The 57,671-nt window shown below is 42.6% G+C and carries 51 protein-coding genes, 1 tRNA gene and 1 pseudogene (1 of these 53 running past the window's edge); 21 read left to right on the top strand and 32 right to left on the bottom strand.

Annotated features, from left to right (window positions below; all coding sequences use genetic code 11):
- The 6 genes in view from ACWYVB_RS18865 to ACWYVB_RS18840 are tightly spaced (at most 20 nt apart) and all read left to right on the top strand, a layout consistent with a single transcriptional unit that may run on beyond the window.
- Nucleotides 1-1,322, top strand: partial view of an MMPL family transporter gene (locus ACWYVB_RS18865; protein ID WP_258460471.1) — the 3' portion only. It extends 1,021 nt beyond the left edge of the window; 1,322 of the gene's 2,343 nt are visible here — the last part of the coding sequence; its start codon lies off the left edge, out of view; the stop codon is at nt 1,320-1,322.
- Nucleotides 1,319-1,930 carry a DUF3261 domain-containing protein gene (locus tag ACWYVB_RS18860; protein ID WP_047724393.1) on the top strand — a complete coding sequence of 204 codons (612 nt, stop codon included), beginning with the start codon at nt 1,319-1,321 and terminating at the stop codon, nt 1,928-1,930. Before ACWYVB_RS18865 ends, ACWYVB_RS18860 begins: the two co-directional genes overlap by 4 nt.
- 20 nt (nt 1,931-1,950) lie before the next feature.
- Nucleotides 1,951-3,138 (top strand): beta-ketoacyl-[acyl-carrier-protein] synthase family protein, encoded by a 1,188-nt coding sequence (locus tag ACWYVB_RS18855; protein WP_457529743.1) that lies wholly within the window; start codon nt 1,951-1,953, stop codon nt 3,136-3,138.
- On the top strand, nt 3,131-3,595 hold the full coding sequence (locus tag ACWYVB_RS18850; RefSeq protein ID WP_395208402.1) for a hotdog family protein: 465 nt from the start codon (nt 3,131-3,133) through the stop codon (nt 3,593-3,595). The genes ACWYVB_RS18855 and ACWYVB_RS18850 overlap by 8 nt, the downstream gene beginning before the upstream one ends.
- Complete coding sequence (gene fabG, locus ACWYVB_RS18845) at nt 3,592-4,317, top strand: 3-oxoacyl-ACP reductase FabG (RefSeq protein WP_104971409.1); 726 nt, start codon at nt 3,592-3,594, stop codon at nt 4,315-4,317. Before ACWYVB_RS18850 ends, fabG begins: the two co-directional genes overlap by 4 nt.
- Entirely contained in the window at nt 4,314-5,537 is a 1,224-nt protein-coding gene (locus tag ACWYVB_RS18840) for a beta-ketoacyl-ACP synthase (RefSeq protein WP_457529740.1), read from the top strand. Before fabG ends, ACWYVB_RS18840 begins: the two co-directional genes overlap by 4 nt.
- Before the next feature lie 45 nt (nt 5,538-5,582).
- On the opposite strand, the gene ACWYVB_RS18835 is transcribed toward ACWYVB_RS18840, so the two are convergent.
- Nucleotides 5,583-6,173 carry a membrane lipoprotein lipid attachment site-containing protein gene (locus ACWYVB_RS18835; RefSeq protein WP_114322627.1) on the bottom strand — a complete coding sequence of 197 codons (591 nt, stop codon included), beginning with the start codon at nt 6,171-6,173 and terminating at the stop codon, nt 5,583-5,585.
- A 352-nt stretch (nt 6,174-6,525) separates the two neighbouring features.
- Between ACWYVB_RS18835 and ACWYVB_RS18830 the strand changes: the two genes are divergently transcribed.
- Complete coding sequence (locus ACWYVB_RS18830) at nt 6,526-7,818, top strand: tyrosine-type recombinase/integrase (protein WP_083148245.1); 1,293 nt, start codon at nt 6,526-6,528, stop codon at nt 7,816-7,818.
- 473 nt (nt 7,819-8,291) lie between these two features.
- Nucleotides 8,292-8,684, top strand: coding sequence for a hypothetical protein (locus ACWYVB_RS18825; protein ID WP_158083931.1), 393 nt, complete (start codon nt 8,292-8,294; stop codon nt 8,682-8,684).
- A gap of 309 nt (nt 8,685-8,993) precedes the next feature.
- Here the strand turns inward: ACWYVB_RS18825 and ACWYVB_RS18820 are convergent, their stop codons facing one another.
- Together ACWYVB_RS18820 and ACWYVB_RS18815 are read right to left on the bottom strand one after the other, a co-directional pair.
- Complete coding sequence (locus ACWYVB_RS18820; RefSeq protein WP_054395015.1) at nt 8,994-9,611, bottom strand: deoxynucleoside kinase; 618 nt, start codon at nt 9,609-9,611, stop codon at nt 8,994-8,996.
- 77 nt (nt 9,612-9,688) lie between these two features.
- Nucleotides 9,689-10,606 (bottom strand): viperin family antiviral radical SAM protein, encoded by a 918-nt coding sequence (locus tag ACWYVB_RS18815; RefSeq protein WP_083148244.1) that lies wholly within the window; start codon nt 10,604-10,606, stop codon nt 9,689-9,691.
- A gap of 129 nt (nt 10,607-10,735) precedes the next feature.
- On the opposite strand from ACWYVB_RS18815, the gene ACWYVB_RS18810 reads away from it, so the two are divergent.
- Nucleotides 10,736-13,411, top strand: a complete 2,676-nt coding sequence (locus ACWYVB_RS18810) for an ankyrin repeat domain-containing protein (protein ID WP_457529736.1) — start codon at nt 10,736-10,738, stop codon at nt 13,409-13,411.
- A 519-nt stretch (nt 13,412-13,930) separates the two neighbouring features.
- Here ACWYVB_RS18810 and ACWYVB_RS18805 read toward each other — a convergent pair.
- The 4 genes from ACWYVB_RS18805 to ACWYVB_RS18790 all read right to left on the bottom strand — a co-directional run bounded on the left by ACWYVB_RS18805 (nt 13,931) and on the right by ACWYVB_RS18790 (nt 19,868).
- Nucleotides 13,931-14,689 (bottom strand): metallophosphoesterase, encoded by a 759-nt coding sequence (locus tag ACWYVB_RS18805; protein ID WP_083148242.1) that lies wholly within the window; start codon nt 14,687-14,689, stop codon nt 13,931-13,933.
- Between the two features lie 842 nt (nt 14,690-15,531).
- On the bottom strand, nt 15,532-16,257 hold the full coding sequence (locus tag ACWYVB_RS18800) for an SLATT domain-containing protein (protein WP_054702205.1): 726 nt from the start codon (nt 16,255-16,257) through the stop codon (nt 15,532-15,534).
- 12 nt (nt 16,258-16,269) lie between these two features.
- A complete protein-coding gene (locus ACWYVB_RS18795) occupies nt 16,270-17,535 on the bottom strand; it encodes an SMODS domain-containing nucleotidyltransferase (protein WP_083148240.1) in 1,266 nt (421 codons plus the stop codon).
- Nucleotides 17,536-18,683: 1,148 nt separating this feature from the next.
- Entirely contained in the window at nt 18,684-19,868 is a 1,185-nt protein-coding gene (locus tag ACWYVB_RS18790; protein ID WP_083148239.1) for a helix-turn-helix domain-containing protein, read from the bottom strand.
- Between the two features lie 105 nt (nt 19,869-19,973).
- Here ACWYVB_RS18790 and ACWYVB_RS18785 point away from each other — a divergent pair, with 105 nt between their 5' ends.
- Both ACWYVB_RS18785 and ACWYVB_RS18780 read left to right on the top strand, forming a co-directional pair.
- On the top strand, nt 19,974-20,165 hold the full coding sequence (locus ACWYVB_RS18785; protein ID WP_083148238.1) for a helix-turn-helix transcriptional regulator: 192 nt from the start codon (nt 19,974-19,976) through the stop codon (nt 20,163-20,165).
- A gap of 17 nt (nt 20,166-20,182) precedes the next feature.
- Nucleotides 20,183-20,980 carry a DNA repair protein gene (locus ACWYVB_RS18780; RefSeq protein WP_083148237.1) on the top strand — a complete coding sequence of 266 codons (798 nt, stop codon included), beginning with the start codon at nt 20,183-20,185 and terminating at the stop codon, nt 20,978-20,980.
- 464 nt (nt 20,981-21,444) lie between these two features.
- On the opposite strand, the gene ACWYVB_RS18775 is transcribed toward ACWYVB_RS18780, so the two are convergent.
- Entirely contained in the window at nt 21,445-21,960 is a 516-nt protein-coding gene (locus tag ACWYVB_RS18775; RefSeq protein ID WP_054702196.1) for a hypothetical protein, read from the bottom strand.
- A gap of 136 nt (nt 21,961-22,096) precedes the next feature.
- Here ACWYVB_RS18775 and ACWYVB_RS18770 point away from each other — a divergent pair, with 136 nt between their 5' ends.
- Nucleotides 22,097-22,333 carry a helix-turn-helix domain-containing protein gene (locus tag ACWYVB_RS18770; protein ID WP_031777668.1) on the top strand — a complete coding sequence of 79 codons (237 nt, stop codon included), beginning with the start codon at nt 22,097-22,099 and terminating at the stop codon, nt 22,331-22,333.
- 229 nt (nt 22,334-22,562) lie between these two features.
- On the opposite strand, the gene ACWYVB_RS18765 is transcribed toward ACWYVB_RS18770, so the two are convergent.
- The 8 genes from ACWYVB_RS18765 to ACWYVB_RS18730 all read right to left on the bottom strand — a co-directional run bounded on the left by ACWYVB_RS18765 (nt 22,563) and on the right by ACWYVB_RS18730 (nt 32,717).
- Entirely contained in the window at nt 22,563-25,727 is a 3,165-nt protein-coding gene (locus ACWYVB_RS18765; protein ID WP_301659175.1) for a type I restriction endonuclease subunit R, read from the bottom strand.
- Nucleotides 25,728-25,905: 178 nt separating this feature from the next.
- A complete protein-coding gene (locus ACWYVB_RS18760) occupies nt 25,906-26,397 on the bottom strand; it encodes a hypothetical protein (RefSeq protein ID WP_140364230.1) in 492 nt (163 codons plus the stop codon).
- Nucleotides 26,397-26,996, bottom strand: coding sequence for a hypothetical protein (locus ACWYVB_RS18755; RefSeq protein WP_301659152.1), 600 nt, complete (start codon nt 26,994-26,996; stop codon nt 26,397-26,399). Before ACWYVB_RS18755 ends, ACWYVB_RS18760 begins: the two co-directional genes overlap by 1 nt.
- 58 nt (nt 26,997-27,054) lie before the next feature.
- The gene (locus ACWYVB_RS18750; protein ID WP_301659151.1) at nt 27,055-27,756 is read right to left on the bottom strand and encodes a hypothetical protein; all 702 of its coding nucleotides are present in this window, start codon (nt 27,754-27,756) and stop codon (nt 27,055-27,057) included.
- A 61-nt stretch (nt 27,757-27,817) separates the two neighbouring features.
- Entirely contained in the window at nt 27,818-28,744 is a 927-nt protein-coding gene (locus ACWYVB_RS18745) for an FRG domain-containing protein (RefSeq protein WP_301659150.1), read from the bottom strand.
- Nucleotides 28,737-29,996, bottom strand: a complete 1,260-nt coding sequence (locus ACWYVB_RS18740) for a restriction endonuclease subunit S (protein ID WP_301659149.1) — start codon at nt 29,994-29,996, stop codon at nt 28,737-28,739. Before ACWYVB_RS18740 ends, ACWYVB_RS18745 begins: the two co-directional genes overlap by 8 nt.
- Complete coding sequence (locus ACWYVB_RS18735; RefSeq protein WP_457529730.1) at nt 29,996-32,035, bottom strand: type I restriction-modification system subunit M; 2,040 nt, start codon at nt 32,033-32,035, stop codon at nt 29,996-29,998. The genes ACWYVB_RS18740 and ACWYVB_RS18735 overlap by 1 nt, the downstream gene beginning before the upstream one ends.
- Before the next feature lie 605 nt (nt 32,036-32,640).
- Nucleotides 32,641-32,717: transfer RNA gene (locus ACWYVB_RS18730), tRNA-Arg, on the bottom strand.
- Between the two features lie 203 nt (nt 32,718-32,920).
- Here ACWYVB_RS18730 and folD point away from each other — a divergent pair.
- Nucleotides 32,921-33,781: a bifunctional methylenetetrahydrofolate dehydrogenase/methenyltetrahydrofolate cyclohydrolase FolD gene (folD, locus tag ACWYVB_RS18725; protein ID WP_457529728.1), complete on the top strand. Its 861-nt coding sequence runs from the start codon at nt 32,921-32,923 to the stop codon at nt 33,779-33,781.
- 68 nt (nt 33,782-33,849) lie between these two features.
- Here folD and ACWYVB_RS18720 read toward each other — a convergent pair whose 3' ends face one another.
- The 4 genes from ACWYVB_RS18720 to ACWYVB_RS18705 all read right to left on the bottom strand — a co-directional run bounded on the left by ACWYVB_RS18720 (nt 33,850) and on the right by ACWYVB_RS18705 (nt 37,644).
- Nucleotides 33,850-35,049 carry a NupC/NupG family nucleoside CNT transporter gene (locus tag ACWYVB_RS18720; RefSeq protein WP_104969178.1) on the bottom strand — a complete coding sequence of 400 codons (1,200 nt, stop codon included), beginning with the start codon at nt 35,047-35,049 and terminating at the stop codon, nt 33,850-33,852.
- A gap of 257 nt (nt 35,050-35,306) precedes the next feature.
- Nucleotides 35,307-36,251 carry a LysR family transcriptional regulator gene (locus ACWYVB_RS18715; protein ID WP_005396032.1) on the bottom strand — a complete coding sequence of 315 codons (945 nt, stop codon included), beginning with the start codon at nt 36,249-36,251 and terminating at the stop codon, nt 35,307-35,309.
- Nucleotides 36,252-36,342: 91 nt separating this feature from the next.
- On the bottom strand, nt 36,343-37,314 hold the full coding sequence (locus ACWYVB_RS18710) for a lytic murein transglycosylase (protein WP_046874238.1): 972 nt from the start codon (nt 37,312-37,314) through the stop codon (nt 36,343-36,345).
- Nucleotides 37,315-37,362: 48 nt separating this feature from the next.
- Nucleotides 37,363-37,644 (bottom strand): YcgL domain-containing protein, encoded by a 282-nt coding sequence (locus ACWYVB_RS18705; RefSeq protein WP_005382303.1) that lies wholly within the window; start codon nt 37,642-37,644, stop codon nt 37,363-37,365.
- Between the two features lie 197 nt (nt 37,645-37,841).
- On the opposite strand from ACWYVB_RS18705, the gene minC reads away from it, so the two are divergent.
- Genes minC through minE form a run of 3 tightly spaced genes read left to right on the top strand, consistent with a single transcriptional unit; the run spans nt 37,842 to nt 39,600 of the window.
- Nucleotides 37,842-38,504 carry a septum site-determining protein MinC gene (gene minC / locus ACWYVB_RS18700; protein WP_005382304.1) on the top strand — a complete coding sequence of 221 codons (663 nt, stop codon included), beginning with the start codon at nt 37,842-37,844 and terminating at the stop codon, nt 38,502-38,504.
- Nucleotides 38,505-38,521: 17 nt separating this feature from the next.
- Complete coding sequence (gene minD, locus ACWYVB_RS18695; RefSeq protein ID WP_005388331.1) at nt 38,522-39,334, top strand: septum site-determining protein MinD; 813 nt, start codon at nt 38,522-38,524, stop codon at nt 39,332-39,334.
- 2 nt (nt 39,335-39,336) lie between these two features.
- The gene (minE, locus tag ACWYVB_RS18690) at nt 39,337-39,600 is read left to right on the top strand and encodes a cell division topological specificity factor MinE (RefSeq protein ID WP_005396037.1); all 264 of its coding nucleotides are present in this window, start codon (nt 39,337-39,339) and stop codon (nt 39,598-39,600) included.
- 78 nt (nt 39,601-39,678) lie between these two features.
- Here the strand turns inward: minE and rnd are convergent, their stop codons facing one another.
- The 7 genes from rnd to ACWYVB_RS18655 all read right to left on the bottom strand — a co-directional run bounded on the left by rnd (nt 39,679) and on the right by ACWYVB_RS18655 (nt 47,172).
- Nucleotides 39,679-40,797 carry a ribonuclease D gene (rnd, locus tag ACWYVB_RS18685; protein ID WP_457529724.1) on the bottom strand — a complete coding sequence of 373 codons (1,119 nt, stop codon included), beginning with the start codon at nt 40,795-40,797 and terminating at the stop codon, nt 39,679-39,681.
- A 79-nt stretch (nt 40,798-40,876) separates the two neighbouring features.
- The gene (gene fadD, locus ACWYVB_RS18680) at nt 40,877-42,568 is read right to left on the bottom strand and encodes a long-chain-fatty-acid--CoA ligase FadD (RefSeq protein WP_005396044.1); all 1,692 of its coding nucleotides are present in this window, start codon (nt 42,566-42,568) and stop codon (nt 40,877-40,879) included.
- Between the two features lie 106 nt (nt 42,569-42,674).
- The gene (locus ACWYVB_RS18675) at nt 42,675-43,529 is read right to left on the bottom strand and encodes an alpha/beta fold hydrolase (protein ID WP_006743344.1); all 855 of its coding nucleotides are present in this window, start codon (nt 43,527-43,529) and stop codon (nt 42,675-42,677) included.
- 6 nt (nt 43,530-43,535) lie between these two features.
- A complete protein-coding gene (locus ACWYVB_RS18670) occupies nt 43,536-44,093 on the bottom strand; it encodes a Slp family lipoprotein (RefSeq protein WP_237283698.1) in 558 nt (185 codons plus the stop codon).
- Between the two features lie 41 nt (nt 44,094-44,134).
- Nucleotides 44,135-44,440 (bottom strand): hypothetical protein, encoded by a 306-nt coding sequence (locus ACWYVB_RS18665; RefSeq protein ID WP_012842040.1) that lies wholly within the window; start codon nt 44,438-44,440, stop codon nt 44,135-44,137.
- Between the two features lie 60 nt (nt 44,441-44,500).
- Nucleotides 44,501-45,202, bottom strand: coding sequence for a tRNA (adenosine(37)-N6)-threonylcarbamoyltransferase complex dimerization subunit type 1 TsaB (gene tsaB / locus ACWYVB_RS18660; RefSeq protein WP_301567590.1), 702 nt, complete (start codon nt 45,200-45,202; stop codon nt 44,501-44,503).
- A gap of 29 nt (nt 45,203-45,231) precedes the next feature.
- Nucleotides 45,232-47,172 carry an ATP-dependent DNA helicase gene (locus ACWYVB_RS18655; RefSeq protein WP_457529721.1) on the bottom strand — a complete coding sequence of 647 codons (1,941 nt, stop codon included), beginning with the start codon at nt 47,170-47,172 and terminating at the stop codon, nt 45,232-45,234.
- 218 nt (nt 47,173-47,390) lie between these two features.
- Here ACWYVB_RS18655 and purU point away from each other — a divergent pair, with 218 nt between their 5' ends.
- From purU to ACWYVB_RS18640, 3 genes are all read left to right on the top strand, one after another.
- A complete protein-coding gene (gene purU, locus ACWYVB_RS18650; protein WP_005382206.1) occupies nt 47,391-48,224 on the top strand; it encodes a formyltetrahydrofolate deformylase in 834 nt (277 codons plus the stop codon).
- A 203-nt stretch (nt 48,225-48,427) separates the two neighbouring features.
- Nucleotides 48,428-50,044, top strand: coding sequence for a trypsin-like serine protease (locus tag ACWYVB_RS18645; RefSeq protein ID WP_457529719.1), 1,617 nt, complete (start codon nt 48,428-48,430; stop codon nt 50,042-50,044).
- 4 nt (nt 50,045-50,048) lie between these two features.
- Complete coding sequence (locus tag ACWYVB_RS18640) at nt 50,049-50,417, top strand: hypothetical protein (RefSeq protein ID WP_104971400.1); 369 nt, start codon at nt 50,049-50,051, stop codon at nt 50,415-50,417.
- 71 nt (nt 50,418-50,488) lie between these two features.
- On the opposite strand, the gene ACWYVB_RS18635 is transcribed toward ACWYVB_RS18640, so the two are convergent.
- A complete protein-coding gene (locus ACWYVB_RS18635; protein ID WP_104971399.1) occupies nt 50,489-51,085 on the bottom strand; it encodes a VOC family protein in 597 nt (198 codons plus the stop codon).
- A 219-nt stretch (nt 51,086-51,304) separates the two neighbouring features.
- On the opposite strand from ACWYVB_RS18635, the gene argS reads away from it, so the two are divergent.
- Both argS and ACWYVB_RS18625 read left to right on the top strand, forming a co-directional pair.
- The gene (argS, locus tag ACWYVB_RS18630; protein ID WP_012842044.1) at nt 51,305-53,038 is read left to right on the top strand and encodes an arginine--tRNA ligase; all 1,734 of its coding nucleotides are present in this window, start codon (nt 51,305-51,307) and stop codon (nt 53,036-53,038) included.
- 126 nt (nt 53,039-53,164) lie between these two features.
- Nucleotides 53,165-53,593 (top strand): HIT family protein, encoded by a 429-nt coding sequence (locus ACWYVB_RS18625; protein WP_237283692.1) that lies wholly within the window; start codon nt 53,165-53,167, stop codon nt 53,591-53,593.
- 97 nt (nt 53,594-53,690) lie between these two features.
- On the opposite strand, the gene ACWYVB_RS18620 is transcribed toward ACWYVB_RS18625, so the two are convergent.
- The 4 genes and pseudogenes from ACWYVB_RS18620 to ACWYVB_RS18605 all read right to left on the bottom strand — a co-directional run.
- Entirely contained in the window at nt 53,691-53,921 is a 231-nt protein-coding gene (locus ACWYVB_RS18620) for a FeoC-like transcriptional regulator (RefSeq protein ID WP_457529715.1), read from the bottom strand.
- Nucleotides 53,918-56,194, bottom strand: coding sequence for a Fe(2+) transporter permease subunit FeoB (gene feoB, locus ACWYVB_RS18615; protein WP_457529713.1), 2,277 nt, complete (start codon nt 56,192-56,194; stop codon nt 53,918-53,920). Before feoB ends, ACWYVB_RS18620 begins: the two co-directional genes overlap by 4 nt.
- Complete coding sequence (locus ACWYVB_RS18610; RefSeq protein ID WP_005382190.1) at nt 56,194-56,421, bottom strand: FeoA family protein; 228 nt, start codon at nt 56,419-56,421, stop codon at nt 56,194-56,196. Before ACWYVB_RS18610 ends, feoB begins: the two co-directional genes overlap by 1 nt.
- 827 nt (nt 56,422-57,248) lie before the next feature.
- Nucleotides 57,249-57,593: pseudogene (locus tag ACWYVB_RS18605) on the bottom strand (helix-turn-helix transcriptional regulator); the annotation flags it as partial.
- Nucleotides 57,594-57,671: the final 78 nt, after the last annotated feature.

The raw sequence follows: 57,671 nt of genomic DNA, 5'->3' as shown, positions 1-57,671 counted from the left end.
TTGCGGCGGGAAATGAATGGGATAGCGAGCAAGGGTTAAAGCACATTTTCATAGCGATCACACTGGGCTTAATCACCAGTTTGATCGGCTATTTGGGCATGTTAGTGGCACCGTTTCCTGGTTTGCAGCAGCTTGCGCTGTTTTCATCCATTGGTCTGATTGCCGCTTACATCACCGTGGTGGCTTGGTATCCGATACTGGCTCGTAACCCATCGCGCTCCGTTTCGACTTTACCGGGACAATCACTGTTGGCGAAATGGTTAACGCTTTGGAATCAACCTCGAATTAAAGTCGGATTACCGATGTTATGTGTGGTTGCGAGTGGCTTTTTCTTGCTGCAATTGAACTACGATGACGACATTCGTCTGCTGCAAACGATGCCGAACGATCTCAAGCAGCAAGAAACCTTGATTACGACGCTCAGTGGCATGCAATCTTCTCAGCAAATGTTGGTCGTTACCGCCGACGATGACGAAAACCTAATGAAAAAGCTGGAGTCTTTGACGCCAACATTAGAAGCGTGGAAAGCGGACAGCACCATCGAAAGCTACCAGAGTCTGAGTCGCTACTTGAGCTCGGTGGAGCGTCAGCAACAAGACTATCAATTGATTCGCGATCTTTACGCGACACAATCCAGCCCACTAGCTTCCGGACTGAGCTTAAGTAAAAAGCCTAAAATGGACGCCGACTTTATCCCTGTCACGGTTGATCAGTACTTGCAAAACCCAGTATCAGCGCCTGTGCGTTTTCTCCATTTGGGTAAGATCAAAGGAAAATCTGCAACGGTAGTGGTGTTAAACCAATTGCAAGACTCCGCCGTTGTTAAGGCATTTGCCAAATCGCAGTCTGATGTTGTTTACCTAAACAAAGCAGAAGAAATTTCCGCCCTATTTGGTGAATACCGAATCAAAATCATGGAGCTGTTGGCAGCCGCCAGTACTGTGATCTTTCTGGTGTTAATCAAGCGGTACGGTCTGCAACACAGTTGGCGAGTTTTACTGCCATCATTGATTGCTTGCGCCTGCGGTCTGGCAACGGCTGTCGCGATGGGAACAACATTAAACCTGTTCAACTTGCTTGGCTTGGTGCTCATTCTTGGTATAGGGATCGATTACACTCTGTTCTTTGCCGAGAAAGCCCGCAGTGTGAGCACACTATTGGCGATCACCCTTTCGGCAATCACCACAGTGTTGTCATTTGGGTTGCTGTCACTCAGCCAAACTCACGCAATTCACAGTTTCGGCATTACGGTGTTAAGTGGTATTTTTGTCGCTTGGCTGCTCTCTCCGATTGCAATTAAAACAGAGGAAACGACGTCATGATTTTCAATCACGCCTTTCGCTGCGCGACGTTATTCGCACTGAGCCTGTTTTTAAGTGCATGCAGCTTGGTCCCTCACCAATCGACGCCTCAGGTCGACATTGACGAGCACACCCAAGTTAGCTTGCCCACTCCCGCAAGCTTGGGCTACCAGTTGTCTGCCAGTCAGTTGATTACGGCTTCTTGGGCAATAGATGGTAAAACCACATCTGAGCAACTTCCGGTACAACTGCAAGTAACCAACAACGAAGTGGTGCTAGCAGGCTTCTCATCCTGGGGGACAAGAGTACTGTCATTGTCTTACGATGGAGAACAAATCCAAACCGAAGTACTCAACGGTTTACAAGGTTCGCTACCGCAGCCAGAACAGGTATTATTTAACCTGATGATCACGCTCTGGCCGAGTTCCGCTTGGGAAGGATCGTTAAATGAGGTAAGGTGGCGAATTATTGATAAAAATAATTCTCGCGCCATCTTTGATAGCGACGGTGAAAAGATCATTGAGATTCAATACAGCTCTTCGAACAAGTTAGAGGGTGAGATTGATTTTCATCACCTCAAACATCAGTTTTCAATTTCTATTCAAACACTGCAACATCAGATTAATTAAGAACAATTTAGAATAACAATATGCCTATTCGCTCTTCTCAACCTTTGTATATTCAGGCCTGTGGCTTTCACTCTGCCATGGGACAAGATGACGCGCTCATCCATCAGTGTTTATCGGGAGCGAAGCCATCCAACATGGTGGTTGACCAAGATATTTTAAATTCAGGCCGCCAAACAGTAATCGGTCGAATTGCACAGACGTTACCGCAATTACCGACCGCACTCAGCCAGTTTGATACGAGAAACAACCGCCTCGCACTGTCAGCTTTGCAGCAAATCGAAAGCGACGTGCGTGAAGCCATTGCTAAATATGGTCGTGACCGTATCGCAGTCGTGATCGGCACCAGCACATCTGGCATTTCAGATGGCGAAATCGCATTTGGCGAAAAGCTGGCAAGCGGTGAGTTTCCTGCCGACTACCATTACACCAAACAAGAGCTTGGCAACTGCAGCGATTTTATTGCCACCTACTTTGATTTGAGCGGCCCACATTACTCAGTTTCAACCGCTTGCTCTTCTAGTGGTCGTGTCTTTTTAACCGCGCAACGCCTGATTCGCTCTGGCATTGTTGATGCGGTCATTGTGGGTGGCGTGGATACCATTTGTCGCCTAACGCTAAACGGCTTTAACGGTTTAGAAGCTCTATCCGATACCCTTTGTAAGCCGTTTGACCAACATCGCAACGGCATCAATATCGGCGAAGCCGCAGCATTAATGTTGCTAAGCAAAACACCTGCGCCCGTTGCTCTTCTCGGAGCTGGCGACAGCTCAGACGCACACCATATTTCCGCACCACATCCAGAAGGTTTAGGCGCAGAAGAAGCGATGAAAAAAGCGTTGGCCAATGCAGGACTTACAGCGCAAGACATTGGTTACATCAACGCGCATGGCACAGCAACGCCGTTAAACGATGCGATGGAAAGCAAAGCCATTCATCGCTGCTTTGGTGACTCCGTCCCTGTGAGCTCTACAAAGCCACTTACCGGACACACATTAGGCGCAGCAAGTGCAACGGAAGCCGCGATCGCTTGGCATATTCTCAAGTACAACCTTGATTTGCCAATACAACACTGCGAAACCAAAGCAGACGATATCCATATATCGTTAGTTGAGACGCCAACCAAACTGGGTAACAAAGCGATTCTCAGCAACTCTTTTGCTTTTGGTGGCAATAATATTAGTCTTATTTTTGGTTACGCTCATGACTAAACTTCCTCCCATCGAACAACTTTTGCCACACGACAAACCAATGATCTTGGTCGATCGTGCTTTAGATGTTCAACAAGATACGATTCACTGCCAGGTTGATATCGCAGAACACAACCCGTTCTTCGACTCGGCCTCTCAAACTGTGCCAGCTTACGTTGGCATTGAGTTTATGGCGCAATCTGTCGCGGCGTGGTCTGGTTACCACGCATTAATGAAAGAACAAGCGCCACCGATTGGCTTTTTACTTGGTAGCCGTCGATACACGTCTGAATGCGATACGTTTTCTCGCGGACAGATGCTCGATGTGTATGCTGAAAAAGTTATGGAAGATAACGGTATGGCGGTTTTTTCAGCCCGTATTGAGCTACAAAGAACTGTTGTAGCGACTTGCCAATTGAACGTTTACGTTCCATCAGAAGAAAAATTACAAGAAATGAAAATCAGGATTCAACAATGACCCGACAAGTCCTCGTTACAGGTGCCAGCAAAGGCATCGGTAAAGCCATTGCCGTTCAATTAGCCAAAGATGGTTTCCAAATCATTGTCCATTACATGGGCGATCAACAAGGCGCGCAAGACACCCTAGACACCATCGAACAGCATGGTGGTAGCGGTCGTCTTATCCAGTTCGACATCAGTGACCGCGCAGATTGTCGTGAGAAGTTAGAAGCCGATATCGCCGAACACGGCGCTTACTATGGCGTCGTAAACAACGCTGGCATCACAAAAGATACCGCTTTCCCTGCGATGACCGAAGAAGAATGGGATGGTGTGATTCATACCAACCTAGATAGCTTCTACAACGTTCTTCACCCTTGTGTTATGCCTATGGTGCAAAAGCGCAAAGGCGGCCGAATTGTTACGCTTGCATCAGTCTCTGGCCTAATGGGTAACCGCGGTCAAACTAACTACAGCGCAGCGAAAGCGGGCGTAATTGGTGCAACAAAATCACTCGCACTTGAACTGGCAAAACGCAAAATCACCGTCAACTGTGTTGCTCCGGGGCTTATCGACACAGGCATGGTAGACGAACACGTGAAAGAACACGCGATGCCGCAAATTCCTTTGCGCCGCATGGGAGAGCCACAAGAAGTTGCTGGTTTAGTCAGTTACCTTATGTCTGACATCGCAGGCTATGTAACTCGCCAAGTCATTTCGGTAAACGGAGGCCTAGTATGAGCCGTCGAGTTGTTGTAACCGGAATGTCGGGTGTGACTGCGTTTGGTAACGATTGGCAATCTGTCGAGCCAAAACTGCGTGACTGCCAGAACGCGACGCAATACATGCCTTCTTACGAACAGTATGATGGTTTGAACACCAAGCTCGCGGCACCAATTTTAGATTTTGAACTGCCAAAGCACTACAAGCGTAAACAAGTACGTGGCATGGGGCGTGTTTCCAAATTAGCGACCGTCGCAACAGAAAACGCACTAAGCCAAGCAGGTTTGATTGGTAACGACGTACTCACCAATGGCCAAACGGGTATCGCATACGGCTCATCAACAGGCAGTACTGACGCAATCGGCGCATTTGGTGTCATGCTGAATGAGAAAACCACTAAAGCGATCACCGCAACGACTTACGTGCAAATGATGCCACATACCACGGCGGTGAACGTTGGTCTATTTTTCGGTTTGAAAGGCCGAGTGATCCCAACCAGCAGTGCATGTACCTCCGGCAGCCAAGCAATCGGCTACGCCTACGAAGCGATCAAACACGGCTACCAAACGGTCATGGTTGCGGGTGGCGCTGAAGAATTGTGCCCAACGGAATCCGCTGTCTTCGATACCCTTTTTGCCACCAGTCTGAAGAATGAAGACCCGAAAAGCACACCAAGACCTTATGACTCCGATCGCGATGGTTTGGTGATTGGTGAAGGTGCGGGAACACTGGTTCTGGAAGAGTACGAACACGCCGTCGCTCGTGGCGCGAAAATCTATGCAGAAATCATCGGTTTTGCCAGCAACTGTGATGCCGCACACGTCACTCAACCACAGATGGAAACCATGCAAATCTGTATGGAAATGGCTTTGCAAAACGCGGGCATTCTTGCTGAGAAGATCGACTATGTATCTGCTCACGGCACTGCCACCGACCGCGGCGATATTGCGGAAAGTAACGCAACAGCGAATGCTCTGGGCAAAGTGCCAATAAGTTCACTCAAGAGCTACTTTGGCCACACACTAGGCGCCTGTGGCGCGATTGAAGCGTGGCTAGGTTTAGAAATGATGCACACAGGCTGGTTCAACCCAACGCTCAACCTAAAAAACCTCGACGAGCAATGTGGTGATTTAGACTACATCGCCGGACAAGGCCGAGAGCTGGACGTGAAATATTTGATGAGTAACAACTTCGCCTTTGGCGGCATCAACACCTCCATCATCTTTAAAAAGATGTAATGCCCTTAATAAATGCAAAAGCGCTGGTTAACCAGCGCTTTTTTGTTAGTTGAAGGCAACTGAACGGTGCTTGCAACGATAGATATCAGCAGAAACAGATGTTGGAGTTTGTCCTTCAGACTCAATAATATTAGTCACATGATATCGATTACCACCCGCCATGTAGACTTGGTTAGACAACTCATCAAAAAGAGAGCCTTTCTGGCTTTCTGATACAACTTTGTTTCCAATCACTTTGCACTCATTGTTTTCGACTTCTGCAAACGAGATAGGTTGAACTTCATTTGCACCAGGTAGTAATTTAACTTTCTCAGCTTCTAAACTGATTTTGGCAACCTGGCAGTCATAAAGCTCCGCAACAACACTAGATGGGCGTCCACGGCTAGTATCTAGAACAGTTGCGATATGGTATCGGTTTCCACCAGATGCGTAAGTTTGATTCTTAAGTATACGATCTACATTGTTTGGATGAACATCCTCGATCGTGTAAGAGTCAACCATTCTGCAATTAAGGTTTTTAATTGCAATATCAGTAATTGGGGTAATATTTATAGCTTGGGGTAAAACACGAACTTTGCGTGTGACACACCCACTTAAAAGACTAACAATCAATGCAGTCAAAATTATTTTTTTCATGAGTTTAAGCATCAAAATAAAGCTCATGTAACAGAGCTAAGTTAATACATTTGAGACAAGATCGACAAAGCCCCGACAACTCAAAGAGTTATCGGGGCTTTTGAATAAATGGCACGCCCTATTGGATTCGAACCAATGACCACATCCTTAGAAGTGATATGGTCTTATAATTACCTTAGATTACATTAGATTACTAATTTAAATAAAATCATACATTTGTACCCGATATCACAAGTCACAATATCATTTATGATTACATAAAACTACACTAGATCACCCCACTACTTGACTAATTACTTGACTAACCTTACTGTTAGTCAAGTTGCGCTAGTTTGTGAATTGAGGTAATTGAATGCTTACTGCAAAAGAGGTAGAAGGCTTACAACGAAAGAAAAATCCATATTACGTTTGGGACAAATCACGTGAGAGAGGGAAAGGCCGTCTCGGAGTTCAAGTCATGCCCTCGGGTTCAATCAACTTTAAGTTCCGCTACTTCAAAGACTCAAAAGCTCAATTTATATCTCTTGGGAAATTTCCAGGTATGACCCTTTCCCATGCCCGTGATCTGTGCAAAGAATACAGTGACCTATTATCTCAAGGAATCGATCCAAAAGCCGAGCTAAAGTACCGAGCTGAAGAAAAAGCTCGAGAAGAGCGTGAAGCAAACGAACTTGGTAGCTTTGAGCAATTAATCACACTCCATGCTGAACACAAGAGAATTGAAGGAAAGCGAACTTATCAAGATGAAATGAAAAAAATTGTAGATAACGTATTTCCTTACTTAGATATCAAACGTAAGGCGAAGGATTTTAAAGCTGAAGATTTTATCTACATATTAGCGGTTCCGATTGAAGCTGGGTATGCCGCTAAAAGCAACAAAATACGTTCTATCCTTCATGCCGCTTTCAACTTTGGTCGCTTCTATGACAGTGATCCTGCTTACAAAAACCGTAATACAAAATTTGGTATTTCAGGAAATCCTATCGCAGACATACCTAAGCAGACGTGGGCAGAAAAAGCGAGGACACATTTCTTAAGCTGGGAAGAAGTCGAACGACTACTCTGGGATATGGATCATCGATATGAAGACCTCGATTTAGCTTATCAAACTCGCCAAGTAATAAAACTTTGCTTCTATCTTGGAGGGCAGCGACCATACGAAATCGTAACGCTAGAGTGGAGTGATATTAACTTCAAAGATAGGTACCTAACTGTTCAACAAGGCAACTTTAAAACTAACATTTCCCACGTGATTCCCTTGACCACAACAGCGTTCAAAATCCTTCAAGAGTTAAAGGATAATGCAACGCAAGATAGTCCATACGTCTTTTATAAGAAAACGGAACATCTTGAGCACATGCCCACCAACACAATTGCTCAAGCGCTCTTAACTTATAAATCCCGAACAAAAGAGATTAGACCTTTCATCGGCAGAGACTTTAGAAGAACAGTAAAAACTCTCGGTGCGACAATTAAGCTGTCAAAAGAAATTCGAGATCGCATACAGGGTCACTCATTCTCTGATGTTTCCTCAAAACACTATGATATGTATGAATACTTAGATGAAAAAAGAGCAGCCTTGGAAGCTTGGGAAAAGGTATTGAATGAACGTCTAGGCATGCTCAAGTGCGCAAATGACATATAACTTTCCAACTATCTAGCTCTTTATACACATTGGACTAATCATCCAATGTGATCTTTATTAAGTGCCAGCTCATAGTAAACACGGTTTTGACCCCTTTCAATTCAGGATGCTTTTCCATCAAACTTTGCGGATGGTCGTTTGACCTACATTTTCCAATCAGTGTGGTGTCTATTGTTCTTGGTTCCTGCCAGTTTGTCTGTCTAATGAAGCTTTCTCGCCATTAGTTAAATTGACGAAATAAGGATCTTTGTTTATTTTAATATGGACACTTACCGATTCACTCACGCTACGTGAACACTAGTATTAATAGTCAAGGTAACCAAACAGGTAGAAGACTAGGGGCAGCTCCCATTACTAGTTGATGAGATCTCAATAGAGCCATTGTGAATCCTAATTGAAGTTATCCTATAAGGGAGGCTTCGCTGGCTGTCTTGAGCTAAAAAAGACACTCAGCATGTAATTAGGATATTACTATGCCTATAAAAACACTCCACACTTCTTCTGAAGCTAAAAAACACTACAAAAGCATCTCTTACGAAACCCTATTAGCAAGCTGGCTATTGCAAGATGGTTGGGAAGTATTTATGCCCATGATCGATCATGGCATGAAGACCGATGTGCTTATTTCTGACGGGAACAAATTCTACCGAATTCAAGTAAAGTCAGTAGAATGCTTCGATGAAAACACCGTTGTTACTGACCAATGGCAGAATGCACAGATTGATTACGTAATATATTTCTCAAGATGTTCAAATTGGGGATACATTGCGCCGCCTTTTAGGGGAAAGAGGAAGGTTAATCACCCCGAGCATGTTAGGTTTCACCAACACCCCAAGAACTTTCTCAAAGCTTTTGGTCGGGTTTAATAAACTCTACTTAGGATGAAAAATCGTGAACAGGTGGTCTGTAACATATGACAGACTAACTTTGTTTGCGTATCGACAGAATCGCTTGGTTATCACAAATGGGAATGCGGACTTTGTGACTCGAAAATGCCCCTTTATGAGTTTGCGCAATAAATCGCTGTTCAATCTAGCCAGAATGTCACCTTACATTTGCTTATGTCGCATCACGGAGCAGTAGTGCTCATTTTCTCCCAAACATAAGCAGAAGCGGCTTTCTTTACGAGCCGTTTGTGTCCGCATATTAATGCAATATCACCGAGAGATATCGAACTAGAAACTGTACAAATTATTCCCTCCCGAAAGAACGTGCTCGACCCGATCTTTCATTAGTTGGTAATTTTCTTCTACCGAACGGCCATGCTTTTCTGATGTATCGACCTCTACAATTGGAATATCAAACCATTCAAAAACTTTGTGATATGCTGATTCAACACTATTATTTTGCGTAACCGCATCGCCGTACCACTGAACTGTACCACCTCTGGTCTCTATTCTGTTGTTTATTGTTTCAATATCGGCTTTAACAAAAATGATCACTTCTGGAAGAAGTATTTTTTTATTAATTCTAAGTGTGTCAAAAATTTTTTTGACAATATCTTCTCCAAGCATAATTGTTTGGTAAGCCAAAGTTGAAAATATATATCTGTCTAATATGATATCTTCATCGTTTAATACTTTAGAAACCTCGTTACTCTTCAATAAATTATTTAACAAAAAAAATAGAAATGCACTCTCTTTTGACTCATAGGAGTCAATGACCTTTCTTAGATCATGAGCTTCAGGGACTACCGCATTATGAACGATAGTATTCATTTCTTTCGCATATAGAGAGCTTAATGTTGTTTTTCCACATGCATCTAACCCTTCAAAAACGATAAATTTATTCATCTGTTCCTCATCTAGTATTTTGTGATTATTTATAGCTCCTATAATAAGGAACCTAGATTTATTTTTTGTTAGTAGATTTATGAGATTTCTACAATATCTATATTGGTTTCTTTATATCTTGAAGCAAACGTAATTGGATTAAACTCTATTTGAGAAAGAGCTTTTTCCACACCGCATGAATTAATGCATTCGCTATATTTATACCCAGATTTATTGGCAGTATTTTGGTAAAAGCAACCCTCTGGACTAATCATTAAGTATGATTCTGTCATAGTAGAATTAGACTCAGAATACATAGGTAACCCTAATCCACTATGTCTTTGAACAAAATTATCGAACTGTTCTTTGGAAATTAGTATTTCATTATCACCATAAGGCATGACCTGTAATACTTTCCATTTGTATGGTTTTAGACTAGAAATTAAATTAGAGAAATCCTCTTCCCAATTAAGACTATTAATTACAGTATTAATCTTTGTTTTGATTCCTGTTTGTGACTGTGTAAGGTTCGCTAGAGCATGTGTTAAATCATTAACACCAAAAGAGTTCCCTTTTCGATCGTTTCTTCCTATTTTCATACGTGTACTTAAGTACTGACTGTCAAAGCTGATTCCAATCATGTCTAAAGTATCTTTCGGCAACGGTGATTTTCCATGAATTAGGTAATGTCCATTAGTTATGATTGAGGTTTTAAATCCTTTTTGTTTTGCAAGAACCAAAGCGGTAACGAACGTATTTCCTAACATCATTGGTTCCCCTCCTGCAAAGTTAAGACGAACACTTTCGTACCCCAGCTTTTCTTTTAAGACTGGAGTGCCTTTGATGAAGTAGTCTGCTAGCTTATCCAATAAGTTAGCGATTGCCTGTTCTGAACGATGGAGTTCTTTGGGGCGGCCCCATTTTGCAAAACAGTATTTACAACTGTAATTGCAGACCTCTGTCATGTGCCAATTGATTACGAGTTCTTTTGTTTTTCTAGATTGTGTTGTTGTCATGCTTTTTATACTCAGGTATTCAGATGGCTTCAGTATGATAAAATCGGCTCTGTAGAAAAATGAAAAGCAACATCCCCCCCCATCAAATTTCTTTTTCTAGCGGAAAACGAAACAATAAAAGGACATTCAGTGGCTACTTTTCCAACCTTCGAATCGGTACTTCTTCAAATTGCTAAAGCGCTTGGCGCTAATAGTCAGATGACTTCAAAATCGAAAAGCACGTTTAAATATGTCGAGATGACGATGGATAATTTATCTAATACTTGGGAAAGTATTTTGGGTGATATAGCGGATGCTTTAGGGCTTGATGAAAGAGCGAAAGAAGACCTGATCTCCAATGTTGCAGATGATTACTTGATGCATAAGAACATCGAACTCAATGTTTATTCTTCAAAGGCGTCACAAAGAAAAATCGTTTGGCATTATTTAGCCAGGGTTATCATACCAGCTCTAGCGAGACATACGGTATTTTGGCAAATTGAATCAAAAATGGATGAGGGTATGCCTGGCGGACGGTTTTGGTATCTTCCTGCCGTAGACTCTACGATTGAACCTACGCAGCTTCTTCTCCCTGTACCGCAAGTCTTGAATTGGCTTATCGACTTAATCCAAAACACCAAAACATCTATTGCTAATAATTTAGACAACGATCTAGATAGTGATGATAAATACGAGAAAGTATTAAGGAATCTTTACAACTGGCAAAAAGGCACGAGCACCCCTGAAATATCAAGTATCGAGAAAACGTTTTCGGACAAAGTGAATATACAGTTTTGTGGCTGCTTTGAGCCTGATGAAAAGTCTTCGCAATTTGAACAGGCTCTGGAGTTTATTGAAAAAAAAGGCTTGTCTTATGATGACTTACAGCATGAAATAGCTATTGATTGTGAAGACTTAAAGCTAATATTAAGGAGTGAATGCTCAGCAGCGGAGCAGCAAGATTTTGTACAGAAACTAAAAGTACGATATCAGGCACCAAGCTCTAAAGTGATACGTATGAGGTTGCTGATAGCCAGAGCTATTCAAGAGGGATATGAGCAATTAGTTAAGTATTTAACACCTGAAGTTGATAAGCTATGTTTTGACTTAAATGAAAATAAAACACTTCAGTTAGTTGAACTTTACGACTATGTATATAACCTGACTTTTGAGGCTCATATTCAAAAGGGAAATTTAGGACACCATGAGGAAAATAAGTTTTTTGAAGAACAACTTCCTTCTTTTTTAAGGTACGATTTATTGCGAATTTTTACCTCAGCCAATAACCACAGTATTCCATGGAGCACTACAGATAGAATTAATGATATTTTTAGCCGTTCTGGAGAAGAGGATATATTAGATAATATATTTCCTACGTCTGAATATGAATTTAAAAAAATAAATAAACTTATAAAAGAAGAAGGCGATTATTCAAATAATTACCTTATGCGTAGAGATGTTTTGATAGATAAGCTAAAACAAAATAAAGCTCCATTTAAACAATTGCAGGATATTGATGATTTTGAGGTGGTATATGGAGCTAGAATTATTCAGGTGAATCAATATTCAAATCCTAATATAGTTGACATGATTGTTGAAAGGTTAAAATTTCTAGAAGCCACACCTACTGAGTCGATGAAGCGAATATTATTTGAACTAGAAGCTCATCTACTCCTTAAGAAGTTTGATTCAAAAACCGAAGAAAAGGTATCTGCTTTACTCGATGAGGCGAAAAACTGTGATGATTTTGAATTTTCAAAAGCAAATATACTACGTTATGAAGCACTTCATTATATTGCGCAGAACAAGCTTAAAGAAGCAGAAAAAAATCTAAATTTGGCTATCGATGAATGTAAGAAATACAGCTTTGGAAAGTTTAGAGGATTGTTAGCTAGAGATGCATTCGCATTGGCTATAGCAAACCAAAAACTCATTCCTAATAATCACGAAAAGTACTTTAGAGACATGTACTACTGGGGGGGGCTGAAAGGAGAATCTAATATTTATGACGTTTCGCGTGGGTTACATGAGTATTTTTGGGAAAAGTTATATCAATGCTATCCTAACTATCAACCGCTTTTTGCTTCTTGTTCTAGCGATATGGAAAAGTTTAGTCGTGATTTCGTAGAGTGTATAAAAAATGGACGTTCTATTGAGCTAGTACTAAAAAAACACAAAGCTTTAAAAAAGAAACAACTGAAATATCCACAAGCAGATAGCATCATTTTTCTAATGATGAAGATGAGCTATGAAATGCGTACTAAATTAAATTCTTATAAAAAAATCGATATTGCTAACGAAATTAGTAATGTATTTAGTGCAATGGTTACAGGCATCAGGAAAATCATCGAATTATGGCCAGAAATCGTTAATATAACTGACTTTAAACTCCAGACACCTTTGATGTTAGCTGCAAACAACAGAGATCATCAAACGGTAGAAGCATTACTAAAAGCAAACGCAGATCCGAATCTTCAAGATTTCACGGGTAGAACAGCCCTTCATGCAGCAGCAGCTAGTCGATGCTTAAAATCAGCTTATCTAATACTAGAGCATGGTTGTGATGCAACGTTAATTAACGAAGAAGGTGCAACAGCGTTACATACGGCTACTCGCATGGGCGATCTGCCTATAATTGAACTATTAATTGAAAAGAGACCTGAGCTACTAAAGATTGAAGATTCAAAAGGAATAATACCTGAGCAATTGGCCAGAGAAATTGCCAATAATCCGCTAGCTTACGACGTTCTGAAGAACTTTCTCTTGTCTGAAGGCCGTAGTATTGCCAGACACGAGACTTATAAGAAAATCTTAGAGGTTTTTTAACGGTAGATTTAGTTATAAGTTTCGATTTGAGTTGAAATTTATTTCAGGGTACAAGTATTTCTAAGGATGGTTTGCATGTTATGCTGAAAAAGTGCATAACATGAATCTAACACAACTGGTTGAAGATGGAAGTTTTTGTCCATTTTCTTGAATCTCTGTAACAGTGATAAGCAGAGCCTGATTATGCTTTTGGATACTAAAAGTTATTAATAGGGTGAAAGTTAGTCCGTCGATGTCAAATTAAAAATGTCCATCTTCGAGCTAATTGATGTGGCTAGCTTAGAGCTGCCATAAAGTGTAAAGTTAGCTAAAGCGCAATTGAACGTAATTTCAATCATCGCAGTTTGTATTACCTGTCTTGTGTATAGAACTCTAACTACTGTGGCCAACATTGCTAAGCCGCTAGCCGCTAAAGGTAAGATTCGATGCAATTAAAAAATAGTGATTGCTATTGCAACAACTCTAGGCTTGTTTATTACAATTTTAGCCTTTTGCATCGATAAGGAAGGGGCCTATACGTTAATTGACGTTGTAGGATTTGCTATTCATCTTTCCTGGCTCAAGAGGACCAGATCCCTTTGGGTTGCAAATAAAGAGCACATCATTACCAATCATTTTCTCAATGGGCTCGTGTTGGTGACCTGCTATCCACACTTTAGCCCTATTAACAATGTCATCACTTAAATTAGCATGATAGAAAGGGGCGTATCGGCTCTTTGCGTCTGACTCTCTGGCAAATGAAGCTTTGTTGGGTAGGTGGTGAGACACAACGATATCTACCTTTTCAGGCATATTATCAATGAAGGCATGGTGCATTTCATCGACCAATCTATTGTTCAAGAAATTCATATCGTTCATTAGTAGTTCGTAATTGTATTGCTCTTCTTTATTTAAAGAGAGTAGAGGAAACCACAATGTCCCACCGTAGATCGTAGTGCCATCGATCTCGACCATTTCGTTATCCAAGAAATATAGGTTTGGCGTTTCGTCTGCATGTTTTTTTAAGCGAGGGATCGGTGAATGCTTTATGGCAGAAGCGTATGGTATGTTTGTCACTGACTCTTTGCATTTGTTTGAATACCACTCGTGATTACCACTGATTAAAACAACATTTTTAAAGTGTGTACAAAGGATACGCTTAATATAAGAGACTCCGTGTAGTGCATTAGACACGTCACCCGCAATAATAAGGGTGGCATCTTTGTCGAAGTCAATCCATGTATCACGTCTGATGTTATTGATATCTAGGTGTAGGTCGCTTACTGGAATGAACTTCATGTGTACCTCGCTATAAACCTTACTGATTACAGCGATTGATAATACACAATAATCATTGGTTGTCGTTTAACTGTTGCCAAAACTATTAAGCCCGATTGTAAAACAGCTTATTTCATACATTATCTCTACCCCAAAACTTGCTAGGACTCGACTGTACCTAGAGGGGAAAGCTAACTGAAACCTGACTGTGTTGTGATTATCGACGATAAATGAAACTGTTCTTTGCATCCTCTTAAATCGTTCAGTAACAAGCGTCATCTACTCGACATCAACATACCAGATTGACTTCGCCTAGCACGAAGCTCCCCCTTTACGTACGACAACTAGGAAGAAATTCTTCTCAGTTGCTTTTCAACTCACTAGTTTTCCTTAGTAATTGCTCCCCCCACTCACCGCGACAAATTTCTACCCCTAAGCGTTTCAGAGCGCATCATTTTGGCAATAGAACTAGCTAATGTGCAAAACATGCACGCAGATTATCAATCAACTACCGAGTGTTCCTCGGCAGTTGAACTGTTGCAATTTTTGCAATAGTTGTCTGAGCGATGAGAAAGTTCAGTTGTTGCAGCACCTGCAAAAAATCATATCTGCCCCTGCCCGAGTTATCAATCACATAGGCTGCGTGACGCAACTTGAGTGATGAACTCATTTTTACACCATTATGAGTTACGGAGAAGATGAAGCCTTTCGAAAGTGGTTTGCATTACTCCAAATAATAGTAGTGTAACGCATGATAAATCATACGCTCTGTCTAACTGTTTATGCGTGGAATGAGTAGCTTCGGGACAAAAGCTCGTTAGAGCAAACTAACTAAAGTATTTTAACCTTTATCCTTTACCTTGTTAGTTAGTCGTTCCGCTATCTGTCGTGTCAGCATCAGGTTTTGGTTCGGGTGTGACTTTGCTGGCTTGAACTTGTGGTAATTGCGATGCGGGTTGTTCTTGCCAGCATCCCACACAAGGCTTATTAACCCATGCCCAAGTCTTGCTTGTGATGCAAAGTGGATTTACCCAGAGCAAAGCAGCTACTAGGCTACCAATAACTACAAGGCGCAAGCTAAGCGGAACTTTGTCACGCCAGCTTAGGCCAAGTTCAGCGCTCATCCAGTCACTATTATGCTCAGAAAATACCTTGTAGTGGGCATACCATGAAGACATCAGCACAGGAGGTATAGTTTCAACAGATCGATGTTCTGCTTGCATTTGGCTAAGGTCAGCTCTCGCTTTAGTAACCGAGGCTGCGTCTTGCTCGTTAACTTCACAGTAAATGTGCTCTAGCTTCTTGCTGATATCAGTTAGGCTAACCCCTGTAGCTTCATATTGCGCCTTCAGAAGCTCTCTAGGTTTAAGAATGATTCCGATGATACCTATAATGAGCAACAGCGCAGCCAAAGCTTTGCTGTTGAACTCAGCAAATGCCAAACCAAGTACACCAAAGGACAGCGAAATAATGCTAATAATCGTCGGTAACTTTTCGCAGATATCTAATGACGCAAAATGAAGCTTGGCGCTGTAGAGTACATTGTAATACTCTCTAGCCACTTGCTTCTTTATTGTTTGCTTCGTCATAAACGCTCGTTCCTATGCAATTGGGACTGTGATTTCATGTCGCGCTATCACCGTGTTATTGCGCATAGCGTAGCACTCAACTGTATGATCACCATAGAAAGTTGCCGTCTCATCACGAGTTTTGCTGCCATCATCATCTATGATTTGACCGCGATGGTTCTTGTCCCTATCTGCGACGCACCCACGGTTGCGAACCTTCCACTTGACTTCATAGTCTCCAACAATATCGGTTTGTTTCACAAAGAAGTGCAGTTTCCATTGATGCTGTATTCGCTCCCCGCCAAAGGTTAGTGAGGACAACATTTTAGTTATCAGGTCGCTTTTTACGTTACAATCAATAACAATTTGGTTTGTGATATCCATATCGAATAGTTCCTCAATGAACTCCTCATTCACTGCTGAAACTTGTTTCGCTTCACGATTAGGGAACTTCGTACCAAAAATAGCCTTGTACCGTTGGTTACACTTGTCCTCATAACCATTCTCCCTTGCTTCAATCGCTTCAATTGCGTTATCCAGTGCTTTCTGCGCATCGGCTTGGAATGCTTTCTTCACACTGACTTTGGAGTTGCTGCCAAATGCATAGTAGAACGCTTTATTTGGCTCTTTGGTAAGGTATTGAAAAAAGTCTTTTACCATCTTGTCAAAGCTGCCGAAGCTACTCTTGTCGTATTTAGTATTATCTTTGAAGAAGTTGTAGCAAAGGGTATCGATTAGAAAGCCACTCATCTGAATATCGTTTCTAGCCTTCCACGCACGAATCATTTTCGCAAGCTTACGCAGGTTGTCTTTGCGATTGTCGTTCAGTTCTTTAAATGCTCTTAGCTCTGAACGAGTGTCACATTTCCGCCATGAGCCACCATTATATGTGTCAGGGTATTTGAATACTCCCTGCCATTCGAATACGGGTACTACTTCAAAGGTAAAGTCTTGCATCTCAACTACTACTACGTTGCGGTCTTTCTTCACTTTACTTGTATTATACGTTTTCTTTATTGCATCTTTGGTTTGGTCGAGAGCCTTCGATGGGTCTTTGCGATAGGTAGTCCAAGCGCTAGGAGGAAGTATGTAGAGCATATCAAGGTCAGAAATGCCATTGATTCCAGAGTAGCGACCATATGAGCCAGCTTGAAGACTGTAGTTTTTCTTGTCGTTTTCTAAGTCTCGAAACTTTTCATTTAGGTTCTTAGTAACACTTCCGTAGCGACTTGAAATTGTGTCTTTGTTCTTGATCTTCAAGTTATCTAAAAACACACTGAAATCCCGCCTTACCGTCATATGTCACTCTCCCTGTATTTAAGTCCATGTAATAATGGGGGTAATAAGTAAACAAAACAACCTGTATGCTAGAGTATGCCGAAGTATTTGCTGATGGGCTAAACTAGGTCAAAGGCAAGGTGTAAAGGCCTTGTCTATTGCATGACTATTCGCCTTTAATTGCAGTGATTGCCTAGTTAATATAAATAAACTAATAGAGTGCGTGATATTTAGGCTATCGACCCTAAATGATTTCTGTCCAAAAACTAGGTCAAACCTAGGCTAAGATTGGCTAGCTAACGAAGTAGAGCAATGTTCACTCTTAATAGAAAAGCTACAGAGCTAAGCTCTGTAGCCTAGCTAACTCTGCACCAATAGATAGATGGGTAACTCTGAACAGGTGGGGAAAACGGTACTCCAGGGCGTCTAATGAGATTAATACCAAATTAGATCGTTATCGGTATTATCAAGAACACTGTTCTCGTAAATTCATAACTACATTAATTTTTTGTTTTTTGTTTTTTGTTTTTTGTTTTTTGTTTTTTGTTTTTTGTTTTTTTTAATATGAAAAAATAAGTTATTTTTGAACACTGTTCTGAAAATTTTAGTCCTGAGTTTAACCTTTATATCCCCCAAAACAATACAAATCGATCGGCAGGATGAAGGCTTTCTAGAAGCAGAAAACAGCTACAGCGAACCAGAAAATCATTGAATTACAAAGCGAAATTTTTTGATGCACGAAAATTACATTGCAGACGAAGCAGACAAACTTCTCTGCACGAAAACTTGCGCTACATGCGAACATGTCACACGAAGCACTAAAACTGTCTTTTGCGACACAGCAATTGCGCTCTGCGACAACGAAAAAAAATCAACAAGAGCAAGTTTTGCTCATTTGTTTTTAATTTTTCGCTCTTGCTCCTTATATTAAAGCTATAACCGTTATAATAGTTATAACAGTCATAATAGTTATAACATATTTTTTTGAGGGAATGTAGCTTTAATTTGGTCCCTGTATGACAATAAAATTTGAAAGCCTATTTTCAATATAAATAAATCATACCGAAAGAGTACTAAATCATACTATTAACTCATAACATACTGTCACGAACAAGCATGCTATTTTAATAGCATGCATTAACAAAACAACACTATTTAAATCTCAATTATCAACATATTTTATTTTTTAATTTATAAACAGCAGTGCGAGATATACCCAGGGTCTTCGCAATCTCATTCATTGTTATGTTGGGGTTTACTTTTCTTTCTTCAAGTAACACTTTTAGACGATCACGTTTCTCAATATCCATATTTGTTCCTTTGATAACTCCCGTTTCAATTGGAAATGAACAAACAATCATAAAAGCTTCGTATCTGCTAATACAATTCAATAACGTCATCGACTTTTGTATATTACTAGATGTTTCTAACCAAATGTCGGCATCTTTCAATCTCCATAAATTGCCTTCAATTTCTCCACCTAAAGATCTAGCAATTTCGACAATCCAATCTTCGTAACTAGCCCTATTAATTTCGAGATCTTTAATCATCTCATAGGCTTTTGGGTAATAACTTTTGCTAAACTCTAAAATCACTTTTGCGTAACCTGTCCAATCAGGTTCAGTTTTATCCACTTGATTTAACCGACTAATTGCCATCCGAGGTTGCACTGAAAATAAAGCTAACCATCGGTATAGTAGTTCTGCTGTAAGTGTCAGTTCCCCTCTCTTATAATCATTCAGATTACATTTCTCTGATTTGTCGTTGGAGTATCGATAAACAGCAGAAACCAACCTTCGTGTAGCTTTCTTATATGCTAAGGCATTTCGAGAAGAATGGTGTTCTCGACAGAAGTAAGAGGATTGGTTTACACGTTTGTAACACAAAGCACAAAACGGCAAAGCCAAAGCTGAATATGTTTTTGAAACCTTGTCTGACGACGGCCTTTGAGGTGTCAATCCCTTCGCTTTAACAAGCATTTGCTCAATCACATCGACATATTCGATGACTAAAATATCTTGATTTTGAAGTGTTGGTTTTTTCTCATCACTCATATTTTTAGTTCTAAAGTCGATGAGCTTATCTATTGTGCTGGATACCCCCCCGCAGAAACGTACAAATTCTTTAATCGTATCAGGCTCCTTACCTGTAAACGTTTTTAAAAACGGAATGTACAGAAGGAGTACCTTTGATACTGTTCGCTCTAACGAAATATCAAAAGCATCCACGACTGAGATACCTTTCGAACTCTTCTTTTGAGTAAGCTTTTTGTTTTCACTTCTAGATCGTGCTTCAAGTTTTTTCAGGTTTTCATTTAATTGCTTTTCAAGTAGTGCTGCAGCCATTACATCCATTAGTGTCAACCTAATTGTGTCTTTGTTTCAATCTACAACACTTGCGTTTGTTTTCATACGATTACATCAAACAGAAACATAAAAACAAAAACGAGAATAATAAAAATGATAGATAGAAATTTTATAAGAGTTAGCGACTTAGCTACTTACCTAAATATAAGTAAAGTAACTGTGTGGAGATGGCGAAAGGAGGGGCGTCTCCCAGCAGCTCGTGCAATCAGTCCGAGAATTGTGGGCTGGAAACGAGAGACTATTGAACGATGGCTCGAAGAACAAACAACAGAGCTACCGTACTAAGAGGCGTAAGTAAGTAAATGAACATACAAACTAACGAACGTACTTACATTACAGACTTACGTACCAAGCTTAAGCAGCAATTTATTCAAGAGATGCATAACGCGAACAAAGACCCCGATAAAGGCATTATCTTCGACGTGATGTTTGACGCTTACGAAGCCGCAAAGGCCGAAGGAAAATGTTTTGAGAACCCAGCACAGTTGCAAGCAGCCGTTGGAGGGAGATATGTAAAAGCTCAAATAGCATTTCAAATACTCGATTCTGCTCAACCTAATGCGAATCGATATAATCGAGAAGTTCCCCAGTGGTTTTCTAGCCCGCTAGAAACTGCACTAAAACTCGACATAGCGGCTTTGTGGCAAGCTGTAGAGAGTGACATTGCTAGTATTGTAGAAAGTCGAGTAAAGATAGCTGAACACTGTTCTGAACAGAAACGCCTACAAGCATTACAATCCAGTGAGCTGGTCGAAGAGCTTCAAGACAAACTTGATGAGCTGAAAGAACTACCAGGACAACTGAGTGAACTAAAGATCGACAATGAGCGCTTAAAAACCGAAGTGAGCGTACTTGAAAACAGAGCCTCAACTTTGCAAGCCAGTTCAGACTCTTCATTTGCCTTACAGCGTGAAAACGCGATTTTAGAAGACAACAATGCGAAGCTTAAATCTGAAAATCAGAATATGAGAAAAGAACTTGAGCGAACTGCTGCCCTCTTGCAAGAAACGCTTATCAAGAAAGCTAACTTAGAAGGTCGCTTAGAAGAACGCGGCGAGTTTTCAAAAATTACCAATGAAAACACTCAAGTTAAAAGCTAACTCTACATCACGATGATCCATTCCCACGCGTGGGAATGGATATAAGGGAGGTGCTGAACACCCTGTCTAGCACGAAATTTATTGCACAAAATGCTGTTCAGTGTGATCGCAAAGGTCAATTTTATATAGACAATGGAATGAACAATGTTCGCGCTATAATTAATGCAGGTAAAACTCATATCTCGTTTTTCTGTCGTTACCCTCATTACACAAAGGTAGTCGACACGATGCTAGAGGAGTTTGCACAGGAGCAAGGTTTACAGATTAAAGACTGGGAGAGTTGCGCTGATACAATTGCGAAATTCTGATACACCTAAAGCTACGAGTAAGTATGATGTAAGACCTAGAATTTTAAACAGCAGACAAGGTCAAAATCTATTCCCTCCTGTGGGAATGAAGAAGAAGTTAACAGCTTTCTTCAACACTCGGTTCGCAAAGTACGGACCACAAATTAGGAACCACAGTTACTCGTCGATAATCTTATCTAAAATCTCTTTCTTATACCCTATAAACCTTGCTTCACTCTCCAACTTATCAACTGCGTCGCGTAGATATTGGCTATGTGCGGGAAACCGTTCCATGAGTTCAGTATGCGCCATAATCTGATTGTGAATCTCAATGATCTTGAAATTTAGTTTTTCTGAATATTCTTGTTCTTCAATAAAAAGCGTCAATTCATGGTGTTCACACTCTTCGCTATCAGCTTCTTCAACAACTTTTTCACCTCCAACCGCAACATATCTGGGGTTGTTAACTCTTGCACCACATAGGCGAACGACTTTGCCTTCTGCTTCTAAAATTTCGAGAATGCGATACGATTGATTTCTAAATCGCTCTACCTCGTCTTCAGTGCAATAGTATTCATCCAAAAATGGTTTGAGAATATCTTGATAATCATACAAGCAAAAATATTCTTCATGTCCCAAATACTTAAGACTTTGTATACCAACTTTAAACAACTGCAATGTCCCTACTCGCATTTTGCCATACCTAGCATTCTTTCGATTAGGTATAATATATTATACTTACTTTATTCAGTCAATCTGTTTTCAGATAGTGTATACATATGGAGTGATGTAAACTTGAGTAAGCAAAAACAAAAAAAAGAAATAAAAAATGAATAACTTAGCAAGAGAGATCTCAAAGAACATTGCAGAAAGAAGAAAAATGTGCGGTTTATCAAGTACCGAAGCAAGCTTAAAAGCTGGTTTTAGTAGAAGCTACGTGAGTAAAGTTGAAAAAGACGGTGTTAGGATTACAGTAGAAAAGTTGTACCAACTTGCGAGAGTTCTCGATTGCAACGTTGGTGATTTATTGCCACAAGATAGAAAAGACTTACTAGAGGATGCTTAAGAATTAAGCCGTTCACGAATAACCACACTGCGCATACAGTGTGGATTTTCTATCCGCAGATAATTAACGGCTTAAATGCTAAAGAGAACCATCCCAGAGTTCTCAGATAAAAGGGATACCGATACGCAATCAACCCCATAAGACTCAAACGAGAAATCCCTTGAAGCACAGCTTTCACCAACAATCAAATCAAAACAGTTATTATCTTTCACTAGTTTGATGGAGTAGTTTAGTTTGAGGCTGATTTTCCAAGGCCCTTCATCAACACATCAAACATCAATCCCGCGAATCCTTTCGCAACAGCCTCATTTGACAGAAGTTTCATCGCCATTTCGTTGTGTACGTCCATACTCTCGATAATAGCATTGTTGATCGATTCTGGGAATTGACCGAGCATCGCTTGTTCTTTCGTATTGCTGCGGATCTGATCCATCACCACTTCATTTTCCGAGATCTTGCCTGCAATGGTATTGGCATAATTGAGCATATCATTCTCAGACAAACCATCTTCGATAAACAAATCGTTCATTCTTTGGATGATCTCGTTCAGTAGTTCAGTTTTAGGATCTTTTGGGGCAGCTCCAGAGCCTTCCTTTGCGGCTGGTAGATAAGGTTTTGGTTCTTCACCAATTTTCACGCCGAGCTGTAAATCTGCTTCACGCTGCTCGTGCAAGCGGTAGTGCGTCATTACCACATCGGATAAATCAATTTCATCCTCAACCACATCAAGGCGAAGCAATGGGTAAAGATGTTTGGCGTAAATACTCAATTTTTCCAGATCATAATCATCAAAATTGACGATCTGAGACGTAAACTCGTAGAAACGATAGAAAGACATTAAATCTTTCTTGAACACTTCCAGAATATCTCGTGCTTCTTTGGCGTGTTTGACGCTGTTTTCCGCAAACTTGATTTTCTTGTCGTTTTGCTCAATTTTCGCTTTAGAGAGCGTCGCTTGTGCAGATTGAAGCACTTGTGTCGCTTCTTTATAACGAACAGAGAAACGATCAACGGAAGGTTTACACAAGTTGGCTAATTTGGCTTGATTCGCTTGTTTGTTGTTATACGCTTCAACAAATGCCTCAACCTCTCGCCACTGGTAAATCCCCACTTTATCGAGCTTTTTCATTAGCTCATAAACTATGTTTGGGTCAGATACTCCAGCGAGTTCAGCGGTTTGGAAGTAAACTTTAAACTCAGCCAAAATCTCTTCAGGGTCATTCACAAAATCGAGCACAAAGGTTTTATCTTTGCCTTTGTAAGTACGGTTTAGCCTTGAAAGAGTCTGAATACACTCAACGCCTTTTAATGGCTTATCGACATACATCGCCACTAATTTCGGTTGGTCAAAGCCTGTTTGGAACTTATTCGCAACCAACATCACCTGATAATCTGTGGTATCAAATGCTTTACGCATATCACGACCACGAAGGTTCAGGTTCATATTATGTTCGGTGAAAGGGTGGTCAGGAAAATCAGGATCATTCACTTCACCTGAAAAGGCCACCATTGCATTGACGTTGGCGTAACCTTTTTCCTGAACGTACTTTTCAAAGGCGAGTTTATATCGCACTGCTTCTAAACGACTACTAGTGACAACCATCGCTTTTGCTTCACCACCCAACAGATGTTTCACTTTCTCGTTAAAGTGCTCAATGATGGTTTCCACTTTTTGAGCAATGTTATACGGGTGCAAGCGAACCCATTTCGCCATTTTCGAAGCGGCTTTTTTACTGTCCACCTCGTGATCTAAATCTGGGTTGTTGTGCGCTAATTGGTAAGCAACTCGGTAACTGGTGTAGTTTTGCAGAACATCCAGAATAAACCCTTCTTCAATTGCTTGGCGCATTGAATAAACGTGGAATGGTAACGGCTTATTGGTGTCGCTCGCTGGCTCATCGGTATTTGGTCTGCGACCAAACAGCTCTAATGTTTTCGCCTTTGGTGTTGCGGTAAAAGCAAAGTAGCTAAGCTTGTTTGAGCCTTTACGAGCTTCCAGTGATAATCGCAGCATATCTTCACTGTCTAGTTCTTCATCACCGTCTAATCGCTCTGCCATTAGCACTTCACGCAGTTTACGAGCGGTTGTACCTGTCTGGCTTGAATGTGCTTCATCAGCAATAACCGCATAACTTCGACCTGCAAGAGTCGAGTCTTTGCGAATAGCTTCTAAAACGTGTGGGAAAGTCTGAATGGTCACGATAATGATTGAGGTGCTTGCTTTCAGCTCTCCTGCCAATTGGCTGGATTTAGAGCCTTGTGCCTCTTCTCGATTAACACGAGCAATCATTCCTTCGTTATGGTCAAACTGATATATCGTGTCTTGTAACTGGCTGTCCAGCACTGTTCTGTCAGTGATAACAATGACAGAATCAAAAACCTTATCCCCAGCCTTCTTATTAAGCTCGGGATGATCGGTGTAGTAATGCTTTGATGCGAGTTGATGAGACAGCCACGCAATCGAGTTAGATTTACCTGAACCAGCACTGTGTTGAATTAGATATTTATGACCAGTGCCTTCGTTATCCACCGTTTTAAGTAGCTTAGAAACGACCGCCCATTGGTGATAACGAGGGAAAATCATCGTCTCTTTGACTTTGATAGAACCGTCTAACTGCTCTTCATCTTTCACTTCGAGGTGAATGTATCGACTTAGGATCAGTAGCAGGTTATCTTTTTGAAAAATCTCATTCCAGAGATAAGATGTGGCATAGCTACCATCTTCAGGCACATCGTTACCTTTACCGCCTTCGCTTGTACCTTGGTCAAATGGCAAGAAGAATGTCTTTTTACCCGCTAAACGAGTGGTCATTGCTACGTTGTATTGGCTGACAGCAAAGTGAACCAATGCGCCACGCTTAAAGGTTAATAACGGCTCTGATTTGCGAGTTTTTGGATCTTTCGGCTGCCTATCCTTCATATACTGAACTTTGGCATTATCAATTGACTGCTTGAATTCGGACTTAAGCTCGCACGTAACAACGGGAATACCGTTGACGAAGAGAGTTAAATCTAAACGACCATCATAGCCATTTGGCGAATAAACTAGCTCAGGTACAACACGCAGAATGTTTTTCTCATAACGGGCGGTTGCCGTTGGGTTTAAGTCGTGATCGGGTTTAAAACTGCAAAGATCAAACTTTGCTCCACGGTTATTGAGCTTGTTCCGCAAAACCCACAGTGTGCCTTCGTTTTTCAGCTCTTGTTCTAATGACTTGAGTAAAGCATCAGCGGTAGCGTTTGGATTTCGCTCCGTTTCTGGAAAGTGTTGCGCTAACTTGTCCCACTGGTCAGGTTGTGAGGCTTTCACAAAAGCAATCACATCGTCAGGGTAAAGTGCCAGCTCTTTGTTGTATTTGTTTGACTCGCCTAGTAACCAACCCTGAGACTGCATTTGAGCTAAGATGTCATTTTGAAATACGACTTCATTTACTGGAGCTGTAACAGAGACATTACTATGCTCTGCCAGGAACACCTTATGTAACTCACCACTATCAATCTGCCTACTAAACTCTATAACTTTTCTCGGTTTAGGCTTTTTAAACGGCTCTAGAGCACTTATAGGATCTTTTTTATCTTCGGTTGTCATTTTTACCTTTTCCTTCAGCCATTGCTCTGTCACCATCTAAAGCGCATAAAACTTGATTCTTTATCTCAGCAAAAACAGATATTGAAAACTGTTTTGCACTATTCGACTCAAGAAGTAACTCCATTGCTATTTCTTGATGCTCATCTAGGCTCTCGATAATTGCTTTTTCTAACAACTCCGAATAAATCCCCTGCTGCACTCTATCATCAGAATTATTCTTAATTTGCTCTACCAGTTGTTCGTTTTTCATCAAACGGTCAACAATGGTAGTTTTGAAGAGTATGGGTACTATCTCTTCTTTCTGATGTGCTTCTTCTGTAGATGATACTGAATAGCTCATAGAACATTCAGCAACCAACAAAACATCCTCTCCGTTAACATTTGGACATTGGGTCAGTTCAATGACTCTTCTACGCTTAGGCTTCTTAAAAGGTGCGAGAGTGGCAGTAGGCTCTTTATTGTCTTCGGTAGTCATTATTTATCTACGTTAGTTTTATTAGTATTTATATTACAAGGAGTTGGATTCGAAATAGAAACAGAAATATCTTTTCTAGAAGACGCGACATCAAGATCACCGAAAATGAATATCAAGCCGACCAGAGACAGCGGAATCATCGAAAGCTTAAACGGTCGATTCATTAAACGTAATCTCTCTTGCCGAGCATCATTTGTTTCAGCAATTTGTCCTGCACAAGAGCTAAACTCTTCAATCAGATAGTCAACCAAAACATCAGGGTTGGCTTCAAAGTGACCTTTTTCAGCCATGTCCTGTCTCGTTTCTTCTATCTGGTCAGCATATGGAAAAAAGCTGAACTCATTTTCCCAATATGCATCAAGCAGTAAGTAAATCGCTCTTCCGAGTAAAGCCAAACCAGCAATAGTTAATGCACCTAGGAATGCCAGTAACTCTACAGGGATACCTAGATCAGTATTCTTAACAATATAAAGTAAGATAGTTAATACAGTCGCGATTGCAGCAAATCTAACCTGAATATTTGAGCTAATGCTGTCTTTTCTTTCCAGTTCGTGAGCATATTGTTCTTTATAAAGATGTAGCACTTCCAGCTTATCCATTTAGCTATGCTCCTGTAAGGCGAGAGGTGTGTTTGACATTGTTGGATGTATCACTGATTTAATCGTTCTTTGATGGAGTCATGAATTGTAATATCTGCATCAATTCTGTATTGAAGTAATAGCTAGCAATCGCTAAAAAACCAAGCGCGTAAGGTGTTAAAATATCTAAGTTTTCGCGATAAGTAAAAAATGAAGAAACCTGCTCTTTGGCTTCTAGCAACAGGAACTTAGTATATACTCGAAAGCCTAAATTTCTTCTAATGTTTAAGGATTCTTCATTCATATCGTGACGGCCAAGCCATTGAAAAACAACAAATCGGCGAAAAGGAAACGTACATTTATAAGACCAATCATATTCAAACTTATCATTTTCATAGGATAGCTGACGAACATCGTCAGCCTTCAGTGGCATATGTGATGAAATAAACCCATAAAACTCGTCTGAGTGTGGGCATACACCAAAGATATTGGGATGTTTTAACAGTCTCTCGCTCCAAAGTTCATAGAGTTTTGTATGGTAAACCACGGCATAGTTGTAGTAACGAATCATCAAAAAGACGATAGACAACACCAGCAAAATACCCAGCCCATTTTGATTAGTGAACTTAATCTTGAAAATAAAGGTGTTTGCTTCATCAATAGTCGCCCCTGAGAATGATAGGGCAAGTAGAATACAAGAAGCCACTATGAGCAGCTTCCTTTTGGCTTTTAGCCCTTCGTCACGATCTATTGCAGCGGTAAGTTCTGAACTGTTTTTCACTCATAGCACCTGTTTGTTTTCATTTGACTTATATCTCCCCCTTGAACAGCACTAACCTTGATTAGCTATTAAGGTAGTCGGCTGTTTGCTCTTTAAGGTGTTGAGCAACTTCATCGATCTCTGGAAATAAAGTTGCTTTTGAGATACCTAGCCCATCAAGGCTTTGAATTATTTTGGTTTTCTCTTCAGCATTAATTTTCAACACATAACCACGATCTTCTGTATGACTGAAGTAACTAGAGCTGACATTCACATTTTTGTACAGGTTATATATCTCCTGTGAAGGAGTGACTTTGCTGTCGCCCATTCCAAATATCAAAAATGCACCGCTTTGACGTATGACTCGTGGATTGTCTAGTTTTGGCTTCACCGCCTGAATCGAAGAGATGTGTGCAGGAACAATCACATCTTTAAAGTACGGTTTCTCAGCATAAATAGAATGCAAAAGCTTACCAACTATCTTGCTATCTTCTTCAGTTCGCTCTTCTTTGCTTGTATTAGGATAAACAAATTGATCATCCATTTTTGCTAGGTTACTGATAACAGAAACAGTATCACTACCGTGAAACTTGATATCTTCATCTTTAATTTCGTAAATGATGACTTCACCATCAGCACTATTTTGCCCTCGTCCAGAATGAGAGTTGCTAGCAAAGTAGAGTGCTACAAGAGGGTTACTTGTGATATCAAGCAATCTAGTCGGAAGCCCATAGTGTTGCATTTTTACAAGATGATCGAATGCTGATTGGCAACTCAGAAAATCATTTGGGCAAGATGCTACCAACTGCTCGAACATAATGTGCTCTCTTTCAGAGAACAAAGCGCTGTTTTTATCTTTCGGATCGGTATTACGAAAGACAGAAGGAATAGGTTGATAGCTTTCCTTTGTTTGTCCGCGAAAGAACAGCGAATACCCTTTTCTCGGCTTAATTTTAGCGATTTCAGTTACAAACGTAGAAACAGCTCCTATCTTTCTTGGCTCACCCATTAGTCACCTCATCTGATGCTATCCAATCACGCACGTCAATTTTTCCTGTCACTGCCGCTGAGATAAGGGCTGTTTTACGCTCAGTTAGAAGCTCAATCTGAAACCTCGCTTTGTCTTCGATCTTTGAAAACATAGAATTCATTGCTTCAATTTCATCAACAATTGCGTTTTGCTCCTCTTTTGGAGGCATCGGCATCATAATCCGCCCTAGTTCTTCAAAATACAGTCGTAGTCTCATTTCCATTATTCCACGAGACCACCGTTTAAACTCTTTCTGTGTGAACTCTTGGCGGAACAGGTAGTGATAAAACTTAGGGTTAATATCTTTCGTTTTTCGTAAGATGTCATAAGCAGGGCTAGTTACACCATCATAATCCGAGTAACCAACAGCCCCCATCCAAGCCAATAGCTTGTTTACAATGATGTCCCCTTTTTGTACCAACCAGTATCCATCAGTATTGCTAGCTTTATTCCCCTTTTGCTCAAGTTCTTTTCTTGGGGCAACACCAATAGCAGCATAAACAGATAACAGCTCTTTATTGTGATTTTTGGTTGATGGCTCAGCAACCAACCTAAAAAAACGTTTTGTTGGTAATACATCCCAATGTTCAGGTACTTCGCCCAACCATTCCACGCCAGAATCTTTCATTGGTGCATTTGGGTTAAGCCCTTTGGTCACTGCGTGAGAAATCACCGCTTGGCGCTTTTCTTTTAACAGATCAATCAGCTTTTCTTGCTTGGTGATTAAGGTGTCGATCTTGGCAGTTTCGTGATCGAGGAAGTTGGCGATTTTTTGTTGCTCTTCAAAAGAGGGATAGACAAAACCTAACTCAAGCAGATCTTCTTGAGTCATACTTGGTAACGCCGTGTTAGTCGAGAGCAATTTGTAAGGAAACAACATTGCCTGGTTATGAATAAACCTAGCGTCCATTTTTGGGGCAATCTCACTATAAAACATAGTATCAACTGTCCAAAACTTACCATCCACTAGTAATGGCTTGTCAACGGTTCCTTTTCTCCCAAAAAGTACTGACTCTCCTTCATATAAATAATCAGAGCTTCTTTTAAAGATGCCGCCAGAGCCATAAACAGGGTAACCATCCGTTGATACTTCCACATCTTTGTAATCTCGCCCATTTTTAATTCTCAGTGTATTTTTAAGGCGCGCTACAGTCCAATGTGAAGGTACATTACCAAGCCAGTCAATAGCAGTATTTTTATACTCAGGATATGCTTCGTAACGACCTGTCATTATGAATGTACCTCTTGCAGCAACTGCATAATCTCAGCCGATACCGCATCCAAATCAGCATCAATTTCTTCTAATGCCCTTGGTGGTTCATAAACATAAAAATGGCGGTTGAATGGGATTTCATAGCCTACAATACCGACTTCACCATCTTTAGGGTCGATCTTGCTTTCATCAATCCAAGCATCAGGGACGTGCGGCAGAACTTCACGAGCAAAGTAGTCACCAACGGTTTCAGTTAGTGGCACATTCTCGTTATCACGTAAATCTGGGTTAGCTTCAACCTTACCTTTTACCTTGCACACTTCGGCTTCATCATCATGTTCACCTAAGTGTTTCACGATCAATTTCTGTTGGGCTGCGGTGAGTTTGATGCCGTTCATTTTGGCAATAAAGGCTTTAAGGAAGGCATCACGAGACAAGATTTTCTCTTCAGTGAATGAAGCTAAAGCTTCTAAAGCCGCTTCTTGAACTGGCTCGCCTAATTTACCCCACGCTTTATCCGCTTGTAGTGCATCAAGGCGGTACTCGTCTTTCGGGTAAATAGCCAATTTAAGAGGGCGTTCTACGGTGATTCTACGGTAGCCAAACTCTTTGTAGTCAAAGATTTTACTAAACTCGTTTTCGGTAAACTGACCGTAGGTTTGAACGATGGTATCAATTGCTTCAGGAGTAAGTTCTTTGCGCTTACTGCCAAGGGATTTACGCATTGCTGCATAGAATACGTGTTCATCATTACCTTCAATTTCACTACCGCCACTGCGACCACGCCCACCTGATTTAGCTCGTTCTTTTGAAGCGTTGATAAGTTGAACCTTGCCTTTGCGGTTAGCTGGCTTGTTAGAAGATAAAACCCACACATAAGTCGCAATGCCTGTGTTGTAGAACATATCGGTAGGCAGAGCCACAATTGCTTCAAGTAGGTCATTTTCCAAAATGTAGCGTCTGATTTCGCTTTCACCGCTACCAGCACCACCTGTAAAGAGCGGTGAACCATTCAAGATAATACCGATACGTGACCCGCCTTCACTTACAGGGCGCATTTTGCTCACTAGGTGCATTAAGAATAGTAATGAACCATCAGACACTCGTGGGAGACCTGCACCAAAACGACCTTCAAAGCCTTTTTCGTGGTGCTCATCATTGATGAACTTCTGGATCTTCTTCCAATCCACACCAAACGGAGGGTTTGACAGCATATAGTCAAACTTCTCGGTGCGAAGCTGGTCATTGGACAGGGTATTACCCAATTTAATGTTATCGACCTTCTGCCCTTTGATAAGCATATCTGCTTTACAGATTGCGTATGACTCTGGGTTTAACTCCTGACCAAAAGCAGAAAGAGAGGCTTTGTCGTTTAACTTATGGACATATTCCATACCTGACGATAAGAAACCACCCGTACCAGCAGTAGGATCGTAAATAGAACGAACCAAGCCCGAACTGGTTAACTCTTCTTCATGTGCGAAGAGTAGCGAGGTCGTTAGTTCAACAATGTCTCTTGGGGTAAAGTGCTCACCCGCAGTTTCATTAGAGCTTTCAGCGAAACGTCTGATCAGTTCTTCAAACACCAAGCCCATTCCGTAGTTGCTGATGGTATTAGGGTGAAGATCTGTGGTTGCAAAGCGTTTAGCTACTTTGTAGAGCAGATCCGCTTCTTCTAGTTTGTCGATAGTGTTGAAGAAATCGAAGTGCTCAAAAATCTCACGAGCATTAGGACTAAACGATTGAATGTAGCTCTCTAGGTTACTCGCTACACCTGTTTCACCAAGACGGTTTAAATCCATTTTTGAAGTGTTGTAAAAGCTTAACTGTGCGGTGTGCGTTAGCAGTTTATCTTGTGCCTCTATTGGCATTGCCTTTACTGCTTCGTATTTTGCGAGAACGTCTGGTTTCGTTGCTTCAAGCACACACTCTAAGCGTCTTAGTAGAGTGAAAGGGAGAATGATACGTCCGTATTGAGATTGCTTGAAATCACCACGTAGAAGGTCAGCCACCGACCATAAAAACGCTGCTGTTGAAGAGAAATTGTTGTTAGTCATTATAATCAGCACATAAGTCTTAAAAATTGCGCTGATTATATCGAAAGAGCCTTAGTTAGTCTGTGATTTAATTGAGGTTTAAGTAGGTACTATCCCACGTGTGCCTAGCCAAGGCTACACTGCATACAGTGTAGCCTATCTATTAAAATTGCTTCGCTACTCTGAACTTCATTTTTGCTTATGCCCCAGATAACAGCATGAGGCTTATGCTCATAAGCCTTACAATGAGGTTTCTACGATATCGATAAACTTCTACCAGTAATGTAAAGATCATCTTCGATGATTGATTTTCTTTTCATAAAGAAAAAGGTTGGCTTTAAGTAAGAGGAGATAGAGGTTTGGACAACGAATCGCTAGTAGATTAGTTCGGAGATACACTGCTGAGCTATGCTGTTTTATTGACAAACAAATACTCGGACAACGACATGCAGGGAATCTGTGTATTCTCGACCACTGATAATAACGCAAGGATAACTACGTTTAAAAACCATTGGGTTTCTTTGGGTTACATTAAGCTTCACGCTTACTTGACTAGTTACTTGACTAAAAGTAGCAGAAATGAAAAGGGGCGTAGCAAGTACTAACCTGCTACGCCCCGAAATAAATGGCACGCCCTATTGGATTCGAACCAATGACCACATCCTTAGAAGGGACGTGCTCTATCCAGCTGAGCTAAGGGCGCGCTACAGGGACAGGATTATACGAGTTCAAACGGGTAAATCAACGGGTTTTCATAACATTCTGATCTGAATGCCTAAAAAAAGTCCATCAAAACGCTTAATGTTCAAAAACACCACAAAGCAAACGTTTGCGTATGGATGTTAATAAGAAATTCTGCGACAATGCGCCGCAGATAATTTGCCTTCTTAATTTATAAGGAAAGTCATGACTGCTCAAAATATAGACGGAACTCTCATTTCCCAAACTGTTCGCTCCGAAGTGGCTGCACGTGTTAAAGCGCGTGTTGAAGCAGGGCTACGTGCTCCTGGTTTAGCAGTGGTTCTAGTTGGTGAAGATCCTGCTTCTCAGGTTTATGTCGGTAGCAAACGCCGCGCATGTGAAGAAGTTGGGTTTGTTTCTAAGTCTTTTGACCTTCCTGCGTCTAGCTCAGAAGAAGAGTTACTAGCGCTGATTGATGAATTAAACAACGATGATGAAATTGACGGCATTCTAGTGCAATTACCCCTTCCTGCGGGCATCGACACAACACATGTTTTAGAGCGCATTCACCCAGAGAAAGACGTGGATGGCTTCCACCCTTATAACGTTGGTCGTCTTGCGCAACGTATTCCAAAGCTTCGCTCTTGCACGCCAAAGGGCATCATTACCCTACTAGACCGTTACAACATAGAGCTTCGTGGCAAACATGCTGTTGTGGTTGGTGCATCAAACATTGTTGGTCGTCCTATGACACTTGAGCTGCTGCTTGCGGGCTGTACAACGACAACATGTCACCGTTTTACCAAAGACCTAGAGAGTCATGTGCGTCAAGCTGACGTTGTCGTAGTTGCGGTTGGTAAGCCAAACTTCATCTCTGGAGAGTGGATTAAGAAAGGTGCAGTGGTTATTGATGTCGGCATTAACCGTCTTGATTCAGGCAAGCTAGTTGGCGACGTGGAATACGATAAAGCACGTGAAAGTGCGAGCTTTATTACTCCTGTCCCTGGTGGTGTTGGCCCAATGACCGTCGCAAGCTTAATTGAGAACACGATGCTCGCTTGCGAGCAGTTCCACACAGACAAATAACGTAAAACTTCAGATACGAAAAAGGCTCCGCAAGGAGCCTTTTTGCTAATTTTAGGTATCTCTTTCAGTTACAGACTTAAAATCACGCCCGCAATTGAAGCGCTCATTAAGTTCGCCATCACACCAGCGATAATCGCACGGAAACCATGCTTAGAAACAAATGCACGCTTTTCAGGTACCAATGAGCCCAGTCCGCCAATCAACATCGCCATACTTGAGATGTTTGCAAAACCACACAAAGCAAACGTCACGATTGCTTGTGAGTGTTCGCTGAGTTGAGACTTCACTTCAGCAAGCTGGATGAAAGCAACGAACTCATTCACCACAATCTTATTACCAATCAGCGAGCCTGCTGTGGTTGCTTCTTGCCATGGTACACCTAATAACCAAGCGACAGGTGCGAATACATACCCTAGGATCAGCTCGAAGCTTAGTGGCGTCCCAACAAGGTCACCAATCCAACCTAGCATGCCGTTTAACATTGCAATGACACTGATGAAAGCCAATAGCGTACCACCTACCGATACAGCAATGCGTACACCCGCCATGGCACCATCGGCTAATGCTTCTACTACGTTGGTTGCACGTGGAATTTCAACTTGGCTAATGTCGATATCTGCTGCTTTATCCGTATCTTCTGGCATTAAAATTTTTGCCATCAGCAAGCCCGCAGGTGCCGACATAAACGCAGCAGCGATCAGGTAGTTAAGGTCAACGCCCAGTGACGCGTAACCAACCAACGTTCCACCAGCCACAGAAGCCAAACCACCTGTCATCACCGCAAAGAACTGCGAGTCGGTCATGTGCTTTAGGTATGGCTTTACCATCAATGGCGCTTCAATGGTGCCAACAAAAATATTCGCCGTTGCAGACAAAGACTCCGCACGACCGATACCCAGCAGCTTTTGAATACCGCCACCGATAAAGTTGATGATTCTTGGCATTACGCCAATGTGATAAAGACCTGAGATAAGGGAGGAAAAGAAAACGATGATACCCAGAACATTGATCGCAAAGGTGAAGCCCCCTGTCGCCAAATTACCGAATAAAAACGCAATGCCCTCTTGACCATAGTTGATCAAATTCGACACTACGCTGCTCACTGAATTCAGCGCATCTCGTCCTGCTGGTACATATAAAACCAACAACGCAAACAGTACCTGCAAAGCAAACGCAAACGACACTGTTCTCAGCTTTATATTTTTTCTATTTGTAGAAAGTAGCCATGCTACGAATAGTATGGCTACGATACCAATAATTGAGTTCATAAAATGAATCCGACAGAAGGGGGATATGGAAGGCACCGGATTGTATAGCGGACTCAAAATGCTGCAAGTTGAGGATGTTAACAGTGTGAAAAGTTTAAGCGCCCAATAATTGACCTTAATTATAAGGCATTGAATTATAAGAATATAAACGTTTGCTTATTTTTATTGTTTCTATATAGAAAAGATGTTTCTAGTTCTGGAAAAATTTTTGTGAAGTGAATCACCTTATGTGTCGTTCAATAACGTCATTGATCCTGTTACTTAGGAATAGAGATGTAAGGCGCTAGACGTTGATCCCAATGACAGGGGTTACCGATCTTCTGTTTGATGAAGTTAATCACTGCGGATATTTTTTTGGGCATATGTTGGCGGCTTGGATACACCGCATAAAACGGCATCGACTGGCTGGCTTTCCAGTCCGGTAACAACTGTATTAACTTACCCGTTCTAAACTCATCACCCAGTAAGTAAGTGGCAAGGTAGGCAATGCCCCAACCTGCAATAGCGGCATCCCGAACGGCTTCTGCCAGATCCACTGAATAGTTGCCCGAAACTTTTACGTTCAACTCCTGCTGATCTTTAGTAAACGCCCACCCCGTATAGTCACGCTCCCAGCTTCTGTATATAAGACAGTTGTGAGAAGACAAGTCATCCGGCTCTGTTGGCGTATCATGCTTCAATAAGTAATCTGGTGACGCCGCAACAACAAACTGGCAATCCGTCAAACGCTGCGCAATGTAGCCTTCAGGCAAATGCTCGTTGTTAGTCACCCATAAATCGAGCCCTTCGGCTAACATATCGACTTTATAGTCAAACAAATGCACCTCCACTTGAAGTTGAGGATACAGTTCGCGCAACTCTTGAATTGCGGGGATTATGTGCAAGGTACCGAATGATTGCGACAAACCAAGACGCACTAAGCCTGCCACTTCATCCCGCTGGGTTTCCATCTCTAATGTGGCACTGCTCACCGCTTGTACTACTTGCTCACAGTGATGAAAAAAGGTTTTTCCTGCCTCAGTCGGCGTAAAGCTTCGCGTAGTGCGTTGAACAAGCTTGATACCAAGAGATGCTTCCAGCTGGCTCAACTGCTTACTCACATGAGACACCGACACGCCTAAGCTCTTTGCAGCAGCCGTGAAACTTTTATGTTTAAGAAGAGCGGAGAAGATCACCATTTGTGCAGCACGTTCAGATAACACGCTTTACCTCGATTTGATTATAGGAAAAACAAAGGACTCCGAAGAGCCCTCATATTGAATACTGGATGCCAAGTGATTATTTTATAACAGCTCAGTATTTAATTCGGTCAGCCAAGTGACTCACGGCGAGTGCGAAGTAGTAAGAGCGGTTCCACTTCATCAGTACGTTGTAGTTATTGTAAACCAGATACGTACGACCATTCTCGTCGTCCGGCATGATCAACCATGCTTTGATGTCTTCATCCAGTTTTGGCAACGGGCTACCATCGTATTTTGTGATGCCAAGTTTGCTCCACTCCTGAAGGTATTTACCTTTTTCAGCCGTGCGCCCTTCTAAGCTGTGATCAATGCCTTTAGGAACTTTCACTTGGCGACCCCAAGTGTATTTGTCATCCCAGCCGGACTTGCTCAAATAGTTAGCGGTTGATGCAAACACATCGGCTTCAGATTGCCAAATGTCTTTTTTACCATCCCCGTTGCCATCAGCGGCAAAACGAAGAAAAGAGCTTGGCATAAACTGACATTGCCCCATCGCACCAGCCCATGAACCCTTAAAGTTTTCCAGTTCAATATGGCCTTGATCGAGGATCTGCAATGCCGACATGGTCTCTTTACGGAAAAACTCTTCACGACGACCTTCAAATGCCATTGTAGACAACGCGTCAATCACTTTGAAGTTACCCGTAAATTTACCAAAGTTACTTTCTACACCCCACAGCGCCACGATAAAACGAGGCTGCACACCGTACTCATCGCCTATACGCTTTAGCTCGGTGTAATGCTCTTTATAGAGTTGTCTTGCTTGCTTCACCTTCCATTCGGGCACCGCGCGAGGAATGTATTCATCCAACGTCAGTTTCTTCTCTGGTTGGTTTCGGTCCGCTTTTACTGCTCGAGGCTTGTACTCAACATTCGCAAAAGCAGCACTAATGACCTGCTCTGAGATACCTTTATCACGCGCTTCAGCACGCAGCTTATTCAAGTATTCATCGAAACCCTCGCTACTTGCAAAAGCCGAGGTACACACACCAACGCTAAGCATGGTAGCCAGTATTTTTTTCATATTGCCCTCCTTGAGCAAGGCAGAAATCCCAGATGAAAAACGATGACGTTATTCGCCTTTCTGCTGGGCTTTTTGTTCTTTGTACTTTTCTAGTAGGTTCTCCGGCGGAGGCGGAACCTGCAAAAAGAAGCCATCATTTTGCAATGAAGCCTTCACTTTTTCGATATCAACTTGTGCCAATTTACGGCCATCAAGTTTAATCGTCATAACAGCGATAGGCTTACCGAACATCTGCATTAAGGTGTCAGGAACCTGTGAAAAATCATCCTTTTTCGGAATATAGAGATAAGTACCTTCTTTTTTCGAGCTTTTATAAATAGAACAAAGCATGACACGCCTTTTATGCTGATTTAGCCGCGTTGAGTGCGGATTAGGTTGAAAACGTCAAATTCTCGCAAACTTAATAGCAAATTTGAGATTAATTCACCTATTTGCCCACGAGAGAACTTGCTGCGTCAAAGGATGAAATATAACATGACAGACCTAGTTTAAGGCAACGCTCTTTCAATAAAGGCAAGAAGTCCACGATGACCCATTCACCAGACCTTAAAGGTAGCAGTTTTACATTGTCAGTTTTACACCTTTCTGACAATGAGATCGCAAAGACTGTCGAATTTTTGCAAGAAAAAGTTTCTCAAGCACCTTCTTTTTTTGCATCCGCGCCTTTGGTAATCAATATAGCAAAAGTACAAGGCGACATTGATTTCCCTAAGCTTAAACAAGGCATCTCAGATGCTGGTTTTATTCCGGTCGGTGTAACGGGCTGTAAAGACAAGCGTGTACAAAATCTTGCTTCCGAAGCTGGCTTCGCCATTATGTCGGCAAGCAAATCACCAAGCCAGGCGCCAGCCAAAATGGCACCAACGAAAGTAGTTCGCACGCCTGTTCGATCAGGACAACAGATCTACGCGAAAGATGGTGATTTGGTGGTGTTAGCGCACGTAAGTGCTGGTGCTGAAGTCATCGCTGACGGCTCTATTCATATCCATGGCACACTTCGAGGCCGTGCGATTGCAGGCGCAAGTGGTCAGCAGGAAGCGCGTATTATTTGCCACGATTTACAAGCAGAACTGGTATCCATTGCGGGTGACTACTGGTTAAGCGATCAAATTGAAAGCGAGTACTGGCAAAAGAAAGTAATGATCAGTAAAGCCGATGAATCATTACATTTAGAAGTTCTCGCGATTTAATCTAAAAAGGAAAAAAAATGGCACGCATTATTGTAGTAACGTCTGGTAAAGGTGGCGTTGGTAAAACCACTTCAAGCGCAGCCATCGCCTCTGGTCTAGCTCTGAAGGGAAAAAAGACCGCGGTGATCGATTTTGATATCGGTTTGCGTAACCTCGACCTAATCATGGGCTGTGAGCGCCGTGTCGTGTATGACTTTGTGAACGTCATTAACGGCGAAGCGACATTAAACCAAGCGCTGATCAAAGATAAGCGCACGGACAACCTATTCATTCTTCCTGCTTCTCAAACTCGTGATAAAGACGCACTGACAAAAGATGGTGTTCAGCGCGTATTCGGCGAACTTGATGAAATGGGCTTTGATTTCATTATTTGTGATTCACCAGCAGGTATCGAACAAGGCGCATTGATGGCCTTGTACTACGCCGATGAAGCCATTGTCACAACGAACCCAGAAGTCTCTTCTGTGCGTGACTCTGACCGCATTCTCGGTATTTTAGATTCTAAGTCACTGCGTGCAGAACAAGGGCTAGAGCCAGTAAAACAACACCTGCTACTGACTCGCTACAACCCATCTCGCGTCACTCAAGGCGAAATGCTAAGCGTTGAAGACGTAGAGGAGATCTTACATATTCCACTACTGGGCGTGATTCCAGAAAGCCAAGCCGTGCTTAACGCGTCGAACAAAGGTGTACCGGTTACTTTTGACGATAACACCGATGCGGGCATGGCTTATTCTGACACCGTTGATCGCTTATTAGGCAATCAGGTTGAATTTCGTTTCCTTACTGAGGAGAAGAAAGGACTCTTTAAACGACTCTTTGGAGGCTAGACATGTCATTATTAGAATTTTTCCGCCCACAGAAGAAAACTTCTGCGAATCTAGCTAAAGAGCGTTTGCAAATCATTGTTGCTGAGCGCCGCAGCCAAAATGATCCTGCGCCTTCTTACTTACCTCAATTGAAAGAAGACATCTTGAAAGTGATCAGTAAGTACGTGGCAATTGATCCAAATATGGTTGACTTGACATTTGAGCACAAAGACGACGATATCTCAGTTCTTGAGCTCAATGTGAAGCTACCAGACGACGAGAAATAAACCACTTTTCCTCACGAGATTGAATGCTCAGATTAGAATGAAAAAGGTTGGCACCGAGGCCAACCTTTTAATCTTTTATTACTTTAATGCTTTGTTCATCTTGTCGCCGAGCAGATCCAAACGCCATCCCTGCATCAAGTCAGGCAACACTTCTGTATCGCGATCTTTTTTCCACACCCAACTGATCAGCTGATTAATCTGCTTTTTAGAAGCAAGGAACTCCGTCGCTAAGCCAGACTTCTGCGACGCCGATTTCACTATGTCTTTCATATTTTTGAAGACTTGTTTGTAACCTGGATAATCCATTAAGCGTTCAATTTTCGCTGGATACTCTTCAGAAGGTGTTTGCTTCGCTTGTTTAACAATAGCGGCAATCTTCGCGCCATGGCGGTTAATCGCTCGGATATCAATATCTTCCGCTTCCATCTTCTTAAAGTTAGTTAAGCCAAGACGAGCGACTGTTAACAGGTCACCTTCTTTGAAGATAAAGTTCAGCGCTAAATCTCGTTTGATTGCTTCACGGTAACGCCACGTCGCTAGAGGCTTTAAAATCGCCAGCTCAGAAGGTTTTAACTGCCAAGCACCTTTAATATCAAGGTAGGCATTCTCTTCATTAGTGACGCGAATGCGTTTTGAAACCAACAAATCACTTTCTTGTTGTACGGCTTCCCACCAACCTGCTTGCGTCACCTTATCGAAAAGCTTTTCGTATAACGGTAGCAAGTAATGCACGTCTGCAGCAGCATAGTCTAATTGCTTTTGTGTCAGTGGACGAGCCATCCAGTCAGTACGTGACTCACTTTTGTCGAGCTCAACACCTAAATATTCTTCCACCAGCGTTGCAAAGCCTGTTGATAGACCGTGGCCAAGAAAGGCCGCCATCAACTGAGTATCTACCATAGGGAACGGCGTACAACCAAATGCATTTTGGAAAACTTCTAAATCTTCACCGCAGGCATGCAGCACTTTTAACACGGAAGTATCTTTTAATAGCGCTACGAACGGCGTCATATCCGTTAATTCGGTCGGATCAATCAGCGAGAGGCGATTACCATCGAAAAGCTGAATCAGACCTAACTGCGGGTAGAAAGTGCGAATACGGACGAATTCGGTATCCAGCATCACTACATCTGCCTCTCGGGCGTGAATGCAAACTTCTTCTAGATCTTTGTTTTTGGTAATAATTTGATAATTCACATACTTCTCGCTATAAAAAATGCCAGCAAAACGCTGGCATTCTATCATTTTTTAAATCTCTCGACTCGACGAAATCGGCTTATGCGCTTTTCTTCGCGAGTTCAGCGTCGTTCTCTTCACGCAGAACACGACGCAAGATCTTACCGACATTGGTTTTAGGGAGGTCTTCACGGAACTCAACCAACTTAGGTACTTTGTAGCCAGTTAAGTGCTGACGACAATGCGTAATAACTTCATCTTTGGTCAAGCTCGGGTCGCGCTTCACGACGTAGATCTTCACTAATTCACCAGAGACTTCGTGCGGTTGACCAATAGCAGCCACTTCAAGGACTTTGCCGTGCAGTGCTACAACGTCTTCGATTTCGTTCGGGTAAACATTAAAGCCTGATACTAAGATCATGTCTTTCTTACGGTCAACGATGTGCAAGAAGCCTTCGTCATCGAACTTAACAATGTCGCCCGTTGATAGCCAACCGTCTTCGTTGATCGTATCTTTCGTTGCTTCAGGTCGTTGCCAGTAGCCTTGCATAACCTGAGGGCCACGAACTTGAAGTTCACCAGTTTCAGTATTCGCAAGAGCGTTGCCTTCTTCGTCCACAATGCGAACTTCCGTTGATGGCACAGGCAGACCTATCGATCCATTGTATTCAACAAGGTCATGCGGGTATGCCGCAACCAATGGAGAACACTCGGTTAGGCCGTAACCTTCTAGTAGGTAACAACCCGTGGTCTTTTGCCATCTTTCTGCTACTGAGCGCTGCACTGCCATGCCGCCGCCAACGGCTAAACGTAGGTTACTGAAATCCAACTCGTGGAAATCTTCGTTGTTGATCAAAGCATTAAATAAGGTGTTCACGCCCGTAATCGCAGTAAACGGATGCTTTTGTAGCTCTTTCACGAACCCTGGAATATCTCTAGGGTTGGTAATAAGTAGGTTACGGCCACCCATTTCGACAAACAGTAAACAGTTTACGGTAAGAGCAAATACGTGATACAGCGGTAGCGCTGTCACGACCAATTCGCGGCCTGGAGATAAAACCGGTCCGTACGCGCCTTTTGCCTGTAGAACGTTCGCAATCATGTTGCGGTGAGTCAGAATGGCACCTTTCGCGACGCCTGTCGTCCCCCCCGTATATTGCAGGAATGCAATGTCATCCCCAGACATAAACGGTTTAACGTATTGTAGACGACGACCTTTACGTAGAGCCTGACGCATTGAGATCGCACCAGGTAAATCGTACTTAGGCACCATGCCCTTAACGTACTTCACAACAAAATCGACAATCGTACCTTTCGCTCGTGGCAGCATTTGACCAAGGCTGGTTAACACCACGTGTTTAACTGGTGTTTTATCGACGATTTGTTCTAGCGTGTTCGCAAAGTTAGATACAATCACAATCGTCGTCGCACCTGAGTCATTCAATTGGTGTTCAAGTTCACGAGGAGTGTAAAGTGGGTTAACGTTTACGGCGATACAACCTGCACGCAAAATACCAAACAACGCCACTGGGTATTGCAGTAGGTTTGGCATCATCAGAGCAACACGGTCACCCTTTTGCAGTTTTAACTCGTTTTGCAGATACGCTGCGAATGCGCGACTACGCTCTTCCAATTTACGGAAGGTCATAACCGAGCCCATGTTCATGAATGCTGGTTGGTCTGCATATTTTTGTACAGACTGCTCAAACATTTCTACCAAAGACTCATATTGCTCTGGATTAATGGTTTCAGGTACGTCACTTGGATAACGTGAAAGCCATGGTTTATCCACGATGTTACTCCTCGTTTATAACTGGCTAAAAAATAGCGTCCTTTTTATTTTGAAAGCTATTACAGCACAGCGAACGTGCTTGAGCACGCAACTCTCAAACACTTGTTTAAATTTTGTTAACTACACCAAGAATTCGCGTTGCGACCTCGAGTATTTGCTCTAAATGACAGTGATGACCACCCTTGACAGAAACCACTTGCGGCGGGTTCTCTCCCCAATCAGCTTGGTTAGATGGTAAATTCTGAAATCCTTGATCGCCTAATACGATCAAATGAGGACAACGTATTTGGCTGGTAATCGAGTTAGCATGCGCTTGCGCCATTCGGTAAAGCGACGCACATTTTAACTTGGCGTCATGCCGCCAATACCATTTATCTCCTCGCTGCTCCGTTCCTCGCTCGACTATCGGCAGAAGCTGCTCAGCGGTTAATTGGTTGGCTTGCACGCGTAATTTTAACGCCAGATCGAAGGAGGCAATGGCTCGCTCTGGCTTGTTTTGCTGTCTTATTCGACTTAAAACGCCATCGCGAAGACGAGGCAAACTGTTAGTAGGATCTTCAGTAAGAGGTCCTGCTCCCTCAATTTGCACAAGAGCTTCGACCTGCTCTGGAAACGCAGCACTATAGCAACTTGCGATTAAAGCACCAAGTGAATGCCCTACTAATATCAGTCTGTTTGGTGATAATTCGTCCAACAGCTGATATAAATCGGCAATATAGTCGTGAAAGGGATAATAATTATCGTGAGATTTATGACTCGATAAACCGTGACCAAAATGATCGATGGCGAGGAGGTGTAAGTGAGGATTAAGTTGGTTCAACTGCTCCATGAGCGCTTTAAAGCTGCCCGCATTATCTAACCATCCATGAAGAAAAACGACTGACAAGTCAGCCGTTTTCTCGTTCCCTATCTCAAGGGCTGCCATTTTGCCGGCAGGAAGCTCGAATTGACGCTCATGCATCGCAGATTATTTGACCTGTTTTATCACTTTACCGTCTTGTGGGAAATCATTACGCCACATTCGGCAGTTAATCGAGTAACATGGGTAAAAGTAGGTTGGCGAGTCATACATGCGTACACGTTCTTCAATTTTCCATAAACGATACCCTTCCCCCTTAATAATCGGGAAGATGTAACCGTGCTCACCGATCTTTCCTTCTTCTTCCCCTGCTCCTTTGCCTACAACCGTCACCAAACGGCCTTCACTAAAGGCGACAGGCTCTAAATAGCCATCAAAATAGGCGACAAAACGTCCCGTAGGCTCTTCATCAATATCCGGTTTACCAGATTTACTGATTGGTAGGTTTACAATCTCTAGACGGGTTTTATCTTTAAAGTTATCCACTTTAGCGATGATTCCACCAAGGCGAACATCTTCACTCACTTGCCCCTGAGACTCAGCAAAAGCTTTATAGTCTGTAACGACCAATTCTGTGCTTGCATTTAGCTCCTCTGGCAACGAGCTACACGCAGACAAACCAACCGTAGCAAATAATGCGAGAAAAAACCGTCCAAAAACCTTCATAAACCACCTTTCAATATTAGTAACCCCAAGCAGGGGAGATCTCACACGTAAATATCGACACCAAGTAATTGAGCCAGTTCCTCTTTTTTAGCTCGATTCATGACATCCATGTACTGCTCCATTGCTTTACGTGCGCTCCCTTCAGGAAGGTCATATTGCACTTGAGCTCGGTGAATTTGGGACTCATCCACGTGTTTTATGGAGTGCGCCACAGCGTTAGCAACCTTTGAAGGCTGACCTACAGGCTGCTTTGTTTGTGATTTATCTACCTGCTTCTTTTTGCTGACTTTATTAGTGCGATTTGCACCGGGAATCAAAGAAGGAGGCAAGCCATTAATCGACGCCATAGCACTCCATAAAAATACAGGGCAAACGCCCTGCTTTTTGTCAGGTTAATGAAAAACGGACTATTCGCGACCAGGAAGTTTTTTCCATGTCACATTATCGCGTAGATAAACTGGGCTAGAATCTTCTACCGGCACAGTATTACCCTTTTTAAATTCTTGTTCAGCAAGAATCACGATGTCTTGTGAATCAGGGTACAGAACCTCACCATGCGTCAAATTAAATGGTAGGTCTGCTAATACTTCTTGGTATGCATCCCAACCAGTACCTGCTGTCGTCCACATTTTGTCGTCTGCCTGTGCTTCTTCAGTTAGACGTGCTGGTGGAATAACACACTCTTCATCAATACCAACCCATTCACCATTGTCTTGACGAGAATAGCGCGCCCAATAAATTTCACTCATACGTGCATCAATGGCCACAGCAACATTGGTCACACCATGTAAACGATGGCTACCTTGAGCCATCGCAGCCAGTGTTGAAACGCCGATCATAGGTAAGTCAGCACCGAACGCCAAACCTTGTGCGATACCAATACCGATACGAACGCCAGTAAAGCTACCTGGACCACGTCCAAACGCTAACGCATCCAGCTCTTGTAGAGTCAGGCCAGCTTCTTTGAGTACTTCATCAACCATTGGCAGTACTTTTTTGGTGTGATCGCGTGGTGCAACCGCGCTACGTGAAATCACTTGATCATTAGCCAACAACGCAACTGAACAGTTTTCAGTCGCTGTATCGATAGCAAGAATTTTTGCGCTCATTTAACTCTCTACAACTCTCATTTATTGGGTTATGCCTCAGCACTTGCGTCTGTGACAGATTGTTCTGCTTTCAGGAATGCTTTGATTCCATCTAAGTCTCGCGTCCTTGGGATAGGTGGTAGACTTCCGAGGAAAATACCACCATAGTCTCGCGTGACAAGGCGATTATCACAAATGATCAACGCACCGTGATCCTTCTGATCTCGAATTAATCGCCCGACTCCCTGCTTTAACGTAATCACTGCATCCGGGATTTGTACTTCAGCAAATGGTTCACCGCCACGTAATCGACAATCCTCGATACGGGCTTTGAGTAACGGATCGTCAGGGGCGGTAAACGGTAATTTGTCGATAATAACACAGCTCAGCGCATCACCTCTAACATCAATCCCTTCCCAGAAAGCGCCCGTCGCCACGAGTAAAGCGTTACCCAGTTCCATAAACTCCGCCAAGGTTTTCTGCTTACTCATCTCCCCTTGCATTAACACAGGCAGCTCAAGTACTTCTCGGAACTTCTCACCGAGCTCACGCATCATGCTGTGCGAGGTACATAAAAAGAAGCAGCGACCATCATTTTCTTCAATCACCGGAGCAAGCATTCGGACTAACTTATCCGCTAAGCCGTTACTGTTTGGCTCTGGCAGATACCTTGGCACACAAAGGCGCGCTTGTTTTTGATAATCAAAGGGGGACGGCAGAGAAAATTGCTTTGTAGGCTTGAGGCCAAGGCGCTCAGTAAAGTGCTTGAAGTCGCCCGATACGGCTAGAGTTGCTGACGTGAAAATCCACGCGCCTTGTTTAATCTCTATTTGCTCATGGAACTTGTCCGCGACAGAAAGAGGCGTAATGTGCAGAGCGAAATGACGAGGCGAGGTATCATACCAGTATGAGTAACCGGTAATATCGACATCACATACCCGGTCGATGCGGCCTTTGATCAAGTTGGCTCGTTCAAAGGCGGTATCCAGTAATTGACTGCGCCCTAAGGCTATTTTGAGTACATCAATCGCCAGTTCGAGGCTATCAGTTAAGCGCAACAATTCTCGCTTAATAGAGCCTGATTGCAACGCCTCACGCCAGTTGCCACGAAAGCCTGGCTCACCCAGTACAATCCGCATGTCCATTGCGCTTTGCATGAGTTTGTCACCCACTTTTTGCAATTGGCGCATATCTTTTGCTTCGGTGCGGTAGGCTATTTCAATGTCTTTGGCAAGATCATGAATTTGACGGCTTGAAACTGACTGGCCGAAATATTCGCTCGCAATATCTGGCAACTGATGAGCCTCATCAAAAATAAACACATCGGCTTCTGGAATCAGTTCGCCAAATCCTGTTTCTTTGATCGCTAAGTCAGCAAGAAATAAGTGATGGTTCACCACAACAATGTCGGAATCCATGGCTCGCTTACGCGCTTTCAATACAAAGCAATCGGTGTAGCTCGGACACTCTTTACCTAAACAGTTATCATTGGTTGAAGTGATGGTTGGAATGATCATGCTGTCTTCTGGCAGATCATCACAATCACCAAGGTCACCTATTTTGGTTTCTGATGACCAAGTACGCACTTTAACCAATTGAGTTAATAGCGTCGGGTCAGATTCATTAGTATGGCTTTCGACCATTTGGCGGCTCAAGCGATCCAAACACAGATAGTTAGAACGCCCTTTTAATAATGCCACTTGGCCATAAAAACCAAGCGCATTGACCATGAGTGGTAAGTCACGATGGTACAACTGCTCTTGCAAGTTTTTCGAGCCTGTACTGATGATCACTTTTTTACCGCTCAACAGCGCAGGGACTAGGTAGGCGAAGGTCTTACCGGTTCCGGTTCCAGCCTCTACCACCAACTGGGTTTGATCTTTGATCGCACTGCTGACGGCTTCCGCCATATCGATTTGTGGCTGACGAGCTTGAAAGCCCGGAATGGCCTTACCTAACGCGCCATCAGAGGAAAAAGTTTTTGCGATCATGCTTGGTATTGAGTTTGAAAAATTATCGAGAGTATATCAGAGGAATAGGAGTGACATCAGCCCACAATCTGGCCAGCTTGCGGCGACGCACGGATATTTTGTTGAAACCAACGTAAGAATAGATTATTTATGGTGAAACATGGCAGTACAGTTACACCCGCCTGGGAATAATAACAAATTCGTACGCTAAAATATTAATGCATGGAAGTACCTGATTTATGGAAAAGAAAACACTGTTGACCCACTGTTCTGACGCCCCGGGTCTCATCTCGAAAATTACTAATATCTGTTACAAGCACCAACTCAACATCGTTCACAATAACGAATTTGTTGATAATACCAGTGGCCACTTTTTCATGAGAACGGAGCTGGAGGGATACTTCAACGATCAAACGTTTCTTGCCGACTTGGACCAAGCTCTCCCGCAAGGTGCTAAGCGTAAATTGGTTGGCTCTCGCCGTAAGCGCATCGTCATTCTCGTCACAAAAGAAGCGCATTGTTTAGGCGATATTCTGATGAAAACCTACGATGGAAGCCTAGATGTTGAGATCGCCGCTGTGGTAGGGAATTACGACAAACTGCAAACTCTCACTGAACGCTTCGACATTCCTTACCACCACGTGACCCATGAAAACCTTAGCCGTGAAGAACACGAGCAGAAGATGTTAGAGGTGATCGACCAATACGATGCTGACTTTTTGGTGTTAGCTAAATACATGCGCGTATTGACGCCTACGTTTGTTGAGAAATACCACCACAAAATCATTAATATTCATCACAGCTTCTTACCTGCTTTTATTGGCGCTAAGCCATATCAACAAGCTTACGATCGCGGTGTGAAAATCATCGGTGCAACGGCACACTTCGTGACCAATGATTTAGATGAAGGGCCGATCATCAAGCAAGACGTAATTCCTGTCGACCATACATTCAATGCCCAAGATATGGCACAAGCGGGACGCGATGTAGAAAAGAATGTGTTGAGCAAAGCGTTGAATAAAGTCATTAACGACCACGTCTTTGTTTATGGAAATAAAACAGTGATCCTGTAATCCTTCCGCACTAGTTACAAAGAGAATGAAACCCGTCCAACTTGACGGGTTTCATCTTTTCAGGGATATCCCCCGACTCTAACCATCAAAATTAAACCGATATATTATAATTTTTTCATTTCACTACAACTATTTACTGAGAGAATGATTCCGTTTATCATTTGGTCCCTTATAATAAACCACGTTAATATTACGGAATTAAAATGAAAAAAACGTTAGTGGCTTTTCTGATTGGGCTGACTTTGCCAGCAACCACAATCGCGGATACTCTTAAGCCTGTTCAGAATGATGTATCCACTCGCATTATTGGCGGCGAGCCAGCTAATACTTCCGACTGGAAGTTTATTGCTTCACTGGTCCGTAAAGGACAGCCAACATCTATTGGTCACTTCTGTGGCGGTAGTTTCCTTGGTGGAAAATACGTATTAACTGCTGCGCACTGTGTGGAAGGTCTTAATGCGGACGATATTGATATCGCTCTTGGTCTTTATGATCAAAACAACGAGTCTCACGCGCAGCGCATCGCGGTTAACAATATCTACTCGCATACTGCATATAACAGTAATACAACGAACAATGACATCGCTCTTATCGAATTAGAACGTAATGTCGATAGCGCGACTATCGATTTGGCAACGCCAGAGCTTTTGGATAGTGTACGCGTAGGAGATAAGTTGCACGTGGCTGGATGGGGAAATACGTCCACGACAGACCGAGTATACCCAACCGTTTTACAACAAGTTGATTTGGAATACGTAGATCGAGCAACCTGCCAAAACCTATCGGGAAATTACTCTAATGTATCAGATGACGGCATTTGCGCCGGATACTATTGGGGAGGTAAAGATAGCTGCCAAGGAGATAGCGGCGGTCCGCTCATCGTTGATGATAACGGCATCAACAAATTATTAGGGGTGGTCAGTTGGGGGGATGGATGTGCTCAACCAAATGCTTATGGTGTTTATGCAAACGTCGCTCATTTTCAGCATAACGGCTGGATAGATAGTCATCGTAATACTATCAGCTACACTCAGTATCGAGATCTTCATTTCGTTGAGCGAAAAGCGCAGCAAGAGACCTTTACTATTCGTAATGACGAGGTGAACACGCCAATCAACATCACGGGCGTTACCCTAACAAGCGGAATCAGCCTCGCCAAAAATACCTGTACTGCGACACTGGCACCATCTCAGAGCTGTCAAATTACGGTAGGCTACTACCCAAGCTACTCGCACTCAGTTGAAACGATTGAAGTCTCTACTGATCATCCGAAACTATCTAAACTTTCGACTACCTTAATATATAGTGGTATTGATAAAGCAAGCAGCTCATTGAGCAGTGCCGTTACGCTAGCTGGCGCAAACGTGTACACCAATGAACACGCTTGGACCACTGAAAATGGTGAACTTCAGTCAGCAGAAATGGGAATGTCTACTGGTGCATCCATCTTGCATTTAACCGATCTTCCAAAAGGCAAACTATCAATGGACTTTAAAGTCTTGTCAGATGGTTTCGATGTTTTTGTCGTTTACGTCAATGGCCAAGAGTATGACTACACTCGCCAGCTTCTTGAGTACAATGAACTTTCTATCGATCTTTACCGGAAGTCAAACACGGTTACTTTTGCTTATCTGAAAAACTACGAGTTTAGCGGTGGTTACAACGCGCAAGCTTATATTCGCAATATCAAGATGTCAGTTAGTTCAGATAACACTAGCGAGAGCAGCGTAACAAAAACATCGAGTTCAGGCGGTAGCTTCTCGATTAGCCTCTTGATGTTGCTAGCTGCAGGTCCTTTCCTGCGTCGCAAAAAAGGATAACAAGATGCAATATATACTCAAAACAATGCTGCTTGGTTTGAGCTCAATCAGCTTAGTCGCTTGCTCGGCAAATACAGAAATGCAGCAAGGTCAAGAGTCTGAACATCAAGCCATCATGGTTGAAGCGTATCGAACTAGCGATAGTCAAATTTCATTTATCGCCGAGTCTAATGGCTGCAGTAAGAACGATGACTTTAGCTTAAAAATAGAGCAAAACTCTTCAACGGAAGCCCTGCTCACAATCGTCAGGAACAAAGTGGATCATTGTAAACGAATGCCGTTTCCAAAGACTTTCACACTAACTCTAGACGAAGAGTTGAAAGGCAAAAAGCTTTCCATTACCAACCCAAAAAGCAAGTCACCGGCTAAATAGTGATTCGCTTACGAAAGGGAGCCTCGGCTCCCTTTTTGCCTCTCGCAACTCAGAAATTTCACTCTAGCGTTTTACGCCTGCTCAGACTCCACAATACGCTTAAGTGAATGCGGGTGCAGCTTGATACAAATGCCTTGGTACTTAAACGCCACGGTTGGGTTGTTCAAGCGTTCGCCTTCCCCTTTCGGGCTCGACAATTTGATCTTCACACCCAGCTCTTTTAACTCATCAAAACGCGCGCCAAACGCTGGGTAAGTGTGTTTCAAATCAGCAAGAAACTCATCTGCGGTTTCGGCATGAGACGGAATCACAAACTCCACATGTTCCCAGCTTTCATTTGGGTAGATTTTGCCTTCCGCAGGGTATGGCAGCTCCAGACACTCAATCTTCCAGCCACGGCTTTCCAACGCTTTGTCGAATTCGATAACGATGATTGGGCGACCGTTTATTTGCGCTTGTGAAATCACCTTACCGTATTGATTCCATGCTTCATGCGCGGCTTTCGCTGTTTCAGTATCATTAATACGCAGCGCAATATGGTCAGCTTGAGCAAAGCTCAGATCCAGTTTTAACAGGGTTGCAAGCTCTTCAATCTTCGCCATAAATGCGTCCAGATCTTGGATCATCAATTCAGGCGTTAGGCGCTTTTCAACTAGTTGAGTCGTCATTATGGCTCTCTTATGGGGCGATTTATCTCATTACTTTGAGCGCAATAGTAAACGCAAACTAAGCCACATTTCCATTCAATCGAAAAAGTAAAAATTTCGCCTATTCATCTCTGTATGAAAAGCAATAAAGTTGTTATGATTAGCCCATTTTTGTGAACTCTAACAGAGCTCGGCGTACATTTTGCCGAGTTCTTTGTCCTTGAATTGAAGGAAACGCGTGTGAATATCCAAGCACTTATTAATGACAAAGTATCTCAGGCTCTAGAAGCCGCTGGCGCACCTGCAGGCAGTCCTGCAGCCGTTCGCCAATCAGCAAAGCCACAATTTGGTGATTACCAAGCAAACGGCGTAATGGGCGTTGCTAAAAAACTGGGTACTAACCCTCGAGAATTTGCACAGAAAGTACTGGATGTTCTGGACCTAGATGGTATTGCGAGCAAAACAGAAATCGCTGGCCCTGGTTTCATCAACATTTTCCTAAGCGAAGAGTTCCTTGCGAAACAAGCCGACGCGGCGCTAGCAGACGAACGTCTTGGCGTAGCTAAAGAAGAAGCACAAACCATCGTTGCCGACTACTCTGCACCAAACGTAGCAAAAGAAATGCACGTTGGTCACCTACGTTCAACCATCATCGGTGATGCGGTAGTACGTACGCTTGAGTTCTTAGGTCACAAAGTGATCCGCGCGAACCACATCGGCGACTGGGGTACTCAGTTCGGTATGCTTATCGCAAACCTTGAGCGTGTGCAACAAGAGTCTGGCGAAGTTTCTATGGAACTTGCGGACCTTGAAGGCTTCTACCGCGAATCGAAAAAGCTGTACGATGAAGATGAAGAGTTCGCAGTAAAGGCGCGAAACTACGTGGTAAAACTGCAAAGCGGTGACGAGTACTGTGCAGAAATGTGGAAAAAACTCGTTGATGTAACCATGATCCAAAACCAGCGCAACTACGACCGTCTAAACGTGTCACTGACTCGTGACGACGTAATGGGCGAAAGCATGTACAACGACATGCTTCCTAAGATCGTTGCAGACCTAAAAGAACAAGGTCTTGCCGTTGAAGATGATGGCGCGCAAGTTGTATTCCTAGATGAATACAAGAACAAAGATGGCGAACCAATGGGCGTTATCGTTCAAAAACGCGATGGTGGTTTCCTATACACAACAACAGATATCGCATGTGCAAAATATCGTTATGAAGAGCTAAGTGCAGACCGTGTGCTTTACTTCATCGACTCACGTCAACACCAGCACCTAATGCAAGCTTGGACAATTGTTCGTAAAGCAGGCTACGTACCTGAGTCAGTATCTCTTGAGCACCACGCGTTCGGCATGATGCTGGGTAAAGACGGAAAGCCATTCAAGACTCGTGCGGGTGGTACCGTTCGTTTAGCAGATCTTCTGGATGAAGCAGAAGTTCGCGCAGCACAGCTGATCGAATCTAAAAACCCTGAACTAGATGCGGAAGAAAAAGAGAAGATCTCTAAAACAGTTGCAATGGCAGCGGTTAAATACTCTGACTTATCTAAACACCGTACGACTGACTACGTGTTCGATTGGGACAACATGTTAGCGTTTGAAGGTAACACAGCACCATACATGCAATATGCATACACTCGCGTAGCTTCTATTTTCGCTAAAGCTGGTGTTGCTATGGACGCTCTCCAAGGTGACATCAAAATCACTGATGAGAAAGAGAAAGCACTTATTGCTAAACTTATGCAGTTCGAAGAAGCGGTTCAATCTGTTGCTCGCGAAGGCCAACCACACATCATGTGTAGCTACCTATTCGAACTAGCAGGTCAGTTCTCTAGCTTCTACGAAGCGTGCCCTATCCTAGTTGCTGAAGACGAAGCAGTGAAACAAAGCCGTCTGAAACTAGCTGCGCTAACAGCGAAGACCATCAAGCAAGGTCTGTCTCTACTGGGTATCGATACTCTAGAGCGTATGTAATCCGCTTTTACGTAAGTAGCTTAAGTAGTACAAGCTAAATGATGACGAAGGTTGACGTGAAAGCGTCAACCTTTTGTTTTATCTGTCGTATACTACTTCAAACTAAAAATTAATCGGACAGCAATAATGAGTTTTGAACTTCATCCTCAATTGGCAAAAGACACTTCGGTGATTGGTCACTTCCCACTTTGCGTCGCGCTTCTTCATAAAGATAATGCTGTGCCATGGGTTATCTTGGTGCCTAAACGCGAAAATTTGAAAGAGCTACACCACTTGCCAATGCAAGAGCAACAACAGTTTTTGCTCGAATCTCAAGCGGTAAGCCAAGCACTCGAAGCGACATTCCGCCCAGACAAGTTAAACCTTGGCGCCCTAGGTAACATGGTGCCACAGCTGCACATTCACCATATCGCTCGCTTCAAAGGTGACGTAGCATGGCCGGGACCCGTTTGGGGTAACACCAAAGGTGAGTTTCGTACTAACGAAGAACAAGAAGAGATTCTTAACCGAATTCGTAATGTGTTGTCGTTAAGCTCTATCTTCCGTAAAGCGTAACCGTTCGTTATATAACTTTTAATTCAGGCAGAAAGTAAAAAGCCACATCATTGCTGATGCGGCTTTATTGTTTGTGCGCGATGGCTCATTACTCCTACTACATGGTTACGGTAAGTGACAAACCATCGTGCTTTGTGACTGCATAGCGTATTCGCGTTATATGACGAGCTTTATTTGTATCTACCAAGCGAGAAATGCGACCTTTGTTAATCCATACACTTAACATGGCGTCTGCACCGTCTTCACTCATTCCGAACTGTTTTGCTAGCTCAGATTGGGAAACCGTTCCTTTTTCGGCAATATATTGATAAAGCTCTTTTAAAATCATACGACTTGCGCCTCAAACTCGCCTTGATGTTTCTTGCCTACACGCTTGAAAACGCGGTACGTGCCAAAGAAAATCGCAATAATTGCAGCAATCCAAACGCCGCTGGTGATAGGGCTATCAGCGAAATGCATAAGCTGATGATAGAAAGTCGCACTCAAGTACGCGAGCCCCATTGTCCATACCGCTATGAAGCGCGCAAAGTTATTGCCGAATTCTCGAACATAGGCACCCATCGCAGCCACACAAGGAGTGTAAAGTAAGATAAAAATTAGGTACGCAAAAGCAGCATGACCAGAAACAAATTTCTCTTTTATGTTACCAAAGATCGATTCATCAATTTCTTGCTCCTCTGCGACTGCATGAGAATCCGCTAAATCACCGACGTCAATTCCCAGCGGATCAGAATAGCTCAGCCCTGCTAGGTTTTCAGGAATGCTCATCACCGCTTCTTCTAGGCTACCCACAAGATCAAAGTCTGCATCCTCTCCATCGGTTGGCGTAGTATATAAGCTGTTCAATGTGCCCACGACTGCCTCTTTCGCGAAGATACCAGTAATAATACCAACCGTTGCTGGCCAGTTATCCTCTTGAATACCAATTGGTGCAAACACTGGCGTCACAACCTGAGCGGCTTTTGATAGAACCGATTTATCACTGTCTTCATTACCGAATGTACCGTCAGTTCCTAGCGAGTTGAGGAAGCTCAAGATAGCAACAACCACTACGATGGTTTTACCTGCACCCAATACAAACCGCTTAAGTTTTTGCCAAGTTTTGATCACGACGTTCTGCAACGTTGGAAGCTCATAGTCAGGCATTTCCATCACCAAGCTATCACTGCTGCCAGGATACAGCGTGTGCTTGAGGAACAAACCGGTAAACACCGCGGCGACAATACCAAGTAGGTAAAGTGCAAACACAATGTTTTGACCAGAGCCTGGGAAGAAAGCGGCAGCAAATAAAGCGTACACAGGTAAGCGAGCACCACATGACATAAACGGTGCCATCGACGCAGCCAACTTGCGCTCACGCTCTTGGTCTAGCGTGCGCGTTGCCATTATTGACGGAACGTTACAGCCAAAACCAAGAACCAAAGGGACAAACGCTTTACCCGGCAAGCCGATTTTCTGCATCACTTTATCAAGCACAAACGCAGCACGTGCCATGTAACCCGAGCTCTCAAGCACAGCAAGGAATAAGTACAAACACGCTATGACCGGGATAAAGGTCGCAACTGTTTGAATACCGCCGCCTAAACCATCAGCAATCACCGTAACTAGCCATACGGGGAGGTGACCATCTAATAAGTGGTGTCCACCATCAACCAGCAATGCGCCTACACCAATGTCAAAAAAGTCGATAAATGCACTACCGATGTTAATCGAGAACATAAACATCAAGTACATAACCACAAAGAAGAATGGGATCCCAATCCACTTGTTCAAAATAAATTGGTCGAGTTTTTCAGTCACGCTACGACTTAGCTTGCCTTCGCTTCGGCGAACTTTTTTACACTGTTCATGCAGGTATGTGTACTTGGTATCCGCGACATGCAAATCGATATCCAAATCTAAAGTCGCAATGACTTCCAATACTTTGCTTCTCTCAATATCGGAAAGGCTATTGAGAACCATCGTATCTTTTTCAAGCGCACGAATAGCTAATGCACGATGGGCGACGGTTTGATCGTTAAAAAGTGCGGAAACAGTTTGAATCGCCGACTCCATCTTTTCACCGTAATGCAAAGATAGCTCTTTAAGCGCGATCCCTTGAACGATGGACTTATGAAGTTTTTCTTTAAACTCTGCAACTTGAGTTTTATTGGTTGCAGATAAACTTACTACAGGACAACCTAATGTTTTCTCAAGCTCTGAAACGTTAATCATTTGACGTTCACGTTTTAGTGCATCCATTTTGTTGAGAACAACAATCATAGGACGGCCAAGTTCGCGAAGTTGCAACGTCATATATAAGCTACGCTCTAAACTCGTAGCATCCACCACGTTGATAATGAGATCGGCAGGATGAGTTAGAACCGCACGCGATGCAATGGATTCGTCAATACTATTGCTATCATTACCACTGTCTAACGAGTAAATACCAGGAAGGTCAGTGAGCAAAAACTCGTCACCCGCATGTTTGAATTGTCCCGTTTTCTTTTCAACGGTGACGCCTGCCCAGTTACCAACTTGCTGTTTTGCGCCAGTCAAACCATTAAATAGCGTCGTTTTACCACTATTAGGATTACCTACGGTAAGCACTTGATATTGCATTACACTCGCTCCACTTCAATTTTCTGAGCAATGGTTTCTCGCAATGCGACAGACACACCACGGACTTCGACTTGTAAAGGATCGCCCATTGGAGCACGTCGAATCACTTTGACTTCTGTATTGGGAAGCAGCCCCATTACCATGAGTTTCTTTCTGATATCTGATGAAAGACCATCTAACAACCGAATCGTCACCGTATCGCCAGGATTAATCTCTGATAACTTCATAGTGGCCCTTAAGAGTATTGCTAATGAGAAATATTATTATTTAATAAGTTTAGGCTGCCAATATTACTCTCCTATAACCCTTCAATCCTTGTGTGAAATCAAAGATTTCATAAATGTTTTCATGCTTTCAAACGTCAACTCCGTAAATTTCCTCTCGTTATTTACGTCAAAATTAACAATTAAAAATCACGACCAATGAAATAAAAATGTCACAAACAAATGGTAAAGATAAAAATTTCCACACAAAACAACAGGTTAGATGACATTTAAAACTTTGTCGTTTTTCTCATATCAACATGGCGTTATTTTTATAAGAAAAATAAGTAACCTCTCGTATAGTTACTCCATCGAGAGGGCAACCTCTCAAATGAATTCCAGAGGTGGCATGGCAACATGTCACTCCGGCAGCAAGCGAAGGTGTCATTGACACCCGTGGTATAGTCCCCCCGGCTATACCACGATATTTTTTTTCATCTCTCTCTAAACTCTTTATCTTATCCACCTTTTCAGCGCAGTTCTGTTTTCACGAATTTCGCATACCCCCACTACTCAAATGAACCAACGCACTCTAGATACAAAAATACAACCATTCATCTATTTGTCGCCGTAGGTAAATCCGTCCTCTTAAGCCATGTATGGTTATAGCTAAGAACAGCGCTACTAACAGATAGAGCGTGACCGTGCTTACGTATTGAGAATGGATTTGTAGGCTAGATGTGATGAAGAAGCAATGAGAATCACTGCATTGGTAGCTCTAGAATAGTAGAGCGCTATAAGCAGCTCCCCAGTCTTTTGAATATTCACTAGGGAGTGTGTAATGAGGGTTTTTAGTTGGTTTCTTGGCTTTCTTGAGTCAAAGCAAACTTGGAAGGAGGCAAACCAAAATGCAATTTAAACTTTTGGCTAAAGTAAGAAGGATCATTAAAGCCGCAGTTAAACGCTACTTCGCTGATTTTCTCGCCCGCTAATAACTGCTCACACGCCGTTTCTAAACGAACTTCGGTTACATAATCTTTTAACGTTCTTGACGAGGCTGATTTAAAGCGCCTCTGTAAAGAGCGTTCTGACATGAACAGCATTTTAGCCGCTAAAGCAGTACCAAACTCAGGGTCATGGTAATGCTCAGCCACCAGCTGATAGACTTTTTGCAACCATTCTTTCTCTGGGGTCACTCAGGGCAAGATCATGAAAACCCCTTGTGGAATAAGGCTTGACCGAGAGCACGATTTCTACCAATTTCTACATTGAAG

It is taken from the genome of Vibrio sp. JZG10, from assembly GCF_054064075.1.
The sequence above is the reverse complement of the archived record's forward strand: the minus strand, read 5'-3'. Positions and strand labels throughout refer to the sequence as shown.

Coding starts and splice junctions, on each gene's coding strand:
- ACWYVB_RS18860 (WP_047724393.1), top strand. CDS start 1,319: ATGATTTTCAATCACGCCTTTCGCTGCGCGACGTTATTCGCACTGAGC.
- ACWYVB_RS18855 (WP_457529743.1), top strand. CDS start 1,951: ATGCCTATTCGCTCTTCTCAACCTTTGTATATTCAGGCCTGTGGCTTT.
- ACWYVB_RS18850 (WP_395208402.1), top strand. CDS start 3,131: ATGACTAAACTTCCTCCCATCGAACAACTTTTGCCACACGACAAACCA.
- fabG (WP_104971409.1), top strand. CDS start 3,592: ATGACCCGACAAGTCCTCGTTACAGGTGCCAGCAAAGGCATCGGTAAA.
- ACWYVB_RS18840 (WP_457529740.1), top strand. CDS start 4,314: ATGAGCCGTCGAGTTGTTGTAACCGGAATGTCGGGTGTGACTGCGTTT.
- ACWYVB_RS18835 (WP_114322627.1), bottom strand. CDS start 6,173: ATGAAAAAAATAATTTTGACTGCATTGATTGTTAGTCTTTTAAGTGGG.
- ACWYVB_RS18830 (WP_083148245.1), top strand. CDS start 6,526: ATGCTTACTGCAAAAGAGGTAGAAGGCTTACAACGAAAGAAAAATCCA.
- ACWYVB_RS18825 (WP_158083931.1), top strand. CDS start 8,292: ATGCCTATAAAAACACTCCACACTTCTTCTGAAGCTAAAAAACACTAC.
- ACWYVB_RS18820 (WP_054395015.1), bottom strand. CDS start 9,611: ATGAATAAATTTATCGTTTTTGAAGGGTTAGATGCATGTGGAAAAACA.
- ACWYVB_RS18815 (WP_083148244.1), bottom strand. CDS start 10,606: ATGACAACAACACAATCTAGAAAAACAAAAGAACTCGTAATCAATTGG.
- ACWYVB_RS18805 (WP_083148242.1), bottom strand. CDS start 14,689: ATGAAGTTCATTCCAGTAAGCGACCTACACCTAGATATCAATAACATC.
- ACWYVB_RS18800 (WP_054702205.1), bottom strand. CDS start 16,257: ATGACGAAGCAAACAATAAAGAAGCAAGTGGCTAGAGAGTATTACAAT.
- ACWYVB_RS18795 (WP_083148240.1), bottom strand. CDS start 17,535: ATGACGGTAAGGCGGGATTTCAGTGTGTTTTTAGATAACTTGAAGATC.
- ACWYVB_RS18790 (WP_083148239.1), bottom strand. CDS start 19,868: ATGGATGTAATGGCTGCAGCACTACTTGAAAAGCAATTAAATGAAAAC.
- ACWYVB_RS18785 (WP_083148238.1), top strand. CDS start 19,974: ATGATAGATAGAAATTTTATAAGAGTTAGCGACTTAGCTACTTACCTA.
- ACWYVB_RS18780 (WP_083148237.1), top strand. CDS start 20,183: ATGAACATACAAACTAACGAACGTACTTACATTACAGACTTACGTACC.
- ACWYVB_RS18775 (WP_054702196.1), bottom strand. CDS start 21,960: ATGCGAGTAGGGACATTGCAGTTGTTTAAAGTTGGTATACAAAGTCTT.
- ACWYVB_RS18770 (WP_031777668.1), top strand. CDS start 22,097: ATGAATAACTTAGCAAGAGAGATCTCAAAGAACATTGCAGAAAGAAGA.
- ACWYVB_RS18765 (WP_301659175.1), bottom strand. CDS start 25,727: ATGCAGTCTCAGGGTTGGTTACTAGGCGAGTCAAACAAATACAACAAA.
- ACWYVB_RS18760 (WP_140364230.1), bottom strand. CDS start 26,397: ATGACTACCGAAGACAATAAAGAGCCTACTGCCACTCTCGCACCTTTT.
- ACWYVB_RS18755 (WP_301659152.1), bottom strand. CDS start 26,996: ATGGATAAGCTGGAAGTGCTACATCTTTATAAAGAACAATATGCTCAC.
- ACWYVB_RS18745 (WP_301659150.1), bottom strand. CDS start 28,744: ATGGGTGAGCCAAGAAAGATAGGAGCTGTTTCTACGTTTGTAACTGAA.
- ACWYVB_RS18740 (WP_301659149.1), bottom strand. CDS start 29,996: ATGACAGGTCGTTACGAAGCATATCCTGAGTATAAAAATACTGCTATT.
- ACWYVB_RS18735 (WP_457529730.1), bottom strand. CDS start 32,035: ATGACTAACAACAATTTCTCTTCAACAGCAGCGTTTTTATGGTCGGTG.
- folD (WP_457529728.1), top strand. CDS start 32,921: ATGACTGCTCAAAATATAGACGGAACTCTCATTTCCCAAACTGTTCGC.
- ACWYVB_RS18720 (WP_104969178.1), bottom strand. CDS start 35,049: ATGAACTCAATTATTGGTATCGTAGCCATACTATTCGTAGCATGGCTA.
- ACWYVB_RS18710 (WP_046874238.1), bottom strand. CDS start 37,314: ATGAAAAAAATACTGGCTACCATGCTTAGCGTTGGTGTGTGTACCTCG.
- ACWYVB_RS18705 (WP_005382303.1), bottom strand. CDS start 37,644: ATGCTTTGTTCTATTTATAAAAGCTCGAAAAAAGAAGGTACTTATCTC.
- minC (WP_005382304.1), top strand. CDS start 37,842: ATGACCCATTCACCAGACCTTAAAGGTAGCAGTTTTACATTGTCAGTT.
- minD (WP_005388331.1), top strand. CDS start 38,522: ATGGCACGCATTATTGTAGTAACGTCTGGTAAAGGTGGCGTTGGTAAA.
- minE (WP_005396037.1), top strand. CDS start 39,337: ATGTCATTATTAGAATTTTTCCGCCCACAGAAGAAAACTTCTGCGAAT.
- ACWYVB_RS18675 (WP_006743344.1), bottom strand. CDS start 43,529: ATGCATGAGCGTCAATTCGAGCTTCCTGCCGGCAAAATGGCAGCCCTT.
- ACWYVB_RS18670 (WP_237283698.1), bottom strand. CDS start 44,093: ATGAAGGTTTTTGGACGGTTTTTTCTCGCATTATTTGCTACGGTTGGT.
- ACWYVB_RS18665 (WP_012842040.1), bottom strand. CDS start 44,440: ATGGCGTCGATTAATGGCTTGCCTCCTTCTTTGATTCCCGGTGCAAAT.
- tsaB (WP_301567590.1), bottom strand. CDS start 45,202: ATGAGCGCAAAAATTCTTGCTATCGATACAGCGACTGAAAACTGTTCA.
- ACWYVB_RS18655 (WP_457529721.1), bottom strand. CDS start 47,172: ATGATCGCAAAAACTTTTTCCTCTGATGGCGCGTTAGGTAAGGCCATT.
- purU (WP_005382206.1), top strand. CDS start 47,391: ATGGAAAAGAAAACACTGTTGACCCACTGTTCTGACGCCCCGGGTCTC.
- ACWYVB_RS18645 (WP_457529719.1), top strand. CDS start 48,428: ATGAAAAAAACGTTAGTGGCTTTTCTGATTGGGCTGACTTTGCCAGCA.
- ACWYVB_RS18640 (WP_104971400.1), top strand. CDS start 50,049: ATGCAATATATACTCAAAACAATGCTGCTTGGTTTGAGCTCAATCAGC.
- ACWYVB_RS18635 (WP_104971399.1), bottom strand. CDS start 51,085: ATGACGACTCAACTAGTTGAAAAGCGCCTAACGCCTGAATTGATGATC.
- ACWYVB_RS18625 (WP_237283692.1), top strand. CDS start 53,165: ATGAGTTTTGAACTTCATCCTCAATTGGCAAAAGACACTTCGGTGATT.
- ACWYVB_RS18620 (WP_457529715.1), bottom strand. CDS start 53,921: ATGATTTTAAAAGAGCTTTATCAATATATTGCCGAAAAAGGAACGGTT.
- feoB (WP_457529713.1), bottom strand. CDS start 56,194: ATGCAATATCAAGTGCTTACCGTAGGTAATCCTAATAGTGGTAAAACG.
- ACWYVB_RS18610 (WP_005382190.1), bottom strand. CDS start 56,421: ATGAAGTTATCAGAGATTAATCCTGGCGATACGGTGACGATTCGGTTG.